At 69.0% G+C, this 54046-nt stretch carries 40 protein-coding genes; 23 read left to right on the top strand and 17 right to left on the bottom strand.

Annotated features, from left to right (window positions below):
* The 5 genes from CKO33_RS08725 to hrpA form a co-directional block, all read left to right on the top strand.
* A partial coding sequence (locus CKO33_RS08725) for a Coenzyme F420 hydrogenase/dehydrogenase, beta subunit C-terminal domain (RefSeq protein ID WP_200181566.1) occupies window positions 1-1199 on the top strand: 1199 nt, incomplete at its 5' end.
* On the top strand, window positions 1196-3415 hold the full coding sequence (locus CKO33_RS08730; RefSeq protein WP_200181568.1) for a primosomal protein N': 2220 nt from the start codon (window positions 1196-1198) through the stop codon (window positions 3413-3415). The genes CKO33_RS08725 and CKO33_RS08730, both read left to right, overlap by 4 nt.
* An 87-nt stretch (window positions 3416-3502) precedes the next feature.
* Window positions 3503-5263 carry an arginine--tRNA ligase gene (argS, locus tag CKO33_RS08735; protein WP_200181570.1) on the top strand — a complete coding sequence of 587 codons (1761 nt, stop codon included), beginning with the start codon at window positions 3503-3505 and terminating at the stop codon, window positions 5261-5263.
* Window positions 5263-5892, top strand: coding sequence for an SPOR domain-containing protein (locus CKO33_RS08740; protein WP_200181572.1), 630 nt, complete (start codon window positions 5263-5265; stop codon window positions 5890-5892). The genes argS and CKO33_RS08740 overlap by 1 nt, the downstream gene beginning before the upstream one ends.
* Window positions 5893-5949: 57 nt before the next feature.
* Window positions 5950-9843, top strand: coding sequence for an ATP-dependent RNA helicase HrpA (hrpA, locus tag CKO33_RS08745; RefSeq protein ID WP_200181574.1), 3894 nt, complete (start codon window positions 5950-5952; stop codon window positions 9841-9843).
* On the opposite strand, the gene CKO33_RS08750 is transcribed toward hrpA, so the two are convergent.
* The gene (locus CKO33_RS08750; RefSeq protein WP_200181576.1) at window positions 9800-10594 is read right to left on the bottom strand and encodes a glutamine amidotransferase; all 795 of its coding nucleotides are present in this window, start codon (window positions 10592-10594) and stop codon (window positions 9800-9802) included. The two genes, hrpA and CKO33_RS08750, sit on opposite strands and share 44 nt — an antisense overlap.
* A 322-nt stretch (window positions 10595-10916) precedes the next feature.
* Between CKO33_RS08750 and CKO33_RS08755 the strand changes: the two genes are divergently transcribed.
* From CKO33_RS08755 to CKO33_RS08765, 3 genes are all read left to right on the top strand, one after another.
* Entirely contained in the window at window positions 10917-11360 is a 444-nt protein-coding gene (locus CKO33_RS08755; protein ID WP_200181578.1) for an Hsp20/alpha crystallin family protein, read from the top strand.
* Window positions 11361-11402: 42 nt separating this feature from the next.
* Window positions 11403-11813, top strand: a complete 411-nt coding sequence (locus tag CKO33_RS08760; RefSeq protein WP_242472560.1) for an Hsp20/alpha crystallin family protein — start codon at window positions 11403-11405, stop codon at window positions 11811-11813.
* 133 nt (window positions 11814-11946) lie between these two features.
* The gene (locus CKO33_RS08765; RefSeq protein ID WP_200181580.1) at window positions 11947-12459 is read left to right on the top strand and encodes an Hsp20/alpha crystallin family protein; all 513 of its coding nucleotides are present in this window, start codon (window positions 11947-11949) and stop codon (window positions 12457-12459) included.
* Window positions 12460-12474: 15 nt separating this feature from the next.
* Here CKO33_RS08765 and CKO33_RS08770 read toward each other — a convergent pair whose 3' ends face one another.
* The 9 genes from CKO33_RS08770 to CKO33_RS08810 form a co-directional block, all read right to left on the bottom strand.
* A complete protein-coding gene (locus CKO33_RS08770; RefSeq protein WP_200181582.1) occupies window positions 12475-12669 on the bottom strand; it encodes a hypothetical protein in 195 nt (64 codons plus the stop codon).
* Window positions 12670-12691: 22 nt separating this feature from the next.
* Window positions 12692-13273: an electron transport complex protein RnfA gene (locus tag CKO33_RS08775; RefSeq protein ID WP_200181583.1), complete on the bottom strand. Its 582-nt coding sequence runs from the start codon at window positions 13271-13273 to the stop codon at window positions 12692-12694.
* Window positions 13263-13919 carry an electron transport complex subunit RsxE gene (gene rsxE, locus CKO33_RS08780; protein ID WP_200181585.1) on the bottom strand — a complete coding sequence of 219 codons (657 nt, stop codon included), beginning with the start codon at window positions 13917-13919 and terminating at the stop codon, window positions 13263-13265. Before rsxE ends, CKO33_RS08775 begins: the two co-directional genes overlap by 11 nt.
* A gap of 12 nt (window positions 13920-13931) precedes the next feature.
* Entirely contained in the window at window positions 13932-14636 is a 705-nt protein-coding gene (locus CKO33_RS08785) for an RnfABCDGE type electron transport complex subunit G (RefSeq protein ID WP_200181587.1), read from the bottom strand.
* Window positions 14633-15652, bottom strand: a complete 1020-nt coding sequence (locus tag CKO33_RS08790) for an RnfABCDGE type electron transport complex subunit D (protein ID WP_200181589.1) — start codon at window positions 15650-15652, stop codon at window positions 14633-14635. Before CKO33_RS08790 ends, CKO33_RS08785 begins: the two co-directional genes overlap by 4 nt.
* The gene (gene rsxC, locus CKO33_RS08795; RefSeq protein WP_200181590.1) at window positions 15649-16992 is read right to left on the bottom strand and encodes an electron transport complex subunit RsxC; all 1344 of its coding nucleotides are present in this window, start codon (window positions 16990-16992) and stop codon (window positions 15649-15651) included. The genes CKO33_RS08790 and rsxC overlap by 4 nt, the downstream gene beginning before the upstream one ends.
* A 2-nt stretch (window positions 16993-16994) precedes the next feature.
* The gene (locus CKO33_RS08800) at window positions 16995-21965 is read right to left on the bottom strand and encodes a 2-oxoacid:acceptor oxidoreductase family protein (protein WP_200181592.1); all 4971 of its coding nucleotides are present in this window, start codon (window positions 21963-21965) and stop codon (window positions 16995-16997) included.
* A gap of 127 nt (window positions 21966-22092) precedes the next feature.
* Complete coding sequence (locus CKO33_RS08805) at window positions 22093-22944, bottom strand: RnfABCDGE type electron transport complex subunit B (protein ID WP_200181594.1); 852 nt, start codon at window positions 22942-22944, stop codon at window positions 22093-22095.
* A gap of 301 nt (window positions 22945-23245) precedes the next feature.
* Complete coding sequence (locus CKO33_RS08810; protein WP_200181596.1) at window positions 23246-23668, bottom strand: DUF1841 family protein; 423 nt, start codon at window positions 23666-23668, stop codon at window positions 23246-23248.
* A 132-nt stretch (window positions 23669-23800) separates the two neighbouring features.
* Between CKO33_RS08810 and CKO33_RS08815 the strand changes: the two genes are divergently transcribed.
* The 4 genes from CKO33_RS08815 to CKO33_RS08830 all read left to right on the top strand — a co-directional run bounded on the left by CKO33_RS08815 (window position 23801) and on the right by CKO33_RS08830 (window position 27695).
* Window positions 23801-24364 carry a nucleoside deaminase gene (locus tag CKO33_RS08815; RefSeq protein ID WP_200181597.1) on the top strand — a complete coding sequence of 188 codons (564 nt, stop codon included), beginning with the start codon at window positions 23801-23803 and terminating at the stop codon, window positions 24362-24364.
* 130 nt (window positions 24365-24494) lie between these two features.
* Complete coding sequence (locus CKO33_RS08820) at window positions 24495-25025, top strand: DUF2939 domain-containing protein (protein ID WP_200181599.1); 531 nt, start codon at window positions 24495-24497, stop codon at window positions 25023-25025.
* A 191-nt stretch (window positions 25026-25216) separates the two neighbouring features.
* Window positions 25217-27133, top strand: coding sequence for a methyl-accepting chemotaxis protein (locus tag CKO33_RS08825; protein ID WP_200181601.1), 1917 nt, complete (start codon window positions 25217-25219; stop codon window positions 27131-27133).
* Window positions 27024-27695 (top strand): DUF2939 domain-containing protein, encoded by a 672-nt coding sequence (locus CKO33_RS08830; RefSeq protein ID WP_274600750.1) that lies wholly within the window; start codon window positions 27024-27026, stop codon window positions 27693-27695. Before CKO33_RS08825 ends, CKO33_RS08830 begins: the two co-directional genes overlap by 110 nt.
* Before the next feature lie 14 nt (window positions 27696-27709).
* On the opposite strand, the gene CKO33_RS08835 is transcribed toward CKO33_RS08830, so the two are convergent.
* Complete coding sequence (locus CKO33_RS08835) at window positions 27710-29695, bottom strand: TonB-dependent receptor (RefSeq protein WP_338081756.1); 1986 nt, start codon at window positions 29693-29695, stop codon at window positions 27710-27712.
* Window positions 29696-30005: 310 nt separating this feature from the next.
* A complete protein-coding gene (locus CKO33_RS08840) occupies window positions 30006-31610 on the bottom strand; it encodes a cation:proton antiporter domain-containing protein (protein ID WP_200181606.1) in 1605 nt (534 codons plus the stop codon).
* Window positions 31611-31847: 237 nt separating this feature from the next.
* Between CKO33_RS08840 and CKO33_RS08845 the strand changes: the two genes are divergently transcribed.
* Entirely contained in the window at window positions 31848-32435 is a 588-nt protein-coding gene (locus CKO33_RS08845; protein ID WP_200181608.1) for a cytochrome b, read from the top strand.
* A 73-nt stretch (window positions 32436-32508) separates the two neighbouring features.
* Here CKO33_RS08845 and CKO33_RS08850 read toward each other — a convergent pair whose 3' ends face one another.
* The 3 genes from CKO33_RS08850 to CKO33_RS08860 all read right to left on the bottom strand — a co-directional run bounded on the left by CKO33_RS08850 (window position 32509) and on the right by CKO33_RS08860 (window position 35274).
* Window positions 32509-33279: a competence/damage-inducible protein A gene (locus tag CKO33_RS08850; protein WP_200181610.1), complete on the bottom strand. Its 771-nt coding sequence runs from the start codon at window positions 33277-33279 to the stop codon at window positions 32509-32511.
* Entirely contained in the window at window positions 33276-34385 is a 1110-nt protein-coding gene (hemH, locus tag CKO33_RS08855; RefSeq protein WP_200181612.1) for a ferrochelatase, read from the bottom strand. Before hemH ends, CKO33_RS08850 begins: the two co-directional genes overlap by 4 nt.
* Window positions 34386-34734: 349 nt before the next feature.
* Window positions 34735-35274, bottom strand: coding sequence for an HNH endonuclease (locus CKO33_RS08860; protein ID WP_200181637.1), 540 nt, complete (start codon window positions 35272-35274; stop codon window positions 34735-34737).
* A 269-nt stretch (window positions 35275-35543) separates the two neighbouring features.
* Here CKO33_RS08860 and CKO33_RS08865 point away from each other — a divergent pair, with 269 nt between their 5' ends.
* From CKO33_RS08865 to CKO33_RS08875, 3 genes are read left to right on the top strand one after another with little or no spacing between them, the layout of a single operon-like run.
* Window positions 35544-36677 carry a Re/Si-specific NAD(P)(+) transhydrogenase subunit alpha gene (locus CKO33_RS08865; protein WP_200181614.1) on the top strand — a complete coding sequence of 378 codons (1134 nt, stop codon included), beginning with the start codon at window positions 35544-35546 and terminating at the stop codon, window positions 36675-36677.
* Entirely contained in the window at window positions 36674-36964 is a 291-nt protein-coding gene (locus CKO33_RS08870) for an NAD(P) transhydrogenase subunit alpha part 2 (protein WP_090483375.1), read from the top strand. The genes CKO33_RS08865 and CKO33_RS08870 overlap by 4 nt, the downstream gene beginning before the upstream one ends.
* On the top strand, window positions 36965-38347 hold the full coding sequence (locus CKO33_RS08875; RefSeq protein ID WP_200181615.1) for an NAD(P)(+) transhydrogenase (Re/Si-specific) subunit beta: 1383 nt from the start codon (window positions 36965-36967) through the stop codon (window positions 38345-38347).
* A 255-nt stretch (window positions 38348-38602) separates the two neighbouring features.
* Here the strand turns inward: CKO33_RS08875 and CKO33_RS08880 are convergent, their stop codons facing one another.
* Entirely contained in the window at window positions 38603-39541 is a 939-nt protein-coding gene (locus CKO33_RS08880) for a patatin-like phospholipase family protein (protein WP_200181617.1), read from the bottom strand.
* 148 nt (window positions 39542-39689) lie between these two features.
* Between CKO33_RS08880 and CKO33_RS08885 the strand changes: the two genes are divergently transcribed.
* The 7 genes from CKO33_RS08885 (at window position 39690) to CKO33_RS08915 (ending at window position 53529) form a co-directional block, all read left to right on the top strand.
* Window positions 39690-43067, top strand: a complete 3378-nt coding sequence (locus CKO33_RS08885; protein ID WP_200181619.1) for a mechanosensitive ion channel domain-containing protein — start codon at window positions 39690-39692, stop codon at window positions 43065-43067.
* 367 nt (window positions 43068-43434) lie between these two features.
* A complete protein-coding gene (gene gltB, locus CKO33_RS08890) occupies window positions 43435-48105 on the top strand; it encodes a glutamate synthase large subunit (protein WP_200181621.1) in 4671 nt (1556 codons plus the stop codon).
* Window positions 48098-49564 carry a glutamate synthase subunit beta gene (locus tag CKO33_RS08895; RefSeq protein WP_200181623.1) on the top strand — a complete coding sequence of 489 codons (1467 nt, stop codon included), beginning with the start codon at window positions 48098-48100 and terminating at the stop codon, window positions 49562-49564. The genes gltB and CKO33_RS08895 overlap by 8 nt, the downstream gene beginning before the upstream one ends.
* A gap of 164 nt (window positions 49565-49728) precedes the next feature.
* Window positions 49729-50235, top strand: a complete 507-nt coding sequence (locus CKO33_RS08900; protein ID WP_200181625.1) for a glutathione peroxidase — start codon at window positions 49729-49731, stop codon at window positions 50233-50235.
* 169 nt (window positions 50236-50404) lie between these two features.
* Entirely contained in the window at window positions 50405-51514 is a 1110-nt protein-coding gene (locus CKO33_RS08905; protein WP_200181627.1) for a TRAP transporter substrate-binding protein, read from the top strand.
* Window positions 51515-51656: 142 nt separating this feature from the next.
* Window positions 51657-52214 (top strand): TRAP transporter small permease subunit, encoded by a 558-nt coding sequence (locus CKO33_RS08910; RefSeq protein ID WP_200181629.1) that lies wholly within the window; start codon window positions 51657-51659, stop codon window positions 52212-52214.
* Window positions 52204-53529 (top strand): TRAP transporter large permease, encoded by a 1326-nt coding sequence (locus CKO33_RS08915; protein ID WP_200181631.1) that lies wholly within the window; start codon window positions 52204-52206, stop codon window positions 53527-53529. The genes CKO33_RS08910 and CKO33_RS08915 overlap by 11 nt, the downstream gene beginning before the upstream one ends.
* Before the next feature lie 190 nt (window positions 53530-53719).
* Here CKO33_RS08915 and CKO33_RS08920 read toward each other — a convergent pair.
* A partial coding sequence (locus tag CKO33_RS08920) for a sulfite exporter TauE/SafE family protein (RefSeq protein ID WP_200181633.1) occupies window positions 53720-54046 on the bottom strand: 327 nt, incomplete at its 5' end.

Genomic DNA, 54046 nt, shown 5'->3' on the forward strand with positions numbered 1-54046 from the left:
GCCCCGAGGCGCGGCCCGCCCCCCACCGGGACCTGTGCACCGACTGTGGCCTGAGCCGCAGCGAGGACCCCCGCCGCTGCGGCCGGGCCTGCCAGTTCATCCGCCCCCGCTACAGCGAACTGGAGACCCGCATCCACGGTCGCCCGCGGGATCCGGAACGCGGCGACGAGGGCTTTTTCGGCGTCCACCGCCGCATGCTCCAGGCGGCCCTGGACCCCCCCCGGGAAGGGGCCCAGTGGACCGGCATCACCACCCGCATCGGCCAGCGCCTGCTGGAGACCGGCCAGGTGGACGCCGTGCTGGCCATGACCGGAGACCCCGAGGACCCCTGGCGGCCCCGGCCCACCCTGGTGACCCGGGCCGAGGACATGGCCCGCTGCCGTGGCATGCGCATGGGCTTCGCCCCCCTGCTGGCCCTGCTGGACACCGCCCGCGCCCGGGGCCTGCGCCGCCTGGCGGTGATCGGCATCCCCTGCCAGATCTACCCCCTGCGGGCCCTGGAGCCGGAGCTGGACCTGGATGTGCTCCACGTCATCGGCATCCCCTGTTCCGACAACACCACCACCGAACGCTTCCACGAATTCCTGGGGCTGCTCACGGACCGCCCCGGCGAGGTCACCTATCTGGAATTCATGCCCGACTACCACGTGGAGCTGCGCTTCCGGGACGGGGCCGTGCGCCGCATCCCCTTCCTCAAACTGCCCATCTCGCAACTGCCCCCGGACTTCTTCCCCCTCACCTGCAAGACCTGCGTCGACTACACCAACAGCCTGGCGGACCTCACCGTGGGTTACATGGCCGGCCAGGGGGAACAGTGGCTCATCGTGCGCAACGAGCGCGGGGAACGGCTGGTGTCGTTGCTGGGCAACGAACTGCGCACCCGTGAACCCGGCAGCGCCGGCAAGCGCCAGGGGTCGGTGAAGGGCTTTATCGCCAACACGGAAAAGGCCGCCGGTGGTCTGCCCACCCGGGGCATGCCCGACTGGGCGCGGCCCATCGCCGCCTTCCTCATGCCCCGCATCGGCCCCCGGGGGCTGGAACTGGCCCGGGCCCGGCTGGAGATGAAGGCCGGGGAGACCATCCTGCACCTGCGCCAGACCCGTCCCCGGCGCCTGCGACACATGGTGCCCGACCACGTCTGGCGCCTGGTGGCCCCCTACGGCATCGAGCCCCGCCCCGGGGAGCGCCGCGACGCGTGACCCCCCAGCGGGAGGAGGCCACCGCGGCCCCGGTGCTGCGGGTGGCCGTACCCACACCGGTACACGGCACCTTCGATTATCGCCCGCCCGGGGAAGGGCCCATGCCGCCTCCGGGGGCCCGGGTACGCGTCCCCTTCGGCCGCCGCAGCCTGGTGGGGGTGGTGCTGGAACAGGCCAGCGGGTCGGCGGTGTCCGGGCACCGGTTGCGGGCCGTCACCCAGGTCCTGGACACGGAACCCCTGCTGCCACCGGCGCTGCTGGGGCTGCTCACCTGGGCGGCGGCGTACTACCGGTACCCGGTGGGGGAGGCGATCAGCGCCGCCCTCCCCGCCCTGCTGCGCCAGGGGCGCCCCGCCGCCGCCCGGGGGCCGACCCTGTACCGGCCCGCCCCCGACGCCGCCGCCGCCCTGGAGACCCTGGTCCGGGCCCCGACCCAGCACCGGCTGCTGCAGCGGCTGCTGCAGTCCCCCGGGGGCCTCACCGCCGAGGCCCTGCGGGGCCCGGAGGGGCGCGACCTGCACCGTCCCCTGGCGACCCTGCGGGACAAGGGCCTGGTGATCCCGGAACAGCCCCCCTGCCTGCCGCCAGCCGAGATCCCGGCGCAGCCTCCCCCGGAGCTGAACCCGGCCCAGGAGGCGGCGGTGCAGAGGGTGGAACAGGCCCTGGGGCGGGGGTATTCCTGCCACCTGCTGGAGGGGGTCACCGGCAGTGGCAAGACCGAGGTCTACCTGCACATCATCCGCTCCACCCTGGCCGCCGGCCGCCAGGCCCTGGTGCTGGTGCCGGAGATCGCCCTCACACCGCAGCTGCTGGAACGCTTCCGCCGGCGCCTGGACACCCGCATCGCCGTGCTCCACTCCGGCCTTGCCGACAGCGAACGCCACTGCGCCTGGCTGTGCGCCCGGGACGGTACCGCCGGGGTGATCATCGGCACCCGTTCGGCGGTCTTCGTCCCCTGGCGCCACCCCGGCGTCATCCTCGTGGACGAGGAGCACGATCCCTCCCTGAAACAGCAGGAGGGATTCCGCTATCACGCCCGCGACCTGGCGGTGCTGCGGGGGCATCGGGAAGGGGTGCCGGTGCTGCTGGGCTCGGCCACCCCGGCCCTGGAGACCCTGGCCAACGCGGATCGCGGCCAGTACGTACACCTGCACCTGCCGGACCGGGCCGGCGGCGCCTGTGCGCCCCGCCTCCGGCTCCTGGATGTGCGCCGCCAGTTCATGGACGAGGGACTCTCGGAGGGCCTGCTGGCCCGCATGGCGCAGCATCTGGAGGCCGGCGGCCAGGTGCTGCTGTTCCTCAACCGCCGTGGCTTCGCCCCCGCCGTCCTCTGCCATGCCTGCGGCTGGGTGGCGGAATGCCCGCGCTGCGATGCCCGCCTCACCTGGCACGCCGGCCCCGGCCGCCTGCGCTGCCATCACTGCGGCCACGAGACCCCCGTGCCTGCCCGCTGCCCCCAGTGCAGCGGCCCCCTGAGCCCCCGGGGCCAGGGCACGGAACGCATCCAGCAGGCCCTGGCGCGCCACTTCCCGCAGTATTCCGCGGTGCGCATCGACCGCGACAGCATGCGCTGCAAGGGGGCCCTGGAGGCGGCCTTCGCCCAGGTGCGCAGCGGCCAGCACCGCATCCTGGTGGGCACCCAGATGCTGGCCAAGGGGCACGACTTCCCCGATGTCACCCTGGCGGCCATCCTGGACGCCGACCAGGGGCTGTTCAGTCCCGACTTTCGCGCCGTGGAACGCCTGGCGCAGACGGTGATCCAGGTGGCCGGACGCGCCGGCCGCGCCAGCCGCCCCGGCGAGGTGCTCATCCAGACCCACCAGCCGGAGCACCCCCTGCTCACCCTGCTGCTGCGCTCGGGCTATGCCGCCTTCGCCCGGGCCGCCCTGGCGGAGCGGCGGGAGGCCGGACTGCCGCCCTACGCCGCCCTGGCCCTGCTGCGGGCCGAGGCCACCGACGCCGAGGCACCGGGGGCCTTCCTGGAGGCGGCCCGGGGGCACCTGCAGGCCCGGGCCCCCGAAGACGTACAGCTGTGGGGGCCGGCCCCCGCCCCCATGGAACGCCGCGCCGGCCGCCACCGCGCCCAGCTCCTGATCCATGCCCCCGGCCGCCGCCCGCTGCAGGCCGCCCTGGCCGCCCTGCCGGGGCTGGCGGACCTGCCCCAGGCGCGGCGCGTGCGCTGGTCCATCGACGTGGACCCGGTGGACCTGGGCTGAATCCGCCACTTAACCCGTTCCCTCCTTCCCGGTAAAATCAAACCCATAGATCCATTCTCGCCGCCCGCTTCCATCGGATAACCGACCTTGAAACCGCAACTACAGTCCCTTCTCGAATCCGCCCTCCAGAGCCTCAAGGACAGCGGTGACCTGCCCTCCGGACACCCCGTGGAGGTGCAGCTCACCCGCACCCGGGACAAGACCCACGGGGATTTCGCCAGCAACCTGGCCATGCAGCTGGCCAAACCCATGGGGGCCAGACCCCGGGAGGTGGCCCAGCGCATCGTGGACCGCCTGCCCCCCTCCGACATCCTGGAGCGGGTGGAGATCGCCGGTCCCGGCTTCATCAACCTGTTCATCAGCCGCAGTGCGCGCCTGGCGGTGATCACCCGGATCCTGGAGGCGGGGGCGGCCTACGGCCGCAGCCGTGTCGGCGCGGGCCGGCGCGTGCAGGTGGAGTTCGTCTCCGCCAACCCGACGGGTCCCCTGCACGTGGGTCACGGCCGCGGCGCCGCCTACGGCGCGGCGGTGGCGGACCTGCTGGAGGCGGTGGGCTTTGACGTGCACCGGGAATACTACGTCAACGACGCCGGCCGGCAGATGGACATCCTCGCCGCCAGCGTCTGGCTGCGCTACCTGGAATGCTGCGGCGTGACGGTGCCGTTCCCGGCCAACGGCTACCGCGGCGACTACGTGCGCCGCATCGCCAAGACCCTGCACCAGGAGCACGGCGATGCCTACGCCGTCTCCAGCGCGGAGCTGACCCAGGGCCTGCCGCCGGACGAACCCGACGGCGGCGACAAGGAGGCCCATATCGACGCCGTCATCGCCCGCGCCCGGGAGAAGCTGGGGGAGAACCGCTACCGCTACGTCTTCGAACTGGGCCTGAACGAGATCCTGGACGACATCCGCCAAGACCTGGAGGCGTTTGGCGTCACCTACGACCACTGGTACTCCGAGCGCGGCCTCACAGAGCGGGGCGCCGTCAACCGGGCCCTGGAGATCCTGCGGGAGAAGGGCCAGCTGTACGAGCGGGACGGGGCCCTGTGGTTCCGCTCCAGCGACTACGGCGACGAGAAGGACCGGGTGGTGCAGCGGGACAACGGTCAGACCACCTATTTCGCCTCGGACATCGCCTACCACCTAGAGAAGTTCGAGCGCGGCTATGACCGGGTGATCGACGTCTGGGGCGCCGACCACCACGGCTACGTCCCCCGGGTGCAGGCCGCCCTGCGGGCCATGGAACAGGACGACACCCGCCTGGACGTGCTGCTGGTGCAGTTCGCCATCCTCTACCGCGGTGGCGAGCGGGTGCAGATGTCCACCCGCTCCGGCAGCTTCGTCACCCTGCGGGAACTGCGGGACGAGGTGGGCCGGGACGCGGCCCGTTTCTTCTACGTCATGCGCCGCTGCGAGCAGCATCTGGATTTCGACCTGGACCTGGCCAAGTCCCAGTCGGCGGACAACCCGGTCTATTACATCCAGTACGCCCACGCCCGGGTGTGCAGCGTCCTGCGCCAGATGCAGGCCAAGGGCCTGGTGCACGACCCGGAACACGGCCGGGCCCACCTGGACCGGCTCACCGAGGACCACGAGACCGCCCTGCTGGGCCGCCTGGCCCACTACCCGGAACTGGTGGAGGCCGCCGCCCTGACCCAGGAACCCCACCAGGTGGCCAACTACCTGCGGGATCTGGCCAATGACTTCCACACCTACTACAACGCCCACCCCTTCCTGGTGGACGACGCCGCCCTGCGGGACGCCCGCCTGAACCTGATCCTGGCGGTGCGCCAGGTGATCGCCAACGGCCTGCACCTTCTGGGCGTCTCCGCCCCCGAGGAGATGTGATGGCCACCAAGCGCGCGAACCAGGCCAGCCGCAAGAACCCGCCCCCGGAGGAGAAACCGCCCCTGCCCGGCTGGGTCTGGGGCGCCGCCGGGCTGGCCATCGGCCTGTTCACGGCCCTGCTGGTGTACCTAGACGCCAACCGCCCCGCCCCCGGCACCGCCCGGGAGAGGGCCGTGCAGGAGGCCCCACAAAACGGGTCCGGCGAGGGCGGGCAGCCGCGCTTCGACTTCTACACCCTGCTGCCGGAGCTGGAGGTGGCGGTGCCGGAACAGGCCCCGTCGCCGCCGCCCGCCCCCTCCCGGAACGCGCCCCGTCCGGACCCCGTGCAACCGGCCCCGGACCCCGGCAGGGAACCGGCCGCCCGTCCGGAGCCACCGGCTGCGGAGGGGACACGTTTCCTCATCCAGGCGGGTGCCTTCCAGCAGGCCCAGCAGGCCGACCGCATGCGCGCCAACCTGGCCATGCTGGGGATCGAGGCCCATATCCAGAAGGTGCGGGTGAACAACGACACCTGGCACCGGGTGCGCATCGGCCCCTTCGACAACCGGGATGCCCTGGAACGCATGCGCAGCCGCCTGGCCGAACACCGCATCCAGACGGTGACCGTGACGCTGCCGGATTCCGGCTGACCTAGCGCCATCTCCCGGCCCTTTCCGGCCCGCACCGCCGGCGGGCACAATAGCCCCATGTCCGACACCGACGCCCCCCTGCCCACCGCCGATCAACTGGAATCCCTGCTCCCCCGCTGCCTGGCCCCGGACCGCCCCAACCTGGCCCGGGAGATCACCCGCCTGCGCCGGCGCATGGCCGCCGGCAAGCCGGCGGACCGCATGCAGGCCCGCCTCCAGTCCCGGATCGAGGCCTCCCTGCAGGCCCGGGAGCAGCGCCTGGCCAGCCATCCGCGCCCGGAATTCCCCGACGACCTGCCGGTGAGCGCCCACCGGGCGGAGATCGCCGCGCTGCTGGAGAAACACCCGGTGGTGGTGGTCTGCGGCGAGACCGGCTCGGGCAAGACCACGCAGCTGCCCAAGATCTGCCTGGACCTGGGGCGCGGCGTGGACGGCCTCATCGGCCACACCCAGCCGCGGCGCATCGCCGCCCGCTCCGTGGCCACGCGCATCGCCGAGGAGATGCAGGGCCGCATCGGGGAGACCGTGGGCTTCAAGGTGCGCTTCTCCGATCACGTGCGCCCCGAAACCCGGGTCAAACTCATGACCGACGGCATCCTGCTGGCGGAACTGCGCTCCGACCCGGACCTGCGGGCCTACGACACCCTCATCATCGACGAGGCCCACGAGCGCAGCCTGAACATCGACTTCCTGCTGGGCTACCTCAAGCGCCTGCTGGAGCGCCGCGACGACCTCAAACTCATCGTCACCTCCGCCACCCTGGCCCCGGAACGTATCGCCGCACACTTCGGGGACGCCCCCATCTACCATGTCCCCGGCCGCACCTACCCGGTGGAGATCCGCTACCGCCCGGTCAGCGGCGAGGACGGTACCGACACGGAGCGGGACCTCAACGACGCCCTGGTGCAGGCGGTGGACGAACTGGCCGCGGAAGGCCCCGGCGACATCCTGACCTTCCTGCCGGGGGAGCGGGAGATCCGCGAGGCGGCCGAGGCCCTGCGCAAGCACCACCCGCGGCACACGGAGATCCTGCCCCTCTACGCCCGCCTGTCGGCGGCGGAACAGAACAAGGTGTTCGCCCCCCACCGCGGGCGGCGCGTGGTGCTGGCCACCAACGTGGCGGAGACGGCCCTCACCGTACCGGGCATCCGCTACGTCATCGACAGCGGCCTGGCGCGGGTGGCCCGCTACGCCTGGCGCTCCCGGGTGCAGCGCCTGTCCCTGGAACCGGTCTCCCGGGCCTCGGCGGACCAGCGGGCCGGACGCTGCGGCCGCCTGGGCCCGGGCATCTGCATCCGGCTCTATGGCGAGGAGGACTTCCAGCTGCGGCCGGAGTACACCGACCCGGAGATCCTGCGCTCCAACCTGGCCTCGGTGATCCTGCAGATGGCCCATCTGGACCTGGGGGATCCGGAGGCCTTCCCCTTCGTGGACCCGCCGGACACGCGCCTGATCCGGGACGGCTTCAAACTGCTGGAGACCCTGCAGGCGGTGGACGGGGCCCACCGCATCACCGACACGGGCCGGCGCCTGGCGCGGCTGCCCCTGGACCCGATGCTGGGGGCCATGCTCCTGGCCGGGGCACGGGAACAGGCCCTGGCGGAGGTGACGGTGATCACGGCCATGCTGGCCATCCAGGACCCGCGGGAGCGCCCGGCGGAGAAGCGACAGGCGGCGGACGAGGCCCATGCCCGTTACCGCGAGGCCGGTTCGGACTTCCTCGGTTACCTGCGGCTGTGGCAGGACTGGCGGGAACAGTCCCGGCATCTGTCCCAGTCCAAGCTGCGGGCCTGGTGCCGGGAGCGTTTCCTCTCCTTCGTGCGCATGCGCGAATGGCAGGACCTGCACGGCCAGCTGCGCCAGCACCTGAACGAGCTGGGCCTGAAGGAGAACCAGACCCCCGCCGAGCACGACGCCATCCACCGCGCCCTGCTCACGGGGCTGGTGAACCAGGTGGGGATGAAGACCGAGCGGGGGGACTACCTGGGGGCCCGCAACCGCCGCTTCCACATCCACCCGGGCTCGGGGCTGTTCAAGAGCCCGCCGGGGTGGGTGATGGCGGCCGAGATCGCCGAGACCACCCGGGTCTACGCCCGGGAATGCGCCGCCATCCGCCCGGAATGGCTGGAGACCGTGGCGGCGCACCTGCTCAAGCACCAGTACTTCGAACCCCATTTCCAGCCCCGGCGCGGCACCGTGGGGGCCTTTGATCACATCACCCTGCACGGCCTGGTGGTGCACCCGAAACGCCGGGTGAACTACGGCCGGGTGGATCCGGAGGACGCCCGCCGCGTCTTCATCCGCGAGGGGCTGGTGGCCGGACGCCTGCGCAGCCGCGCCCCGGCCCTGGAACACAACCGGGGGCTCATCCGCGAGATCGAGGACCTGGAGGCCCGGGGCCGGCGGCGGGACCTGCTGGCGGACGAGCAGGTGCTGTACGACTTCTACGACGCCCGCCTGCCCGCCCATGTGCACGACGCCGCCGGCTTCGAGCGCTGGCGCCAGCAGGCCGAGGCCGAAGACCCGCATATCCTCTACCTGGACCGGGACACCCTGCTGCAGCAGCAGGCCCCGGACCTGGACGCCGGGGCCTTCCCCGATCACCTGGAGATCCAGGGCCTGCGCCTGCCCCTGTCCTATCACTTCGACCCGGGCCACGAGGCGGACGGGGTCACCCTCACCGTGCCCCTGGCGGCCCTCAACGCCCTGGACCCGGACGTGGGGGACTGGCTGGTGCCGGGACTGCGGGAGGAGAAGGCCACGGCCCTCATCCGCAGCCTGCCCAAGACCCTGCGCCGCCACTTCGTGCCCGCCCCGGACTTCGCCCGCGCCGCCCTGGACCGCATCGGCGAACCCCAGGGGCCCATGATCCCCGCCCTGGCCCGCGCCCTGCGGGAGATGACGGGCACCGACATCCCCCCGGACACCTGGCAGCCGGGGCGCCTGGAGGCCCATCTGGTGATGCGCTACCGCGTGGTGGACGCCGGGGGCCGGGAACTGGACGCCGGCCGCGACCTGGAGGGGCTCCGGGCCCGCCTGGCCGGGGAGGCGGAGGAGACCTTCGAGACCCACCGCCCCGGCGGCTTCGAGCGCGAGGGGATCACCGACTGGGACTTCGGCCCCCTGCAAGAGGACGTGACCTTTGAGCAGCACGGGGCCACCCTGCGCGGCTATCCCGCCCTGGAGGACCGGGGCGATAGCGTCGCCCTGACCCTGGCGGATCACCCGGAGCGGGCCGCACAGATCCACCGGGCCGGACTGCGGCGCCTGTTCATGCTGGGGGTGCGCGACGAGGTGAAGTACGTCTACCGCCACCTGCCGGGGATCCAGCGCCTGTGCCTGCAGTACAGCCCCGTGGACCGCTGTGAGGCCCTCAAGGACGACCTGGTCTTCGCCGCCGTGGACCGGGTCTTCCTGCAGGACCCCTGGCCCCGGGACGGCGACGCCTTCCGCGCCCGCCTGGAGGCCGGGCGCGGGCAACTCACGGCCCAGGCCAACGCCCTGTGCACCCTGGCAGGCCGCATCCTGGAGCCCTACCAGGCCATCCGCGGCCGCCTCAAGGGGGCCCTGCCCCTGTCCTGGGTGGAGGCCGCCGGCGACATCCGCGACCAGCTGGACCACCTCATCCATCCCCACTTCCTCCTGGACACCCCCGGCCATTGGCTGGAACAGTATCCCCGCTATCTGGCGGCCCTCGGGCGGCGTCTGGAGCGGCTGGACCAGGCGCCGGAGAAGGACCGGCGGGCCCGGGTGGAGATCGAACCCCTGTGGGCGGACTGCAAGGCCCGCCTGGCCCGGGGGGTGCCCGCGCGGCAGCGGGATGCCCTCACCCGCTATCGCTGGCGCATCGAGGAGCTGCGGGTCTCCCTCTTTGCCCAGGAGCTGGGCACGGCGGAGAAGGTCTCCGTCAAGCGCCTGGAGGAGGACCGCCGGGCCCTGGACCGGTCCTGAGGCCCTCCGGGGCGGTCATCCCCGACGCCAGGGCGGCGAAACGGGCCAGCACCCGGGTGCTCCCGGGGGTCTCCCGCAACCCCTCCAGCAGGGGGGCCACCGCCCGGCCGGCGGCCTCCAGGCGGGGACGGTAGGAGTCCACGTAATGGGGGATGATGCGGCGGTCGAACTCCGGATGGAACTGCAGCCCCCAGGCCCGCGGCCCCAGACGAAACCCCTGGTGGGCCTCCATGGCACTGCGCCCCAGGGGCACCGCCCCCGGCGGCAGGGCCAGCACCGACTGGGTATGGCTCACCTGGGCCGGGAAGCGGGAGGGCAGCACCGAGAACAGGGGGTCCTCCGCCGCAGCCACATTGAGACTCACCTCCACGGTGCCCACCTCGATGCCATTGGGGTTGTCGCCCACCCTGCCCCCCAGGGCCCAGGCCAGGAGCTGGTGGCCGAAGCAGATCCCCAGCACCGGCAGCCCCCGCTCCACGGCCGCCACCAGCCAGCGCCCGGAGCGGGCCATCCACGGGGCCGCCTCGGTGACCATGGCGCCGGAGCCGGTCACCGCCACCGCGGCCACCGAATCCGGTGCCGGCAGGGGATCCCCCCGGCGCACATCGGCCACCTGCATCGCCTCCCGGGGCCAGCCCATACCGGCGGCGATCCAGTCCTCGTAGTCCCCGGGCACGTCCCTCAGGGTGTCCAGCTTGGTGCCCGTCTTCAAGATCAGCAGCGTCCCCGCCGGTCGTATCCCCTTCACCATGTCATCCCCCCTCGCAGTCCCCGGCGCCGGGCCCTGGCACCCCATCCCCCAGGTGCCAGCGGGGGCACGGGGGGTGTCCGGCCAGCCCCGGCCTTGGATCGTGAGCCACGTCCGGCAACGGCAGCGGCCCATGGGTCTGGGCATCGCCCCCATGAGGCGGCGGCTCCCCTCGCCTCGCAGCATACCCCGCGCCCCGGGGCGATCAACCCCGGCCAGCGGGGGCTTGAAATCCCCCCGTCCGCCCCCATCGTGCATCCCAGACACGGGGCGGGTGCCGCCCCCCCGTGGTTCCAGTCGGAACCGATACGAGGAGGTGTATGCCATGTGGGGAATGAACCTGTTGGAGAACGACCTGTTCAGTGAATTCGATCGCATGCGCCGGGAGATGGACCAGATCTTCGGCGCCGGCGGCACCCCCGCGGCGGGGATCCGTTCGGCCGCCGCCGGGGCCTTCCCGCCGGTGAACGTGGGGGCGAGCCCGGAGCGGTTCGATGTCTATGTCTTCGCCCCGGGGATGGACCCCGACAGCCTGGACGTCTCCATGCAGAATCACCTGCTCACCGTCGCCGGGCAGCGCAGCGCCGGGGCCCCGGAAGGGGTGCAGAGCTACCGGCGTGAGCGCTTCGACGGCGAGTTCCGCCGGGTGATCACCCTGCCGGAGGATGCCGACCCCGACCGGGTGGAGGCCCGCTACCAGGACGGGGTGGTGCACGTGCAGGTGCAGCGGCGTGAATCGTCCCGGCCCCGGCGCATCGAGGTGCATTGATCCCGTTCGGCCCGTACAACGACATCTCAGGAGGTGGTGACCATGAGCCAACAGGCACAGCAGCAGATGAGCCCCCGCGAGGAGCGCGGAATGCAGCAGCAACAGCCGGCCCGCAGCCGGGAATGGGTGATGCAGCCGCCGGTGGACATCCATGAGAACGGCACGGGGATCACCCTGGTGGCCGACATGCCGGGGGTCTCCAGGGACCGCCTGGAGGTGGAGGTGGAGAACGACGTGCTTACCATCGAGGGCGAAGTCTCCATCCCCATGCCCGAGGAGATGCAGGCCCTGTATGCGGACCTGCGCAGCAAGCGCTACCGCAGGAGCTTCACCCTCAGCCGCGAACTGGACCTGGACCAGATCCGCGCCACCATGAAGGATGGGGTGCTGACCCTGCACATCCCCAAACGGGCGGAGTTCCAGCCGCGGCGGATCCAGGTGAACGTGAACTGATCCCCGGCTTCCGACCCCGGTATGGGCAGGGGCTTGCCCTGCCAGGTGCCCTTCCCGCAGGGCGGGGAGGGCCTTTTCTTCCCCGTGGCGGCACATGGCCCGGCCACGGGTTTGTGCAAACGGAGGTGAAACCATGGCCAACATGAGACAGTTGCGCGAAGGCATCGGTCATGCCTGGGATTCCGTACTGGAGGGTTGGCAACGGCTCTACCAGCGTGCCTCCGGGGCCATCACCCGTTTCCGTCCCGGCGCCAAGGCTGGGGACACCCATGGCGGGGACGGCAGCGATACGGCACTACCCGCCCGCAGCAGCGGATGGGGCGTGATGGCCGCCGAGGTCTTCGAGGGGGACGACCAGGTGGTGGTGCGCCTGGAGGCCCCGGGGCTGGACCGGGACCAGTTCGGAATCGAGGTCCGGGGGGACCACCTGGTGGTCAGCGGCGAGAAGGGCTACCAGCGGGAACGTACCGAGGGCCGCTACCGCATCGCCGAATGCGCCTACGGCCGTTTCGAGCGGGCCATCCCCCTGCCGGACGCAGTGGACGCGGACCGGGCCCGGGCCCGCTACCGCAACGGGGTGCTGGAGGTGGAACTGCCCAGATCCGGGGCCACAGGCCGGCGGCGGATCCAGGTACAGACGGACTGAACGCACCCGCCGGTCTCAGTCCCGCGGGCGGCCGTCGCAGCCCCCCGACAGACCGCAGCTGCAGCAGCCGCCGGCACAGCCCCCGCCCTCCTCCTTGGCGGGGCCCAGTTCCGGGTGGCGGCGGGCGAAACGCCGCGCCGCCTCCTGCACCAGGTACCAGCCGGTGAAGAGCACAAAGAGGATGGCCACGGTGATCACATAGGTGGTCATGACACAATCCGGTTCAAATGCATCACCCCCCGAGCCCGGCAAACCCCATGAAGGCCAGGGACAGGATGCCCGCCAGCATCAGGCTCATGGCCGCCCCCCGGGCGATGGAGGGCACATCCGCCAGCTCCAGCCGCTCCCGCAGACCGGCCATGAGCACGATGGCCAGGATGAATCCGGCCCCCGCCCCCAGGCTGTAGACCACCGACTGCACAAAGTCGTACTCGTAATTGGTCTGGAACAGGGCCACCCCCAGGATGGCGCAGTTGGTGGTGATCAGGGGCAGGAAGATCCCCAGGGCCTTGTACAGGGGCGGGCTGAACTTCTTGATGGTCATCTCCACCAGCTGCACCGCCGAGGCGATCACGGCGATATAGGCGATCAGGCGCAAAAACTCCAGATCATAGGCGCTCAGCAGGGCGTTCAGCCCCCAGGCGGCGGTGGAGCTGATGAGCATGACAAACGCCGTGGCCAGCCCCATGGAGAAGGCGGTGTTGAGCCTGCCGGACACCCCCAGCAGCGGGCAGATCCCCAGAAACAGCGCCAGCACGAAGTTGTTGATGACGGCGGCGTTGAGAAAGATGTACCCCAGTGATTCAGCGTGCATGGGCGGATGCCTCCCCGGCATGGGCCGTGCGTTTCATCTGCATCTCCTTCACCCAGGCGAACAGCAACAGCCACGCCCCGAGGACGAAGAACCCGCCGGGGGGCAGCAGCATGATGACCCAGGGCTCGAAGGCCTCGCCGAAGACCGGGAAGCCCAGCAGGGTCCCCGCCCCCAGGAGCTCGCGCACCGAACCCAGGCAGAGCAGGGCCAGGGTGAAGCCAAGGCCCATGCCCAGGGAGTTGACCAGGGTGGTGCCCACCCGGTTGCGGGAGGCGAAGGCCTCGGCCCGGCCCAGGATCATGCAGTTCACCACGATGAGCTGGATGAAGGCCCCGAGGGCGTTGTAGACCTCCAGGCTCACCGCCTGGATGACATAGTCCACCACCGTCACGAAGGTGGCGATGATGATGATATAGGCCGCGATGCGCACCTCCTTGGGGATATGGTGGCGCAGCAGGGCCACCAGGGCGCTGGAGCACAGCAGCACGAAGGTGGTGGCCAGGCCCATGGCCAGGGCGTTGGAGACGGAGTTGGTCACCGCCAGCACCGGGCACATGCCCAGGAGCATGACGAACACCGGGTTCTCCCGCCAGATGCCGGCGAGGAAGGTATCCATGGTGATGGGGCTGTCGTTGTGTGTTGCCATGGGATGGGGTCCTCAGGGCTGGTCGGGGCGCGGGGCGGCCCGGCGCAGGGTGTCCCAGTGGGCGGCCAGCCGGGGCAGCACCGCATCGGCGCTGGCGTGGATCATGTCGCCGATGGCCTCCGAGGAGATGGTGGCCCCGGTGATGCCGTCGATCTCCCAGGGATCGTCCGCCTCCCCCTGGTCCACCGTGCGGATGCGATGGGCCAGGCCCGTACCCTCGGCGTTGAGCCGGGCCTCCAGGCCCTGGAGGCTCTCCAGGAAATGGGGCTCGGTCTCGATCTTGTCCCCCAGGCCGGGGGTCTCCCGGCTCTCCAGCACGGTCATGCCGACGATGCAGGCACAATCCGGATCGTAGCCGTAGAGGATGCGGATGACATCGGCATAGCCCCGTCCGGAGGCCTCCAGGGCCACGCCGGCCAGGCTGCCGTCGGCGTCGTAGGCGGCATAGATGGCCCGCCCGGCTGCCGGGGCCTCATCCCGGGGGAAGAGCCCGGTATCGGTGAGCACGAAGCTGCGCCGGGTCTCGGCCCCGGGGATCACCTCCAGCACCGCCGCCTCCAGGGCGCGCTGCTGGTTCTGGGCGATGAAGGGCCGGGTGTACTCGTACACGCTCACCACCAGCAGGCCGGAGAACAGGGCGATGAGCCCCAGGGTGGCCACCAGGCGGAAGCCGGAGGTGGGTTTGGGCTGCTGTTGCAGGGAAGCCGCGCGGCTCATGACGCCCTCCGCTTGCGGGTGCCGTAGGGACGGGGCTGGATGAAGCGATCGATCAGGGGCGAGGCGGCGTTGCCCAGGAGGATGGCGTACATCACCCCCTCCGGAAGCCCGCCGAAGAAGCGGATGATCACCGTGAGAAAGCCGATGAGGGCGCCGTAGAGCCAGAGCCCGGAGCGGGTCATGGGCGAGGCCACCATGTCACTGGCCATGAAGAAGGCCCCCAGCATGAGTCCGCCGGAGAGGAGCACGAACCAGGGGGTGGGATAGTGCCCCGGATCCAGCAGGTAGAAGGCCCCGGCGGTGACAAAGGCGCTGCCCAGCACGGCGGCCGGGATACGCCAGTTCATCATGCGCCGGGCGATGAGATAGAGCCCGCACACCAGGATCAGCAGGGCCGAGGTCTCGCCGGCGGAACCGGCCACCATGCCGGTGAACAGATCCCAGGTGTCGGCATGTTCCCCCTGGAACTTCCACATCCCCAGGGGGGTGGCCGCCGTGTAGGCGTCCACCGGGGCCGGGGTGGTGAAGGGGACCGCCAGGGTGGAGGGCAGAAACTCCGTGAAGCGCTCCGGATGCCCCGGCAGGGTCCAGGTGGAGACGGCGCCGGGGAAGGCCCCCTGGGCGAAGGCCCGGCCGATGAGGGCGGGGTTGAACAGGTTAAAGCCCAGACCGCCGAACAGGGACTTGCCCAGGGCAATGCCGATGAACCCGGACAGGGCCGCCATCCACAGGGGGAAGGCCGGCGGCAGGGTCAGGGCCAGCAGCAGGCCGGTGATGACGGCGCTGTAGTCGGACACCGTCGCGGGCCGTCGGGAGAGCCGGTTGAACAGCTGCTCCGTGGCCACGCAGGTGAGCGTGGTCACCACCATCAGCGCCAGGGCGCTGAGGCCGAAGTGGTACACGGAAAACGCGCAGATGGGCAGCAGGGCGAGGACCACGTTGCGCATGATCTGCTGCACACTGCCCCCCTGTTTCACATGGGGCGAGGTCTTCAGTTCGATCTGCAGCGGCGTCACGACAGGCGCTCCCGGTTCAGGGCCTTGGCGATGCGGAAATACTGCACCAGCGGGATGTTGGCGGGACAGACATAGGCGCAGGACCCGCACTCGAAGCAATCACTCAGGTGAAAGCGCTCCTGCATGGTCTCGTAGCGGCGCTTGGCCGCCAGACGGCCCAGCTCCGCGGGGTTGAGCCCCACGGGGCAGGCCTCCACGCAGCGCCCGCAGCGGATGCACGGATGGATGGGTTCCGGCACTGCACCCGCCTGGGCCTGGGGCAGCACCACCAGCCCGGATACCGCCTTGGTGACGGGCACATCCAGGGAGGAGACGGTGTTGCCCATCATGGGCCCGCCCAGGATCAGGTGGCTGGCATCATCACCGCGAAAACCCACATGCTCCAGCAGATAGCGCAGCGGCGTGCCCACCGGCACCCGGTAGTTGCCGGGGCGCTCCACCCCGGGACCGGCCACGGTGATGACCCGCTCGATGAGCCCCTCCCCCAGGGGCAGGAGCCGCCCCAGCTGGGCCATGGTGCCCGCATTGTTCACCACCACCCCCACCTGGAAGGGCAGTCCGCCGGAGGGGACCTCCCGCTTCAGCAGGGCCTTGATGAGCATCTTCTCCGAGCCCTGGGGGTACTTGGCCTTCACCTTGCGCACGGCGATGGGATCATCCGGGCCGATCTGGGCCTGCAGGGCGGCGATGGCGTCGGGCTTGTCGTCCTCCACGCCGATGAGGGCCTGGTCGGCCCCCACGGCCCGCAGGGCCAGGCGGATGCCGGCGAGGACCTCCTGCGCCTGCTCCACCATGATGCGGTGGTCGGTGGTGAGATAGGGCTCGCATTCACAGCCGTTCACCACCAGGGTGTCCACCCGATGCCCCTCGGGCACGGCGTACTTCAGGTGGGTGGGGAAGGCGGCCCCCCCCTGCCCCACCAGGCCGGCCGCCTGGATCGCCCGGATCAGCTCCTCCCGGGAGAGACCCGAAAGATCCCGCGGGCTGGACCAGCGCACCGCCTGGCTGTCACCGGGCAGGGTGCGCAGCAGGATGGCCTCGGTCTTGGGGCCGCGGGCGGTGGGCATGAGTTCGATCCCCTCCACCACCCCGGTGACCGGGGCGTGCAGCGGCACCGACTGGAAGCCGTCCGCCTCGGCGATCACCTGCCCGCGCACCACCTCCTGGTGGCGTTTCACCACCGGCCGGGAGGGCTTGCCGAAGTGCTGCGCCAGGGGCAGCACCAGGCGCGGCGCGAAGGGCAGCCGGCGGATGGCCTGATCGCGGGTCGATTCCTTCAACCCGGGGGGATGGACCCCCCGGGGGAAGGTGCGCCCGGTAAGGAACGAGAGCATACCCATGGTCAGTTGAACTTCGCGGCCCGCTTCATCAGCTTCTCGGCGTCGGGCTCGGCGGGGTTGGCCGGCGTGCCCGGGTGGATGGCCAGGGCCGGGCACTTCTCCGCCGCCCGCACCAGGTCCTTGTACGACGCCCCCTTGGGATCCGTCACCACCGCCTGCTTGTCGTCATTGTAGGCAAAGGCCCCCGGGGCGATCTGCAGGCACTCATCGCAGGCGGTGCATTCGTTGCTCTCCACCCATACCGGCTCGTACTCCCAGTCGGCCCCGCCGTTGCCGGCGGACGCCTCCGGTGCGGCCGGGGGCGTGGCGCCAGGCGCGGGTGCCGGGGCGGCCTGCCCCTCCAGGGCGGTGGCCAGCTGCCCGGCCCCCTCGCCGCTGGCCAGGGACAGCAGGGCATGGGAGAGGCGTTGGGCCATCTCGCTGCGGGTCTGCGCCGCCACGGCCTCGGCATCCACCACCTGGTGATCCAGACCCAGCAGGCCCTTGAGCTGGTGCCAGAAGTCGCGCCGCTCCTCGGTGGAACGCACGATCTCCTCGGAGACCAGGACACGGCCCAGACGGTTCCTGCCGTCCACGGTCCAGATATAGGGGTAGCGGCCCTCGCGCTCATCCTCGGACAGCTCCAGGAATTCCGGCAGCGGGATCATGTCCTCGTTCCAGGTCTCCTGGGGCGCCTTGCGGAAGTGCTTGCGGAAGCGGCCCTCCGTCAGGGCGAAGTCGGCGAAGGTCATGGGCAGTTCCATGGTGGCCTCGTTGCCGTCCTCGTCCTGGTACTTCAGGGTGTAGCTGGGCCAGTCCTGCTCCAGGGACGGATTGCCCTCCAGGTCACAGCACTCGCGGAAGGTCACGCCCCGGTCCGGGTTGTAGCGGAACAGCGGATAGGCGCGGGACTCCACGGCCAGCCTGGACTGGGCGAAGGCCACGTCGTCCCCCACCCCGTGTTCCGGCGGGCACACGGCATAGACGTTGAACAGGGCCGGACGGCGGGCGTTGAGGCCCTCGATGAAGCTCTCCAGCAGGTGCGTGACATTGGAGATGGCCCCCTGCATCACGTAGCTGGTGCGGTGGGCCAGGCCGATGAGGCTGATCTCCTTGCGGATCTCCTCCTTGCCCTTCCAGGCCTTGCCGTAGGGGGCCATATCCGACACCTGGCTGATGAAGCCGGAGGTGCAGGCCTGGCCGCCGGTGTTGGAATACACCTGGGTGTCCAGCACCAGCACCTTGATGGGCATGCCGGACATGAGGGCACGGGACAGGTTCTGGAAGCCGATGTCGTACATGGCGCCGTCCCCGCCCACGCTCACCACCGGCGGGCACAGGGCGAATTCCTCGTCGCTGAACTGTTCCCAGTTGAACTGGGCGAAGAAGGCCTCGTGTTCCACCGGGTCGTACTTGCCGGCCAGCTCCAGTTCCGCCTGGCGGATGGCCTTGAAGCCCTCGGCCATCTTGGCCATGTGCCCCTCGAACAGGCCCATGGCCATGGAGGGGCTGTCCTGGAACAGGTGGCTGGCCCAGGGGAACGGATAGGGGCTGTAGGGGAAGGTGCCGCCCCACACGGAGGTGCAGCCGGTGGCGTTGACCATGCCCAGGTCGCTGCGGCCGCGGCCCGTGGGACCCTCCACATAGCGCCAGCGCAGATCCTTGAGCTGGGCGAGCACGCCGCTCACCCACTGCAGCCAGTCGGGGTCCACGGTGGTGGTGCCGGTGGAATCCAGGGCCTCGGACAGCCGTGACAGGGTCAGATCCCTGTCGCTGTGCTGGCCGATCACCTGATTCACGGCATTCACGTCCGACAGGTCCATGCCCTCGGCCAGCTTCAGGCGCACGTGCTGTTCCAGGCGGGCGATGAGGTCGTCCAGCTTCTTCACCTGGGCCTTGACCCGCGGCTGCATCAGGGCCGTGACCGTGCCGGTGAACAGGTGGATGGCGGTCTTCTCGCCGCAGCCCAGGCAAGCCCCGTCGCCGCAGTTCACGGAGTTGTAGACCCGCTTGTCCATGAGCAGGGTCTCCAGGGCGCCGATGCCCTCATCCAGATCATCGATGCGGTTGTACTGGGGGTTGGTGGTGGGCAGATCCAGCCAGAAGTCCCAGTTGCGGCGCAGGGTGTCCACCGCCTCGGGGGTCTGGGTCACCGCCTTGAGGGCACCCTCCTCGCAGATCTCCACGCACTCCATGCAGCCCTTGCAGGTATAGGGGTTGATGGTGAGGGAGAACAGGCCGCCGCTGCCCTTGGAACGCTTCTCCAGGGCGGTGAAGTAGGGCTTGGTGACGGCGAACTGGAAGTCGCCGATGGCCTCCCGCAGCCAGCCCAGTTCCTCCTGCAGGCGGGCCCGGTCCTCATCGCTCTGGCTGCCCTCGGCCAGCAGGCGGTCGATGGCGGCATCCAGTTCGGCGCCCACATCCGCCTCCTCGCCGGCCTCCAGCAGGCCCTGGCGCAGGCGTTTTTCCAGATCCCGCACGGCGCGGCGCAGCAGGCGCGTGGGCCGGCCGCCGGTCTCGATGCGGCGCACGGCGGTGTCGAAGACCTCGCCGATGGAGTTGGCCAGGCCGGGGATGGCGCTGTCCGGGCATACGGTGTAGCAGTCGCCGCAGGCGGTGCACCGGGCCGGATCCCAGGCCGGGTATTCGAAGCGGATCTGGGTCATGTCCCGGTAGATGCCCGTGGAGGCGGGGATCAGGGAGCGGGCGATGAAGGGATCCGCCAGGTTGTCGTTGCCCTGGCCGGAGAGATAGAAGCTGCCGGTCTGTTCCCAGAAGCGGTGGATGTCGGCGCTGGGGGAATGGGACTGGGGCAGGCGCTTGAGCATCACCGGCATCTCGGGGACGCGATGGCTCTGCACGGCGCCGGCCGCCTCCTGGGTGACCACCTTGTCGGTGATCTCGGTGATCTCGTCAAAGCCGCGGCGCACCACCCGCAGGTTGTCCTCCACCACGCGCTCGCCCTTGCTGCCGAACTTCTCCTGCAGCTGCTGGCGGATGGCCTTGAACAGGGTCTCCTCGTCCAGGCCGCGGCGCTCCATCACCGGCGAGGCGGCGAAGAAGGCCCCCTGGAAGGCGATGCCCTGCATGCGGAACTGCAGATCGGCGTTGGAGGCCTCGTCCCGGGCGATGCGGAAGGCGTCCAGATAGAAGACGCGGATCTCATGCTCGATGATGTAGCGCTGCGCCCAGGCCGGGAAGCTGCGCCACACCGCCTCGGCCTCCTCCAGATTGGACTGGATGATGAAGAATCCACCCTGCTTCAGCCCCGCCAGGGGGTTGGAGTGGTCGAATACATTGGGGTCCGGGGACAGCACCACGTCCACGGTCTTGAGCTCACTGCTCACCCGGATGGGTTCGGGGGCGGCGGCCAGGTAATAGGTGGTGGGCTGGCCCTTCTTCTCGGAGCCGTACTTGGGGTTGGCCTTGATATGGAAGTCCAGCAGATCGAACAGGGTCATGGCCAGGTTCTTGCCCGTGGTCATGGCCCCCCAGCCGCCCACGGAGTGCAGACGCACGGCGATGGCCCCCTCGGGCATCAGGCTCGGGTTCTCCGAACCGCGCAGGGCCAGCTCCCGCACCCGCGGGTAGGCCTCCACCACCGACTGCTGGTGCAGTTCCTGCTTGGGACTGGCGGCCTCGTCGCGCACGAAGTCCACGGACAGGTAGAAGAAGGTGCGCTGGGCCCCGTCGGGAAGCATGTTCTCCACGGCGGCGATCAGCCCCTCGGGCTGCAGATCCCGGGAACCCAGGCCGTAGGCGCCGGAGTAGAGGCGCGGGATGTCGCCGTTGCGATCGAAGGCCGGGTAATCGGCATAGGGCATCACCTTGCCCGCCAGGCCGTTCTCGATGGCCTTGCCCACGGCGGCGCGGGTCTCGCGCATCAGCGGCAGGTCCTCCGCCAGGGGCTGGTCGGTGCGCTCCAGCACGGCCACTCCCTTGCGCCCCTTGAGCAGGGCGGCCAGGGCGGCCCCGGGGAAGGGACGGAACATGGTCAGGTTCACCACACCCACCTTGAGGTTGCGGGTGGCGCGCAGGTGATCGGCCACGGCCTCGGAGGTGGCCACCATGCTGCCCTGCCCCAGGATCAGGTATTCGGCATCCTCGGTGCGGTAGCCGGAGACACGGCCATAGCGCCGGCCGGTGAGTTCATAGAACTCCTCCATGCACTGGTCCGTCAGCTCGGCCACGTGGTCGAAGAAATAGGGACGCTGGGCCGCCACCTGCTGCATGTAGGCATCCTGGTTCTGGGAGGAACCGGAGAGCATGGGCTCGTCCACGTCCCAGATGGCGGGGATGCGGCGGCGCTTCTCGCCGAAGATCAGGCGCTGGGCCGGCGTGGGGCAGTCGATGGTGTCATCGGGGCGTCCCAGGTACTCGGCGATGAGCTCCCGCTCGGGCACCTTCAGGGATTCGATGAGGTGGGTGGTGAGGAAGCCGTCCTGGGCGACGATCCCCGGGGTGAGGGACAGCTCCGCCACCTTGTGGGCGATGAGGTTCAGGTCCGCCGCCTCCTGGGCGCTCTTGGCGAACACCTGGAAGAAGCCGGTGTCGTCCACGCAGTGGTAGTCATCATGGGAGGCGTGCACGTTCAGCGCCGCCTTGGTGATGGCGCGGCAGCCGATGTTGAGGATATAGGGCAGGCGCTTGCCCGCGGCCGCGTACAGGGATTCGTGCATGAAGGCCACGCCCTGGGCGGAGGAGAAGTTGATGGCACGCATGCCGGTCATGGACAGGCCGGCGGTGACGGCGGCGGCGGCGTGTTCCGATTCGGGCTCGATGAACACCAGCGAGCGGCCGGAGATGTTCACGTGGCCCTTGGAGACCTCCTCGGCCCACATCTCCCCCATCTGCGTGGAGGGGGTGATGGGATAGGCCCCGGCCGCATCCGATGCCTCGCGTTCGCAGTGGATCACCGCGGTGTTCCCGTCCATGGCGGCGCGGATGCCCTTGTACTGGAAGTCCTGGGACGACTTGCTGCGTTTGAAGATCATGGTCACTCTCCTGCCAGCCCGCGGGCCGTCGTGTTTTCAGTAATCCGGTATGCGTGCCTTCCATGCGGGAATGCCAAGGGGCCGCCCGGGCCTGGAGGCCGGCCGGCGTCGCCCCGCGCGCGCCGCGTCATACGCGGGGCAGGGGCTCCATGCGTGGCAGCGGTTCCTTGCGGGTGACTTTGCGGGCGCCCGAACCCTTGCGGGGCTCCTTCCCTTCCAGCCAGACGATGGCCCCGGTGGGGCAGCGCTGGATGGCCACCGGGGAGGCCAGGGCGTTCTTTTCGTAGTCGATCACGGCCAGGTGATTCTCGATGCGGATCAGCCCCTCGGGGGCGTCCATGGCGCAGCGGCCGCAGCCGGTGCACACCACCTGGCACTGGGCCATGGCCTCGTCCTGGGGATCCTGGTTGCGGCAGGCCACCCAGAGGCGGTGGCTCTCCGGCTGCAGGCTGAACAGGTCCTTGGGGCAGACCTCGACGCAGTCGCCGCAGCCGGTGCACTTGTCCACGTCCACCACCGGCAGGCCGTAGCGGTTCAGATGGATGGCGTCGAAGGAACACACCTGCTCGCAGTCCCCCAGCCCCAGGCAGCCCCAGGTGCAGCCCTTGCCTCCGCCGGACACCAGGGCGGCGGCGCGGCAGGACTTGAGCCCCTGGTAGCGGGCCCGGGTGGCGGCCACGTGGGATCCCCCGGCACAGGCCAGGCGGGCGATCCTGCGCTCCTGACTGCCCACGGACACCCCCAGGAAATCGGCGATCTTCTGGTTCATCTCCGCCGAGTTCACCGTGCACTGCGCCGGCTGGGCGCGCCCGGCCACCAGGGCCTCGGCAAAGGCACGGCACCCCGCCTCACCGCAGGCCCCGCAGTTGGTACGGGGCAGCATGTCTTCCAGCTGATCGATGCGGGGATCCTCGAAGACATACAGCCGCCGGTTGGCAAACGCCAGTACACCGGCCAGGAGCACGCCCAGAGAGGCCATGAACCCGCCCGCCAGCGCGATTTGAAGGGTAGAGGAAGTCACGGTGCCGTTTTGCCCTAACAGAACACTCACTTTTTGTGCAGTGAACAATTGATGACAAAACCTACCCCGCGCTCGTCATGGGGTCAACCCATGGAACCCCCGGAAAAGAAGAAAAAAGCTTATTTCGGTATGATATTGATGAATATCAAGCGGAAACGGACACCCATCGGGTCCCGGCGGGGCACGCCCCACCCCCCGGCAAGGCAGTGCCCCCCCCTCCTGGAGTGAGGCAGGGGTGATATGAAGGGAATATGGGGGACTACAGCCGTTTCAGGCAGTCCAGATAGGCCTGTTCATCCGGTGCCCCTCCCTGGCGCTGGGCCTCCCACAGGGCCGTGCCCAGGCATTCCATCATGGCATGTTCCGCCCCATGGGGCCCCATGCGCAGGGCCAGGGCGCGATGCACCGCGGCGATGCCCGCCGGCCGGTCCATGGCCACCTGGTCCCGCAGGGCCAGGTGCATGCCCATATGCAGGAAGGGATTGTCGACACCTTCCGCGATATGGAACTCCGCCCCGCGGGCGGCGCCCGCATCCTCCAGGAGCCCGTGATATTCCGGGTGCTCCCGCACCAGCTCCGCGATCTGCCGCTCCAGGGGCTCCAGGGGCTCCCCGGCCCGCCATTTGCGCCAGGCCTGGCAATACATGGCCCGCAACTGCTCACGCCCCTGATCGGCAAACATGGCCCACCCCTCGATGCGATGTCGCGCCCCCGGCGCCGGACCGGCCAGTGTATCACCCTTGATCCCGCCTCCCTGCCCCGCCGATCATGGGTTCATGCGGGCCCTGTGGCCCGCCCCGCCGAGGAGACCGCCATGGAACTGCCCCCCCTGGAGATCCGGCTGCCGGACTGGCTCGAGGCCCGCATGGCCCACGACTTCCCGCCCATGCCCGGGACCCGGGAACAGATGACCTTCGCCATCGCCCTGGCCCGGGACAACGTGAACCAGGGCACCGGCGGCCCCTTCGGCGCGGCTGTCTTCGATGCCGACGGCCGGCTGGTGGCCCCGGGGGTGAATCTGGTGCTGCACCTGAACTGCGCCCTGCTGCACGCCGAGATGGTGGCCATGGCCCTGGCCCAGAGGCGCCTGGGCCGCCACGACCTGAGCGACGGTGGCCGGCTGGAGTACACCCTGGTCTCCTCGGCGGAGCCCTGTGCCATGTGCCTCGGGGCCATCCCCTGGTCCGGGGTCAGCCGCTTCGTCTGCGGCGCCCGGGACAGCGACGTGCGCCGCATCGGCTTCGACGAGGGCAGCAAGCCCCGGCCGTGGACCCACGGCCTCACCCGCCGCGGTATCCACGTGGAGCGGGACGTGCTGCGGGGGCCGGCGCGGGAGGTGCTGCAGGCCTACGCCGACTCCGGCGGCGCCATCTACTGATGCCATGCCAGTAATGGCGTGGATCTGCCCCGGATGACAGACCACCCCCGGATCGGGACAATACCCGCCCCCGGTCGGCCCATGGCAGGACCGGCCACCCCTACCCCATCCGACCCCCTGCGGACCGCCCATGAAGAGCCTCGTCAAGCCCCTCCTCCTCCTGGCCCTGCTGGCCCTGGCCGGCTGGATGTTCTACTCCCCCTATCACACGGTGGACCGCATCCGCGAGGCCGCCCAGGCCGAGGACACCGGGACGGTGGCCCGCTACACCGATCTCCCGGCCCTGCGGGCAGACGTGCGCCAGACCCTGAGGGCCACCATGGAGCAGGAATTGTCCGCTGCGGCGGGGGAGCATCCCTTCGCCGCCATGGGCCTGGCCCTGGCGGACGCCCTGCTCAAACCCCTGGTGGATGCCATGATCTCCCCGGAAGCCCTCACCCGCATCTGGCAGGGCTACCTGCCCAGAACCCCGGGGGAAGAGGAGAGCGAGGTGACCATGAAACGGCGGGAGAACACCCGTGTGGACCTGGGCTACGAGGCCTATGACCGCTTCGTGGTGACCATCGCCGACCGCAACGCCCCCGGGGAAAAGGTGCAGCTGGTCTTCACCCGCCGCAACCTCATCTTCTGGAAGCTCACCGGCCTGCGCCTGCCCCTGTAACCGGGGACCGGCCGCCCTCCCGGGGCGGAGGATACCCGGCGCTTCCTCCCTCAAGTTTCCTCGACGCCGATCGATACACCCGATAAACTAATTGCAGTGCGTCATTAATAAATTTTATAGCCTTCGCTTCCCCTGTTCCCCTGTTCCCCTGTTCCATATCCCGGGCTCGCTCGTCCCAGAAGGGTTCGCTGATGTTCGACCGACTCCGAATGACCCCCAAGCTGCTGACCCTGTTCGGCATCCCCATGGGCATCGCCTTTCTGGTGGCGGCCTCCCTGATCGTCAGCCAGACCAGCCACCGGATGGTGGACCTGATGCAGGACAAGGCCCGGAATCAGGCCAGCGCGGGGGCGGAAAAGGTGGGATGGTGGCTGGAGTCACACATGAATGTGGTACGTACCCTGGCCCAAACCCGGGTGATGAGTTCGGGCAATACCGAAAGCATCTCGGGCGTACTCCAGCACTTTGGCCAGCACATGAGCGATGAATACGAGGTCTTGTTCTTCACCGACACAGAAGGGGAGGCCTACTATCACAATGAACATCGCTCCAATCTGGCGGATCGCGCCTATTTCCAGCGCATCGTCCAGGATCAGAGCGTCCGCTCTGTCGTCACCAACCCGGTCTACTCCCGCAGCACGGGCAACCCCATCACCGTCCTGGCCCATGGCGTGGAGAATAGGCGCGGGGACGTGATCGGCTTGGTGGCCGCCACGGTCACCCTGGATACCCTATCGCGCATCGTGGAACGGGCCATCGATGAACCAGGCGCCATCGCCTGGGCCCTGGATTCCAACGGCATGACCATTGCCCATCCGGACCCGGACCGGCGCATGTCAGAGAACGCCCTGGAAGCGGCCAATGAAGGATATGCAGCCCTGGCCCGGCGCATGGTGGCCGGGGAGCAGGGTATGGGGGAATATGTGGATGGCCAGGGGCGCGCCTTTCATTTGACCTATCAGCCGGTCCCCAATACCCCTGGATGGTCCCTGGCCGTCGCCATCCCCACAGACAACCTGCTGGCCGCCGCCCGCGAGATGCAGGCGAGCCTGGTGATGGTGTTCGGGATCACCCTGCTGATCCTGACCGGCATCATCGTGGTGGTCTCACGCATGATCGTGCGGCCGGTGAAAGAGACGCGCCATGCGCTGGACCGCATTGCCGCCGGGGATGGGGACCTGACCCAGCGGCTCGATGAGGATCGCCACGACGAGTTCGGGGATCTGGCCCGCAGCTTCAACATCTTCGCCGACGGCGTACACACCCTGGTGAGACAGGTCTCGGAGGCCGCCAATCAACTCTCCGCGGCGGCGGAGGAACTGGCCGTATCCAGCCGCCACTCCAGCGAGCAGGTGCAACAGCAGCAAGCGGAGACCGAGCAGGTGGCCACGGCCATGACCCAGATGGCCACCACCGTGAACCAGGTCGCCGGCAATGCCAGTCAGGCGGCTGAGGCCGCGAACACCTCCAATCAAGCGGCGCAATCCGGGGCCCAGGTGGTGCAGTTCACCGCCACGGAGGTGGGGGACCTGGCCGATGAGGTGCAAAATGCCGTTACAGTGATCCATCGCCTGCGCGGGGATGCCGAAGGCATTGGCACGGTGCTGGAGGTCATCCGGGACATCGCCGACCAGACCAATCTCCTGGCCCTCAATGCCGCCATCGAAGCCGCAAGGGCAGGGGAAACAGGCCGTGGTTTTGCCGTGGTCGCAGACGAAGTGCGCAGCCTGGCCACCCGTACCCAGACCTCAACCCAGGAGATCCGGGATCTCATCGAGAAACTGCAGACCGCCTCCCACGAGGCCGTCCAGGTCATGGACGCAGGTCACCACAAGGCCACCCAGGGCGTTGCCTCCGCCGAACGGGCCGCCAAGGCCCTGGAGGAGATCACTGATGGCATCCGCACCATCAACGACATGAACACCCAGATCGCCAGCGCAGCCGAAGAGCAGTCCGCCGTGGCCGAGGACGTCAACCGTTCCCTGATGCAGATCAGCAATGGCGTCGAACAGGCCGCCAGCGGCTCCTCGCAGATTGCCTCGGCCAGCGACGAGCTGGCCCGGCTGGCGGCGGAACTGCAGGACCGTGTGGGGCGGTTCAAGGTGTGAATTTGCTAAAGCCACAATCACGGGATTAAAGGGGACGGGCCAGGCCCCTTCACGACGCAGAGACCTCCTCCTGGCCCTGGCCGGCTGGATGTTCTACTCCCCCTATCACACGGTGGACCGCATCCGCGAGGCCGCCCAGGCCGAGGACACCGGGACGGTGGCCCGCTACACCGATCTCCCGGCCCTGCGGGCAGACATGCGCCAGACCCTGAGGGCCACCATGGAGCAGGAATTGTCCGCTGCGGCAGGGGAGCATCCCTTCGCCGCCATGGGCCTGGCCCTGGCGGACGCCCTGCTCAAACCCCTGGTGGATGCCATGATCTCCCCGGAAGCCCTCACCCGCATCTGGCAGGGCTACCTGCCCAGAACCCCGGGGGAAGAGGAGAGCGAGGTGACCATGAAACGGCGGGAGAACACCCGTGTGGACCTGGGCTACGAGGCCTATGACCGCTTCGTGGTGACCATCGCCGACCGCAACGCCCCCGGGGAAAAGGTGCAGCTGGTCTTCACCCGCCGCAACCTCATCTTCTGGAAGCTCACCGGCCTGCGCCTGCCCCTGTGAGCCCCGGCGGGGCCTCATCCGCCAAAGGGCACCCGCATGCTGACCCGGATCTCCCGTCCGGGGCTCAGGGCATAGCCCTTATAGGTGTCGAGAAAGTCGCGGTATTCGCGATCCAGCAGATTGCGCACCGCCAGTTCCAGTTGCACGGGGCGTGCCCCGAAGCCATGAAAGGCCAGGCCGGCGCCGAGATCGGCCAGGGTGTAGGCCTCGGTGGAGGCCGTACCAAAGGGCAGGTCATCGAACTGGGCGAAGGGTTCCCCCGGGGCCGCATCCTTGGCGGCACTGTGGCGCAGCCCCAGGCGTAGCCAGGGGTCCAGCCCCCGGGAGGGGAAACGGTAGGTGACCTCCAGGCGGAGGGTATCCGCAGGCAGCATGGGCAGGTCATGACCGGTGCGCTGGTTGGTCCCCCGCACCCCCTCCAGGCTACCCGCCCATTCCATCCGATCCGTGGCCTGCCAGCGGACCTCCACCTCCACCCCCTCGAGCACGGCATTGTCCTGCTGGTAGGCGAACACGGGCAGCCCCTGACGCTGCGTCCCGGTATCCTGCAGATAGATGTAGTGGCGGATGTCATTGCGGTAGAGGGTGGCGCTGGCCGCCAGGCCCGGGGCGTTCCAGCGCAGGGCGAGATCCAGATTCAGGGCACGCTCCGGCTCCAGATCGGGATTGCCCTGCTGCACGGCGGCCACGCCCCCGTGCACACCATCGGCATAGCGCTCGAACAGCCCCGGAGCCCGGAACCCCCGGCCGGCATTGGCTGCCAGGGCAAGCCGGTCACTGAGGCGGTACACCACCCCCAGTGCGCCGGTGAAGACCCGGTGATCGTGGGCATCCCGCCCGGAGAAATCCACCGGGGCCGCAGTTCGATGGGCGTCCCCGACGACGCGATGCCAGTCGTGGCGCAGGCCAGCCTGCAGGGTCAGGTCGCCCACATCCCGGGTCTCAAAGGCGAACAGGGCCAGATTGCTCACCTCCCCGCCCGGCGCCAGCACCGTGCTCCCCCGGGAATGCTGGACCTGGTCCGTGTACTCCATCCCCAGCGTGCCGCCATCAAAGGGCCCCAGGGGACCATGCAGGGCCTCCATGCGCGCGGTGTAGACATCGGTCTCCAGATGGATCGTACCGTCATAGCCATCGCCCCGCGGACGGCCGGGGCGATTGGCGCGGCGCAGATTGTTCTGCCAGGACAGGGTGGGCCGCAGCTCCCACCCGGCCGCAAGGGGCATATGCCCGCTCAATTGCAGCTCGTCGTTGCGCAGCCAGATGCCGATGCCGTCCCCATTGGGCAGGAGAAAATCGTTCTCCCCGTCCCACTGGGTGTAGCGCAGGCCGTAGGTCCCCAGGTCGGTGCGCAGTTGGGCACCGACCTGGCCATTGAGTTGTTGAAAGCCGGTGTGGGGCAGGGTCCCCGTAAAGCGGGGATCATCGGCGTCCCCGGAGACCGCGGCGGGGGTCGCCCGCGGGGTCTCCAGAAGGCCCGCGCTGCGCCGCATGATCCCGGCCATGAGGCTGAACCGGTCGCTACCGGCCCGGGCCCGCAGCCCCGTATCCCGCTGCCCGTTGTGGTCGTGGTGGGCGATGAGGGCCTCTCCATCCATCGCCATCTCCCCCGGAGGGGCATAGAGAAACGCCGGGGCCTGCACATCGATGGCGCCACCCAGGGCGCCCGAGCCATGGAGCAGGCTGGAGGCCCCCCGCACCACCTCGATGCGCCCGGCCAGGAAGGGGTCGATGCCGGGGGGATGCCGCTGCCCGTATTGTTGATACTCCACCCCGATGCCGTTGGACAGGATACGGATGCGGTCCCCGCTCAATCCCCGGATCACCGGTCGCCCCACCTGGGTACCGGCCGTCACCGAGGACACCCCGGGCAGGGCCTCCAGGGTCTCGCCCAGGGTGAAGCGCCCGCGGCGCTGCAACGCCTCCCCGGTGAGCACGTCCACATCCGCCGCCTGCAGCATGGGCGCCCCCGGCAGCGGCACCCCGGCAGTCACTTCCACGGGAGGCAGTTCGATTTCGGCAGCGCCCCCGGAGGCGCTGGCCTCCGGGGGGACGGTGCCAGCGCCCCCAGCGCACATCCCCACTGCAAGAAGGGGCAACGGTCTCATCCAGTTCATGGCAAGCTCCCGGATTGGCATGGAATACAGTTCATGCAATGTTATAACGTATTTAATTTTCATGCCAATAACATGGAAATACCCGCCGGGTTCCGCTCACCCGGGGCCGGCGGTATGCTGAAGGGACCGACTTCACCCGGTCAGCGAAGCGCGGCTCCGGGAAGTCGGGAACCGGCTCAGCCTTCGGCCCCCTTCACGACGCAGAGACCTCGTGCCGGCCCGGATCTTTCGCCCGCCGTCCCGCCTTCCCCCCCTGGAGGCGGTCCCAGGCAGTGCCGGCAAGGCCCATACCGGCCCCCACCATGGCCATGTAGATCTCATCCACACCGGCGCGGCGCAGCGGGTCCTCCTCATCCTCGTACATGATCTGGGCAATGATGAGCCCGGAGAATCCCCTGCGGCGCAGTCTGCGGGCGGCGATCTGCTTGCCCTCGAAGTCCGGGGTGGCCAGGATCACGGCGCGGATGCCGTCCAGATCCACCCCGTTCCAGAAACAGATATCCTCGGCGTCGGCATAGACCACGTGCCGGCCCTGCTTCTGGTGTTCGGCCACCTTGGCGGTATCGGCATCCACCCCGGCCACCCGGGCGCCGTTACGGATAAGGACGTTGAAGGCGGCCGTGCCGGTGCGCCCCATACCAACAACCAAAAGTTCCGCATCCCCCAGGGAGACCGGCTGTTCGTCGGGGTGCCGGCTGCGACGCTCGAAACGGCGCAGCCGGGATTCAAAACGGTCAAACAGGGTGTGGGAAACCCGGTTCAGGGGGGCGGACAGGACGAAACTGAAGGTCACCGCCAGGGCCAGGGGCACGAGCCAGTCCTGGAGCAAGGCGGCGGCCACGATGAGACCGAACTCGCTGTAGCTGCTCAGGCTCAGGGCCGCCAGGAAGGCGTTGCGCGCCCGCAGACCGAACGCCAGCAGCAGGAAGAAGAACAGGGCTCCCTTGACGGGCAGCAGCAGGGCGAGGCCGAGGCCGAACAGGGCCGCCTGCAGATCCGGCAGACCCGACATGCCGATCTGCAGGAAGAACCCCACGAGAAAGAGCTCCTTGAGGCCCCAGAGGGCGTTGGAGATCTCCTGGGCACGGACATGCCCGGAGAGCATCACCCCCATGGCCAGGGCCCCCACCTCGGGGCTCAGACCAAAGAGATCGAACCCCCATCCCCCCACGACAATAGCCAGTACCACCCCCATGACCACGACCAACTCGTCGTGACCGGCCAGATCCAAAAGCCAGTGGAGCACGGGCCGCAGTAGCGGCAGGGCAAGGAGCAGCAGGGCCCAGGGGGAGGGTTCGTGCCCGCCGGCCACGGCCAGCACCAACAGGGCCAGCAGGTCCTGGATGATGAGGATGCCGATGGCCATGCGGCCGTGAAAGGCCCGCAGTTCCCGTTTCGCCTCCAGCACCTTGGCCGCCAGCACGGTGCTGGAGAAGGCCAGGGCGACGGCCAGGAGCAGGGCCGTCTCCCCACCGGGGATCAGGGCGGGCAGGGCCAGGAAGACCCCCAGGAACACCCCCACCGAGAGCAGGAAATGCAGCAGGGCCCCGCCCAGCACCGCCCGCTCCACGAGGTTGCGCAGCTTGAGCTTGAGGCCCACGGTGAACAGGAGCAGCAACACCCCCAGGTGGGCCACGTGATCCAGGACCTCCCCCGTCTGATGGGGCAGCCCCAGGGTGGGTCCGAAATAGTTCAGGGCAAAGCCGGCGGCGAGAAAGCCCACCAGCGGTGGCAATCCCACCAGGCGCACCAGCATGCCAAAAAGAAAAGCGAACGACAGGGAAAGGACTTCAATCAAGACACGTTCCTTCTGATATCGGGGTCGACACCAACGATCCGGCCATGGGGAGCGGATGCACCGCTGACACAGTGCAAGGCTCCCGCGATTCCATTACGCCCGTACTGGCGAATACTGCTACCCTTAGTGGGCCTTATTCCGTCCTGAACGGGCCGGTGGCACCCGGCATCCGGTGATGTGGCGCCAGCCCCGGCCCGTGTGAACGAGCATGACATCCACAAGACCAAGGGAGCACACATGAGCACCGACTACCCGACCGTTGAAGTGGCCTCCGGGCTGCCGCGCCATTCCTATGCCCTCCGGGTGCTGCACTGGCTCATCGCCGTCCTGCTGGTATTCGCCCTGATCGGCGGCTTCACCCTGGGCATCCTGGGCCAGGAGCAGCTCACGGCACTGGTGGGGGCCGATCTCGCCGGCACCGCCTTCATGGCCCACAAGACCCTGGGCATCTCCATCCTGCTCCTGATGCTGGTGCGCCTGGTGGTACGGCTCTCCCAGCGCACCCCGGAATACGCCATCTCCCCGACGCGCATGCAGCGCGCCCTGGGCGGCCTGGTGCACTTCCTGTTGTATGTCCTGGTGATTGCCATGCCCATCGTCGGCTGGCTGGGCACGGCCGCGGCGGGGGCCCCGGTGAACTTCTTCACCTGGGAACTGCCCGGCTTCCTCGCCGAGGACCCCGCCCTGGCGGAGAACCTGTTCCTGGCCCACATGGCCCTGGGGGTGGCGATCGCCGTCCTGATCGTCCTCCACACCGCCGCCGGCCTGTACCACTACCGCGTGCGCCAGGACTGGGTGATGAAGCGCATCAGTCTGTTCCGCTAAGTACGGCGGACGCCATCGGGGGGCCCTTGTCCCCCGATCCACGCGCCGCTGGCGGCGCGTGGGGCCTTGCGCCTCAATTGGAACCGTCGGGAAGATCCGCGGGCGGCATTTCCGCCCATTCCATCCCCCCCGCCTCCAGGGCCTGAAGCAGGCGCTGCATGGCACCGGCCACGGCATCCGCCGGTCCCTTCACCCCGAGTTCCACCTCGCGGCACCCGGCCCGGGTGGACGGCAGACTGGAGACCCGGATCTCCGGGAAGGCCTCCATCAGCGATTCCATCACCGGAACCAGTTCCGACTCGGGGGTCCCGTGGACCCGCACGAGGCGCAGGACGCTGGGCATGCGGTGGAACAGATGCGGGTAGTGGGTATCCAGGACCCACTCCACCATGGGCCAGGCCATGTTAGGGAACCCCGGCACACAATGGTGATGACGCCAGCTGAAACCCGGCACGCGGTTGACCGGGTTGGGGATCAGTTCCGCCCCCTGGGGCAGGTGGGCCATGCGGATGCGGTGGGGATAGGCCGCCGCCCCGAAGCGTTCCTCCAGGAGGGCCACGGCCCCGGGGTGAGGGGTCAGGGGCACACCCGCCGCCTGCGCCAGGCACTGCCGGGTACGGTCGTCGGGGGTGGCGCCGATGCCACCAAAGCTGAACACCACCGCCTCCTCCAGGGCCAGGGTCTGGCGCAGGTTGTCCGTCAGCAGGTGGGCGTCGTCCCCCACGAAACGCACGAAGGAGAGCTCCAGGCCGCGCAGGGCCAGGGCCTCGATGAGGAAGGCCATGTGCCTGTCCCGGCGCCTGCCGGACAGGAGTTCATCACCGATGATCAGGGCGCCGATCAATTCTTCGCGCCCATGGCCAGGGCACGGGCGCGGGCCAGCTCACCGGCCTCCCTCAGGGCCTCGGCATCGTAGTTCTCGTCGGCCTCGGGCCACCCCTGCACGTGACGCAGGATGAGTTCCGCCAGGGCATCGGCGTGGTCCTCCCGGGTGTTGAGGGCGGGGATATAGCTGAACCGCTCCCCGCCGGCCTCCAGGAAGGCCTCGCGGCTCTCGTCGGCGATCTCCTCCAGGGTCTCCAGGCAGTCGGCGGAGAAGCCGGGGCAGACCACATCCAGGGACTTCACCCCCCGGGCGGGCAGGCCCTGGATGGTCTCCAGGGTGTAGGGGGTGAGCCACTGCTGCTTGCCAAAACGGGACTGGAAGGTTACCTCCCAGCGGTCCTCCGGCAGATCCAGGTGCTCCGCCACCAGGCGGGCGGTGGTCTGGCAGTAGCAGTGGTAGGGATCCCCCTGATCCAGGTAGCTCCTGGGGATGCCATGGAAGGAAAACAGCAGGTGATCCCCGCGGCCGTGCTCGGCCCAGTGCTCGCGGATGCTGGCGGCCAGGGCCTCGATATAGGCGGGTTCGCTGTGGTAACCGGTGACAAAACGCGTCTCCGGCACCCAGCGCCAGCGGCTCAGCGCATGGGAGACGGCATCGAAGGTGGACCCGGTGGTGGAGGCGGCGTACTGGGGGTAGAGGGGGAGGATCAGCAGGCGCCGCGCACCGGCCCGGCGCAGCTCCTCCAGGCCGGCGGCGATGGAGGGATTGCCGTAGCGCATGGCCACGGCCACCTTCACCGGGCCGTACATGCGCCGGGCGATCCGCTCGGCCACGGCCTGGCCCTGGGCACGGGTGATGCTCAGCAGCGGCGAGCCCTGCTCGCCCCAGATGCGGGCGTACTTGGCCGCGCTCTTGCGCGGGCGGGTATTGAGGATGACGCCGTGCAGCAGCAGCCACCACAGCACCCGGGGGAACTCCACCACCCGCGGATCCCAGAGGAACTCCTTGAGATAGCGCCTGAGGGCCTGGGGTGTGGGCGCGTCGGGTGTGCCCAGGTTGCTGATCAGGATCCCCAGGGTCTGCGGACTCCCATGACGATAATCCGGCTCGCCGATATAGCTCATTGCGTGTTCTTTTTCCGGGTGTGTAGTCCGCCCCGGGGGATCCGCGACATCCCCGCCGGTACGCGTCCCGGACCATGCGGGCGCGGGGGCTTCTGTGTAGAGCTCGACCGCCATATCCAATCTTCCCCATTGGGCGCAAGCGTGACTGTAAACCGATGGGCCTGGATTCACCAGGGTTGACGGGTGCGCGGACCGCATCCCTGCGCCATGGAACGGTCCCGGGAAGAACGCGCCGCAGGGTGCGTTCGGGACGATGCCCGGGGATCTCGCGGCATTCCCCCCGGCCCTGCCCCGCCAGGGCCGCAGGCTACCCGGCCCTGATCCCCGCAGCCGATCGCGCCGCGCCCGTTTACTGCAGCGGACGCCGCCTCAGCGGGCTGGAGCGCGGGAAATGGGCCTGCAGGAACTCCATCTGATCCGCCAGGACACGACGCCCCTGCAGGTAGATGTATTCGGCATGGGTGGGCACAAAGGGCACGGCCAGCAACTGCATGCCCGCCTGTTCCGGGGTGTGGCCCGCCTTGTGGTTGTTGCAGCGCTTGCAGGCGGTGACCACGTTGACCCAGTGATCCGCCCCGCCCTGGCTCAGGGGGGTGACGTGATCCCGGGACAGGTCGTGGGGCCGGAAACGCTCGCCGCAGTAGAGGCAGAGGAAGGCGTCGCGCCGGAACAGGGCCGCGTTGTTCAGGGGGGGGACATAGGCGCCGTGGATGGCCTTGTTGGTGCCATGGGTGGCGAGGATGGAGTTCACCTCCACCACGCTGCGCCGGCCGGTGCGGGCATTGACGCCGCCATGCACGCGATAGAGCACCGAGCCGCAGGCATAGGCCACCTGCCCGGCGTGGTAGAGCCGCACGGCCTGCTGATAGTTGATCCATTCCATCGGCATGCCCGAGGCATCGGTGCGCAGCACCTGCTGTGTGAGCTCGTACACCCCTCGTTCCCCCGAAGGTGATACCGACACCTCTTGACTCTGCCCCAATCCCGGCAAGAAAGCAATTATCAAGCCGCGAGCCGCCCTCGCCGTGGCCTCCCCGTGGCTCTGCATCCCCCCACCACGGGGGGATTTCCCGTCCATGTTCAAAGCCTTTGGAATTTCCGCTACCATGCCCAGCTTTACACGGCCACCACCCCTGCACGGGCAGACGGAGTACAGCCATGCCGATCAAACTTGCCATACCGAAAGAGACCGCCCGCGGCGAGCGGAGGGTCGCCCTGGATCCCTCGGTGGCGGCCCGGTTCGCCCAGACGGGCATCGAGGTACTTCTCCAGAAGGGAGCGGGCAGCGAGGCCCACTTCCCGGACGAGGCCTACACCGAGGCCCGCGTGGTGGACGACGCCAAGACGGCCTTCGGCGAGGCGGACATCGTGGTGAAGGTGGCCCCCCCCACGGTGGAAGAGATCAACCAGATGAAGGACGGGGCCCTGATGGCGGGGTTCTTCCACGCCCACAAGCATCCCGATGTGGTCCAGGCCCTGCAGAAGAAGAAGATCACCGCCTTCGCCATGGAACTGATCCCGCGCATCTCCCGCGCCCAGAGCATGGATGCCCTCTCCTCCCAGGCGGCGGTGGGCGGCTACAAGGCCGCGCTCATGGGGGCCGACCTGTCCTGCCGCTTCTTCCCCATGCTCACCACCGCCGCCGGCACCATCCGCCCCGCCAAGGTGATGGTCATCGGCGCCGGCGTGGCGGGGCTGCAGGCCATCGCCACCGCCCGCCGCCTGGGGGCCCTGGTGGAGGCCTATGACGTGCGCTCCGCCACCCGGGAACAGGTGGAATCCCTGGGGGCCCGCTTCATCGACCTGGGCGTGCAGGCCGAGGGCGAGGGGGGCTATGCCCGCGAGCTCACCGACGAGGAGAAGGCACAGCAGCAGGAGGCCCTGGCCCGGCATGTAGCCCAGGCGGACGTGCTCATCACCACCGCCGCCGTGCCCGGACGCCAGGCGCCGGTGCTCATCCCCCAGAAGATGGTCTCGGGCATGAAGCCCGGGGCGGTGATCATCGACCTGGCGGCGGAGAGCGGCGGCAACTGCGAGCTCACCAAGCCGGGCAAGACGGTCACCCGCGGCGGCGTGACCATCCACGGCCCCGAGAACGTGGCCAGCCAGGTGGCCCTGCACGCCAGCGAGATGTACGCCAAGAATCTGTTCAATTTCCTCACCCCCATGCTGCCCGAGGGCCGGCTGGAGCTGAACTGGGACGATGAGGTCATCGCCCAGAGCTGCCTCACCCACGAAGGGGCCATCCGGCACGAGGCGACCCGCAGCCTGATCGAAGGAGCCAAGTCATGATCGAGGGTTTTGTCGCACTCTACATCTTCATGCTCGCGGCCTTCACCGGCTACGAGGTGATCTCCAAGGTGCCGGTGATCCTGCACACGCCGCTCATGTCCGGCTCCAACTTCGTCCACGGCATCGTCCTGGTGGGCACCATGGTGGCCCTGGGCCATGCCGAGACCGGGATGCAGCAGCTGGTGGGCTTCGTCGCCGTGATCCTGGCGGCGGGCAACGCCGTGGGCGGGTATGTGGTGACCGAACGCATGCTCGAGATGTTCAAGAGCAGCAAGGGGAATCAGTAAATGAGCTTCATCATCAATCTCGCCTACTTCGCGGCGGCGGTGCTGTTCATCGTCGGCCTCAAGCAGATGGCCTCCCCGGTCACCGCCCGGCGCGGCATCGTCTGGGCCGGCTGGGGCATGGTGCTGGCCACCGTGGTCACCTTCCTGCACCCCGAGGTGGTGGGCTTTGTCAATTACCTGCTCATCCTCCTGGGGATCGGCATCGGCGGCGGCGTGGCCTGGTACACGGGCAAGCGGGTGGCCATGACCGACATGCCGCAGATGATCGCCCTGTACAACGGCATGGGGGGCGGCGCCGCCGCCGGCATCGGCATCGTGGCCCTGATGCAGGCCGACACCCTGGCCTGGACCACGCAGTTCATCGCCGTGCTGGGGATCATCATCGGCTCGGTGGCCTTCTCCGGATCGCTGGTGGCCTTCGCCAAGCTCCAGGGCCTGCTGAAGAAATCCATCCGCTTTGACCGCCAGCAGAAGATCAACCTGGGGGTCCTGGGGGGCACGCTGCTGCTGGGCCTGATCATCGCCTTCAGCGGCAGCCAGGTGAACGGCACCCTGCTCCTGCTGTTCGTGCTCCTGGCCCTGGCCTTCGGCGTGCTCATGACCATCCCCATCGGCGGCGCCGACATGCCGGTGATCATCTCCCTGTACAACGCCCTCACCGGCCTGGCCGTGGGCTTCAAGGGGCTGGTACTGGACAACGCCGCGCTGATGATCGCCGGGGTGGTGGTGGGCTCCGCCGGCACCCTGCTCACCCAGCTCATGGCCAAGGCCATGAACCGGCCCCTGTCCAACGTGCTGTTCTCCCAGTTCGGCGAGACCGCCACCGAGGAACAGGGTGAGGTCACCGGCACCCTCAAGCCCATCGAGTCCTCCGACGCCGGCATCATGATGGCTTACGCCAACAAGGTGATCATCGTCCCCGGCTACGGCATGGCGGTGGCCCAGGCGCAGCACAAAATCTGGGAGCTCACCCAGCGCCTGCAGGAACGGGGCGTGGACGTGAAGTTCGCCATCCACCCGGTGGCGGGGCGCATGCCCGGGCACATGAACGTGCTCCTGGCCGAGGCCGGTGTGCCCTACGATCTCATCTACGACCTGGACGAGATCAACACCGAGTTCAAGACGGCGGACGTGGCCGTAGTCATCGGGGCCAACGACGTGGTCAACCCCGTGGCCCGCAGCAACCCGGAAAGCCCCATCTACGGTATGCCCATCCTCAACGTGGACGAGGCGAAGAACGTCATCGTCATCAAACGGGGCAAGGGGGCCGGCTTCTCCGGGGTGGAGAACCATCTCTTTTACGCCGACAACACGCGCATGCTCTACGGCGACGGCCAGAAGGTGGCCGGGGAACTGGTGGCGGCGGTCAAGGAACTGGGCTGACTCCACCCTGCCCCTGCCATTCCGAAGGACGCAGCGCCCGGGTTCATCCCGGGCGCTTTGCGTTGGGCGGCCCCCTTGGCGTGCAGAACCCCAGGAAGGGGGCCACGGCCAAAGCATCCCGCCACACGACTGGATCGGGGTTCCGTGTCGCCCGTGGCGGGTGTGCGCCGCAGGGAAGCGGCGCGCAAGCCTACAGGGAGGTATACACGGCGTCCCGCCACGGGCGACACGGAACCCCCACCCCCGAAGACAGCACTAGATCCGGGAGGGCGCCCGATGGGTCATCCCCTCCAGGTTCTCCCGCGCCAGGCGCTGCCCCAGCTCGATCACCGGCCGCGCACGGTGGAACTCGTGGATCATGCACACATTCTTGGGCACGCTGATCACCAGATCGGGCCGGAACACCGCCAGGTGCTGACGGGTGATGGCCGCCTGCATGGTATCCAGGGAGCGCATGAGCACCTCCGACAGGGCCATGCCCTCCGCCGCCCGGGGGGTGCTCTCCCCACCCAGGGACTCCACATACCCCCGCATCCGCTCCAGCAGACCCAGACGGTCTTCATCCCCCTCCCCTTCCCCTGGGTCGGCCTCCACCCCGTCCTCCGTATCCGGCGCCGGACCGTTCACATCCACCACGATGGTGAGATCCGTGAAGGTGCGCAGCGTCGGCGCCACGGGCACGGGGTTGAGCAGCCCGCCGTCCACCAGGGTGCGCCCCTGGTAGCGGTGGGGTGTGAACACCGCCGGGATGGCGATGGAGGCGCGGATGGCATCGAACAGCGAGCCCTCACTCATCCACACCTCCCGGCCCCGCTCGATATCCACCGCCACGGCGGTGAAATGGATGGGCAGCTGCTCGATATCCCGTTCCCCCACCAAGTCGCGAAGCTTGCGGATCAGTTTGTCGCCCCGGATCAGGCCGCCTCCGGCGAAGCTCCAATCCAGCAGACCGAGCACATCCGACTGGCTCAGGCCCTGCACCCATTCGGCATAGGTCTCCAGCTCCCCAAGGGCATAGATCCCGCCCACCAGCGCCCCCATGGAACTCCCGGAGATGGCGCGCACCTCGTAGCCCCGGACCTCCAGTTCACGGATCACGCCAATGTGGGCCAGCCCCCGGGCACCCCCGGAACCCAGTACCAGGGACACGGTGCGCGCCTGGGCGCGTACGGGGGCCTTATTCCGTTTTTTCATCAAGGACACCTGTAGCCTCCGGAGGAGACACCGTATGAACAAGCCCAGAGCATAACCCGGCACCTGCAAGACCGTCAGCGCACGGGACTTGCCCGTGCCGTGCGCTCCCCTACACTGGGCCCCATCTCCAGCCGAGGACCCCCTCTCCATGCACCGCGCCGTCCGCCTGCTTGTTCTGTCCCTGCTGCTGCCCTTGAGCCCGATGCTGGAGGCCCAGGAAGCGGACCCCTGGAAGGCGCCCGACCGGGCCCGATTGGCGCAGGTGCGCACACAGCTGGCCGCCGCCACCGAGGCCCTGGGCCCGATGCTGCGGGCCATCGACACCGAGGACGCCGAACGCTGGCTGACAGAGAGCCCCGGGGAACGGCTCGCCACCCGGGCGGAGGCGGCGGAAGGACCCGCAAAGCCCCTCTGGACCCAGGCCCTGGAGGTGGAACGGGCATCGATCCAGCGTATTCAGGGTGCGCTGGAACGGGCCGAGGCGGCCCGGGCATTGCCCCGCACCCTGGAAGAGACCTCACACCGGCTCGTACAGGAGCTCCCCCCCCTCCTGGAACCGGTGCCCCCGGAACGGACCATCAGCGCCCTGGAGGAGACCTGGACGCAGCTGTCCCGCCGCCGTGAGCAGGCCACGCTGGAACTGGAGCAGCGCCGGGCCACGCTGGAGGGACTCCGGGAGCAGCTCGAGGCCCAACCCGCCCCCCTGGAGCCGTCCCAAGGGCAGTCGGAGCCCCCTCCGCCGACCCCGGAGAATGCCCCTGCCCTGGAGGAGGCGCAGGCGGCCCTGGAGGCGGTGCAGCAGCGCCAGGCCTCCGCCCGGCTCATCGCCGCGCAGCTGGATGCCCGAAGCCTCCCGCCCCGGGTGCGGGCCCTGGACGCCCTGGTGCGTGCCCTGGCCCTGGAGCAGAACTGGCTCGATGCCCGTATCGCCCAAGTGGAAGGGGAGATCAATGACCGCTCCAGTGAGGAGTTACGCGCCCTGCGGGAGGAACTGGCCTGGCTGCTGGAGCGGGAGCCGGATGCCGGCACCCGTTTCCCGGAGGAGATCCGCACCCTGCGCGAGCGCTTCGACCGCATCGCCCGCACCCAGACACGCATCCGCCAGCTGCAGGAGGAGCGGGCCCGCTATGCCCGCATCGAGGAAGACCTGCGCCAGACCCTGGCCAACGTGCGCGAACGCCTGGAGGTGAGCGGCCTCACCCAGGCCCTGGGGGGGCTCTTTCTGGAAGAGCAGCGGCGCCTGCGGGATCTTGAGGACCTGCATTTCACGGTCACGGCCATCGAACAGGAGATCACGGAATCCCGCCTGCGCAGCATCTCCCTGCGGGAGGCCCTGGCCGCTGCCCAGCCGTCCGCACTGGAACCGGTTCAGGCGCAGCTGAGGGCGCTGCGCCAGCAGGCCCAGGAGAGCCAGTTGCAGGCGGAACAGACCCTAACCGCCCAACTGCAGCAGGCGGATGCGCATCTGCGCGCCGCCGTGCAGCTCCTGGACGAAGTGCAGCAGATCCTGCGGGAGACCCTGTTGTGGTGGCCCAGCCATGTCCCCGTGGGCAAGGACTGGGCCCTGGCCGTACCGGTGGCCGTGGTGGCCCTGTTCGAACCCGACTCCTGGCAGGAACTCGGCCGGGCCCTGGCGGCCGTCACCTGGGGCAGCCCCGTTCCGGCCCTGCTCACCCTCCTGGGGGTGGGCGCCCTGCTGGCCTGGGGTCGTGGCACACCAGCACGCCTGGCGGAACTGGCCCGCCAGACCGAGCACCGCTTCACGGACCACATCCGGCTCACCTTTCAGGCCCTGGGCTGGAGCCTGATCCGGGCCCTGCCCATTCCCGCCCTGCTCATGGCCACTGCCCTGCGCCTGCAGGCCCTGCCGGAAGCGGGCTACGGCGTGGAGATCCTGGGCACCATGCTCTTCAGCGCCGCCGTCTGGTGGCTGGCGGGTCACCTGCTGCTCCTGTTCACCCGCAGCGACGGCGTGGGTACGAGCCATTTCGGCTGGCCGGAACTCCTGTTACGCCGGGTGCGCCGCGACCTGACCTGGTTCCTGCCGGCACAACTCGTACTCATCCTCTTCCTGGCCCTGGCCTTCGGCCATCCCGAAGAGGCGGTGTTCGATGTCTTCGGCCGCCTGTGGCTGCTGGCCGCCGCCGTGCTGGTGGGCCTCCTGGGCTGGCGGCTGCTGGCCCCGCCGCCCAAGGGGGCCCGGCCCCTGCTGGAGGAGCGCAAGCGCCGATTCCTGAGACTGCTCATCGTCGCCGCCACCCTGGCCCTGGTGCTGCTGTGCCTGGGGGGGTATCTGCTCACCGTGGGGGAACTGCTGGACCGGATCATCGACACCGGCGTGGTCCTGGGTGCGGTGTGGCTGGCCCACAGCCTGGCGGTACGCGCCCTGATCCTGAGCGAGACCCGTCTGCTCATCCGCCGCATGCGGGAACAGCGGGCCAAGGCCGCGGGGGAAGGCTCCAGCGGGGCCGAGGGCGGCCTGGACCTGCCGGAGCGCCATCTGAGTCTGGAGGACGTGAACCAGCAGACCCGCACCCTGCTGCACGTGATCACCGGAGGCGGTGTGTTCATCGCCCTGTTCTGGGTCTGGTCGGACATGCTCCCGGCCCTCACCTGGCTGGACGGGGTCACCCTCTGGTCCCGCAGCATCCAGGTGGATGGCACGGAGGTGCTCAGCCGCGTGAGCCTGCAGGACTTCCTGCTGGCGGCCTTCCTGGGCATCCTGTTCAGCCTGGCGGCGCGCAACCTGCCCGGCCTGGTGGAGATCCTGCTGGCACGCAGCACCCGCATGGACGCCGCCGGGCGCTACACCATCACCATGCTGCTGCGCTATCTCATGGCGGTGATCGCGGTGGTGAGCGTATTCTCCCTGCTGGGGCTGCGCTGGAGCGAGCTGCAGTGGATGGTGGCCGCCCTCACCCTGGGCCTGGGCTTTGGCCTGCAGGAGGTGGTGGCCAACTTCGTCTCCGGGCTTATCGTTCTCCTGGAACGGCCCGTGCGCGTGGGGGATACGGTCACCATCGGCGAGTACAGCGGCACCGTGGCCCGCATCCGCACCCGGGCCACCACCATCATCGACTGGGACAATAAGGAGGTGGTGGTCCCCAACAAGAATTTCATCACCGAGCGCCTCATCAACTGGACCCTCTCGGACACCACCACGCGCGTGGTCATTCCCGTCGGGGTCAGTTATGATTCGGATGTGGATAAGGTCCGGGAAAAGCTCCTGGAGGTGGCCGCGCAGAACCCCCATGTCATGGATGATCCGGCCCCGTCCGTGTACTTCCTGCGGTTTGGCAACAGCACCCTCGACTTCGAGTTGCGGGTGTATGTGAACCAGCTCAGGGACCGGCTGGACACCATCAGCGATCTCCACACGGCCATCATCAAATGCTTCCGCCGGGAGGGGATCGAGATCGCCTTCCCGCAGATGGACCTGCACGTGCGCGACCTGGCCCCGGGCCCCGGCACGCACACGGCCCCCGGGGAACTCCCCGGGACACCGGGCACCCCGGACGGGGGATGATCCGCGCTGGGCCCGGACGGGCCCCGTGCCGAACCCCCGGGCACCCCGCAAGTCCAATGGATGACTGCCCAGGGAATCACGATCCTGGCGGTCGATGCCCCCGGCGCGGGCCCGTGGCCCCGCCGGGAAGGCCCCCGCAACGGACCTGCCGTGCACCACATGGGTGCACATGCGCCGGATTGTCGCCAAAACAGTCCTTCACCCCTGGCGCTGAACGCACTTTGGCATTAATCTCCCAAGCCCGCCGGAATGGGGCGCCCTGCCGCGGCCCCGGGGTGGGCGCGCCCGGCCCGCCCGCAGAACACCGGCGCCCCACGCCGGAACGCCGCGGACACCGGCCAGCGACCAGTAATCAGCGAGGTCAACGATGAGTTTTCATGCCTTACCGCCCAAGCAGGGCCTATACGATCCCGCTCACGAACGCGACGCCTGCGGTGTCGGCTTCGTGTGCCACATCAAGAATCAGAAGAGCCACCGGATCGTCGAGCAGGGCCTTCAGATCCTGGAGCGGATCAACCACCGGGGCGCCGTGGGTGCCGACCCCAAGGCGGGGGACGGCGCCGGCATCCTGGTGCAGATCCCCGATGACTTCTTCCGGGCGCAGGTGGACTTCCCGCTGCCCGAGGCGGGCGCCTACGGCGTGGCCATGATCTTCCTCTCCCAGGAGGCGGATCTGCGCGCGCACATGGAGGAGATCATCGAGCGGCATGTGCGCGAAGGTGGCCAGCAGTTGCTGGGCTGGCGCGACGTGCCCGTGGACAACAGCGATCTGGGCGAGAGCGTGATCCCCACCGAACCGGTGGTGCGCCAGCTCTTCATCGGCCGGGGGGACAACTGCCCGGACCAGGACAGCTTCGAGCGCAAGCTGTTTGTCATCCGCAAACGCATCGACAATGCCGTGCGCGACGCCGGCCATGACTTTGGCGCCTGTTACATCGCCTCCCTGTCCTCGCGCATCGTCACCTACAAGGGCATGCTGCTGGCGGGACAGGTGGGTCACTACTACCGGGACCTGCAGGACGAGACCTTCGTCTCCGCCCTGGCCCTGGTGCACCAGCGCTTCTCCACCAACACCTTCCCCACCTGGGACCTGGCGCAGCCGTTTCGCATGATCTGCCACAACGGCGAGATCAACACCCTGCGCGGCAACGTGAACTGGATGGCGGCCCGCCGCCACACCATGCGCTCCCAGATCCTGGGGGACGACCTGGACACCATCTGGCCCCTGATCCCCGAGGGCCAGTCCGACTCCGCCTGCTTCGACAACGCCCTGGAGCTGCTGGTGATGGGCGGCTATTCCCTGGCCCACGCCATGATGGTGCTCATCCCCGAGGCCTGGTCCGGCAACCATCTCATGGACGAGAAGCGGCGCACCTTCTATGAATACCATGCCGCCCTCATGGAGCCCTGGGACGGCCCCGCTGCCATGGCCTTCACCGATGGCCGCCAGATCGGCGCCACCCTGGACCGCAACGGCCTGCGTCCGGCCCGCTACCTGGTCACCGACGACGATCTGGTGATCATGGGCTCGGAGATGGGCGTGCTGGACATCCCCGAGGAGCGCATCGTCAAGAAGTGGCGCCTGCAGCCGGGGCGCATGCTGCTCATCGACCTGGAACAGGGCCGCATCATCAGCGATGACGAGGTCAAGACCCAGCTGGCCGAGGCCCGCCCCTACGGCGAATGGCTGAAGCAGACCCAGATCCGCCTGGAGGACCTGCCCAGCGGCGTGGGCCCCATGGCCCCGGACGATGCCACCCTGCTGGACCACCAGCAGGCCTTCGGCTACACCCAGGAGGACCTGAAGTTCCTGCTCACCCCCATGGTCCTCTCCGGCCAGGAGGCGGTGGGCTCCATGGGCGCGGACAACCCGCCCTCGGTGCTGTCCAACCGGCCCCGGCACCTGTCCACCTACTTCAAGCAGAACTTCGCCCAGGTGACCAACCCCCCCATCGACCCCATCCGTGAGGAACTGGTGATGTCGCTGGTGTGCATGATCGGCCCGCGGCCGAACCTGCTGGGGGGGGACGAGACCGGCCAGCACTGGCGCCTGGAGACGCCCCAGCCGGTGCTCACCAACCAGGACCTGGAGCGCATCCGCCACATCGAATACAACTCCGGCGGGGCCTTCCGCACCCACACCCTGGATGTGTGCTACCCGGCCGCGGAAGGGGCCAAGGGCATGGCCCCGGCCCTGGAGCGGCTGTGCGCCAAGGCCGAGCAGGCGGTGCTGGACGGCTACAACATCCTCATCCTCTCCGACCGGGACACCAACTGCGACCGGGTGGCCATCCCCATGCTGCTGGCCACCTCGGCGGTGCACCATCACCTCATCGACAAGGGCCTGCGCACCAGCTCCGGCCTGGTGGTGGAGACGGGCGCCGCCCTGGAGGTGCACCACTTCGCCACCCTGCAGGGCTACGGTGCCGAGGCCATCAACCCCTACCTGGCCTTCGACACCATCCAGTCGGTGCTGCACCGCCTGCCGGAGAAGCTCACCTTCGAGGAGGCGCAGCGGCGCTACATCAAGGCCGTGGGCAAGGGGCTGCTCAAGGTCATGTCTAAGATGGGCATCTCCACCCTGGCCTCCTACTGCGGCGCCCAGATCTTCGATGCCGTGGGTCTGAACTCCGGCTTCGTGGACCGCTACTTCACCGGCACCGTGAGCCGCGTCGAGGGCATCGGCCTGGACGAGGTGGCCGAGGAGACCGTGCGCTGGCACCACCAGGCCTTCGGCAACGCCGAGATCTACCGCGACCAGCTGGACGTGGGCGGGGACTATGCCTTCCGCCTGCGGGGCGAGGACCATGTCTGGACCCCGGACACCATCGCCAAGCTGCAGCATGCCACCAAGGCCAATGACGCCGGCACCTTCGAGGAGTTCTCGCGCCTGGTGAACGAGCAGACCCAGCGCCTGCTCACCTTCCGCGGCCTCATGGACTTCCACTTCGCCGACCGGGAGATCCCCCTGGAGGAGGTGGAACCGGCCAAGGAGATCGTCAAGCGCTTCGCCACCGGGGCCATGTCCTTCGGCGCCATCTCCCAGGAGGCCCACGCCACCCTGGCCGAGGCCATGAACGCCATCGGCGGCAAGTCCAACACCGGTGAGGGCGGCGAGGAACCGGAACGCTTCCTGCCCCTGGAGGACGGGCGCACCAATCCGCAGCGCTCCGCCATCAAGCAGGTGGCCTCCGGCCGCTTCGGGGTCACCACCGAATACCTGGTGAACAGCGACGAGATCCAGATCAAGATCGCCCAGGGGGCCAAGCCCGGCGAGGGTGGCCAGCTGCCCGGGCACAAGGTGAACGCCCAGATCGCCCGGGTGCGCCATTCCACCCCCGGGGTGGGCCTGATCTCGCCGCCGCCGCACCACGATATCTACTCCATCGAGGACCTGGCGCAGCTGATCCACGACCTGAAAAACGCCAATCCCCAGGCGCGGGTCTCGGTCAAGCTGGTGTCCGAGGTGGGGGTGGGCACGGTGGCCGCCGGGGTCTCCAAGGCCCATGCGGACCACATCACCATCTCCGGCTACGATGGCGGCACCGGGGCCAGCCCGCTGACCTCCATCAAGCACGCCGGCAGCCCCTGGGAGATCGGCCTGGCCGAGACCCAGCAGACCCTGGTGCTCAACCGCCTGCGGGGCCGTGTCTCGCTGCAGGTGGACGGCGGTCTGCGCACGGGCCGGGATGTGGTCATCGGCGCCCTGCTGGGGGCCGACGAGTTCGGTTTCGCCACGGCGCCGCTGATCGTCGAGGGCTGCATCATGATGCGCAAGTGCCACCTGAACACCTGCCCGGTGGGGGTGGCCACCCAGGATCCGGAACTGCGCCGGCGCTTCACCGGCAAGCCCGAATACGTCATCAACTACTTCTTCTTCGTGGCCGAGGAGGTGCGCCGCCTCATGGCCAAGCTGGGCTTCCGCACCATGGACGAGATGATCGGCCGTTCGGACCGCCTGGAGATGCGCCGCGCCATCGACCACTGGAAGGCCAAGGGGCTGGACTTCTCCCGCATCCTGGCCCGGCCCGAGGTGGGAGAGGACGTGGCCATCCACAACTGCGAACTGCAGGACCACGGCCTGGACAAGGCCCTGGATCACCAGCTGATCCAGCAGGCCGGGCCGGCCCTGGAGGAAGGCAAGCCGGTGCACATCGAGACCCAGATCCGCAACTACCACCGCACCGTGGGCACCATGCTCTCGGGCCGGGTGGCCGAGCGCTACGGCCACGCGGGCCTGCCGGACGACACCATCTACATCCGGGCCACCGGCACCGGCGGCCAGTCCTTCGGCGCCTGGCTGGCCAAGGGCATCACCATCGAGATGGAGGGCGAGGCCAACGACTACGTGGGCAAGGGCCTCTCCGGCGGACGCATCATCATCTATCCGCCGGCCCGCTCGGCCATCGACAAGGCGGAGGAGAACATCATCGTCGGCAACACCGTGCTCTACGGGGCCATCACCGGTGAGGTCTTCTTCCGCGGCGTGGCGGGGGAGCGCTTCTGCGTGCGCAACTCCGGCGCCACCGCGGTGGTGGAGGGCGTGGGCGACCACGGCTGTGAATACATGACCGGCGGCATCATGGTCTGCCTCGGCCCCACGGGCCGCAATTTCGCGGCCGGCATGTCCGGTGGCATCGCCTACGTGCTGGATGAGGACGGCCGCTTCGCCGACCGCTGCAACCAGGCCATGGTGGAGCTGGAGCCCATCGCCGCCGAGGACGCGGCCCTGGAGTCCTGGGACCACCAGGGCGGGGATCTGGAGACCCACGGCCAGGTGGACCTGAGCCGGGACATGACCCGTTTCGACGCCCAGCGCCTCAAGGGTCTGATCCAGCGCCACCTGGACTACACCGGATCCACCCGCGCCCGGGAGATCCTGGACGACTGGGAGACCTGGCTGCCGCGTTTCGTGAAGGTGATGCCGGTGGATTACCGCCGCGCCCTGACCGAACTGCAGGGCAAGCAGTGCCGTCCGCCACAGCCCAACAAGCCGCCCAAGGCCCACCTGACCAAGGGGAACACCATCCATGGGTAAGCCAACCGGATTCTTGGAATACGACCGTCGCGACCGGCGCTACCAGCCGGTGGCCGACCGCGTGGTGCACTACCGGGAGTTCGTCATCCCGCTGTCGGCGGAACAGGTGCGCGAACAGGGGGCCCGCTGCATGGACTGCGGCATCCCCTTCTGCCACCAGGGATGCCCGGTGAACAACCTCATCCCCGAATGGAACGACCTGGTCTACCGGGACGACTGGAAACGCGCCATCGAGGTGCTGCATTCCACCAACAACTTCCCGGAGTTCACCGGGCGCATCTGCCCCGCCCCGTGCGAGGAGGCCTGCACCCTGAACCTGGATGACACCCCGGTGACCATCAAGACCATCGAGTGCGCCATCGTGGACCGGGCCTGGGAGGAGGGCTGGATCCGGCCCCAGGTGGCCCAGCGCCGCACCGGCAAGCAGGTGGCCGTGGTGGGCTCCGGCCCCGCCGGGCTGGCCTGCGCCCAGCAGCTGGCCCGGGCCGGCCACAACGTGGATGTCTACGAGAAGGCCGACCGCATCGGCGGCCTGCTGCGCTACGGCATCCCCGACTTCAAGATGGAGAAGCAGCACATCGACCGGCGCATCGCGCAGATGCGCACCGAGGGGGTGCAGTTCCATACCCTGACCCATGTGGGGGTGGACGTGCCCGTCTCCCGGCTGCAGTCGGACTACGACGCCCTGGTGCTGGCCGGCGGCTCGGAACACCCCCGGGACCTGCCCGTGCCCGGACGCGAACTGGACGGCGTGCACTTCGCCATGGACTTCCTGGTGCGCAACAGCAAGCGGGTGCAGGGGGTGCATGTCCCCGACGAGGACTTCATCAGCGCCCAGGACAAGCATGTGCTGGTGATCGGTGGCGGCGACACCGGCTCCGACTGCATCGGCACCTCCATCCGCCATGGCGCCCGCAGCGTCACCCAGGTGGAGATCATGGACCGGCCGCCGGAAAAGCCCAACAAGGGCCTCACCTGGCCCGAATGGCCCCAGCGCATGCGCACCTCCAGCTCCCATGAAGAGGGCTGCGAGCGCATGTGGAACATCGCCACCAAGGCCTTCATCGACGACGGCAACGGCCGGGTGAAGGCCGCCCGGGTGGTCACCGTGCAGTGGGAGAAGGGGGCCGACGGCCGCATGCAGATGCAGGAGGTGCCGGGGACGGAGCGGGAGATCCGCTGCGACCTGGTGCTCCTGGCCATGGGCTTCGTGCACCCGGTGCACGAGGGCATGCTGGCCCAGCTGCAGGAAGGCTCCGGCCTGGAACTGGACCCCCGGGGCAACGTCCAGGGCAGCACCGAGGGGGAGAAGGCCTACCACACCAGTGTGGACGGGGTCTTCGCCGCCGGCGACATGCGCCGCGGCCAGTCCCTGGTGGTGTGGGCCATCCGCGAGGGGCGCCAGTGCGCCCACGCCGTGGACCAGTGGCTCATGGGGCATACGGATCTGCCCCGCTGAGGATCCGGCGGCCCGGCCCCGGTCCCTAACGGGGATACCGGGCCACCCGGAAACCAACGAGAGGCCCCCAGCCGCACCGGCGGCTGGGGGCCTTTTCGTTTGGAGGGTCGGCCACAGGCGGGGGAGAATGGGCCCTGTCCATCCCCATCCCGGAGGTACCCGTCATGCCCCGCACGCAAGGCAGCGTCCACGACTTCGAGGCCGTGGACATCCAGGGCCGCCAGCGCCCCCTCTCGGAGTTCGCCGGCCAGGTCCTGCTCATCGTCAACGTGGCCAGCCAATGCGGCTTCACCCGCCAGTACGCCGGCCTGCAGGACCTGTACCGCCGCTTTCACGACCGGGGCTTCGAGATCCTGGCCTTTCCCTGCAACCAGTTCGGCAACCAGGAACCGGGGGACGCGGCCCAGATCGGCGAGTTCTGCAGCACCCGCTTTGGCGTCAACTTCCCCCTGTTCGCCAAGATCGACGTCAACGGCGACGGGGCCCACCCCCTGTTCCGGCACCTGAAGGCGGCGGCCCCGGGCCTTCTGGGTCTCAGGGCCATCAAATGGAACTTCACCAAGTTCCTGGTGGACCGGGATGGCCGGGTCATCCGGCGCTATGCCCCCAACACCCCGCCCGAGCACCTGGCCGGGGACATCGAACGGCTGCTGCAGACCCCGTCCGGCTGAGACCTTCCCGCGCCCCAAAGGCCCCGCGGGCCGGACTTGGCATCCGGCGCGCCGATGGGTCATAGTGAGCGCCGAAGTCCGGCATGACCTCATAACGAACCGGCGGTCGGCCCCGCCCCGGGCGGGGGGACCCCATGCGGCAGACCACCACCCAAGGGGAGTTCCAGCCATGTCCATGCAACGCCGTGATTTCCTCAAGACCGGCCTGGCCGGCGGGGCCATTCTCGGTGCCCCGGCCATCGTCAAGGCGCAGGAGCGCTTCAACTGGCGCATGACCACCACCTGGCCCGCCGGCCTGCCCTTCTTCCAGACCGGCCCCGGCAGCGCCACGGACTTCGCCCGGCGCGTGGAGGAGATGTCCGACGGGCGCATCCGCATCCGCGTCTATTCCGGCGGCGAACTGGTGCCCCCCTTCGAGGGCTTCGACGCCGCCTCCTCCGGTCGTCAGGTACAGTTGCACCACGGCTGCGCCTACTACTGGGCCGGCAAATCCTTCGCCGCCCAGTACTTCACCTCCGTACCCTTCGGCATGACCTTCCAGGGCCACAACGCCTGGCTCAACGAGGGGGGCGGCTACGAACTCTATCAGGAGGTCTACGAGCCCTTCGATCTGGTGCCCCTGGTGGTGGGCTGCACCGGGGTGCAGCCCATGGGCTGGTTCCGCGAGCCGGTGGAGAGCCTCAAGGACTTCCAGGGCCTGAACATCCGCATGCCCGGTCTGGCCGGGGAGATCTACAACGCCATCGGCGCCAACGCCCGCCTGCTGCCCGGCGGGGAACTCTTCGCCGCCCTGGAGCGCGGGGCCATCGACGCGGCGGAATGGGTGGGCCCCTATTCCGACCGGGAGCTGGGCCTGCACCGGGCCGCCAAGTACTACTACTCCTCCGGCTGGCACGAGGCGGCCACCAGCACCGAGGTGGTGATTAACCGCCGCGCCTGGGAATCCCTGCCCAAGGATCTGCAGGCCATCGTGCGCAACGCCGCCGCGGCCTGCAACATCACCTCCCACATGTGGCTGGAGGCGCACAACGCCGACGCCCTGGACGACCTGGTGAACAATCACGGGGTGCAGTTCGGCCCCGTGCCCGACGACGTCATCCAGGCCCTGCTGGAGGCCACCAACGACATCCTCAGCGACAAGGCGGCGGAGGATCCTCTGGTGCGCCGGGTCCACGAGAGCTACTTCCGCTTCAAGGCGCGCCATGACCGCTGGCAGGCCAACTCGGAGACCATGTTCCAGACCCAGATCCGCGACCTGGGGCAGAAGATCCGTACCTGACCCCACCCCATCCGGCCCCATCAACCCGCCCCGGCAGACCGGGGCGGCCCCCTCCCCCGCTGCCGCACCGGAAGCGCCCCATGGGCGAGGGGAACACCGGGGCCGGGGAACCCCATCCTGATCGCCGATACCCGAGTCTCCCATGCCCAGACCCCTGCTCCGTATCGAACGTGCCCTGGACCGGATCACCCGTCTCGCCGGTGGCCTCTCGGCCACCGCCATGGCGGCCATGATCCTGCTGGTCTTTGGCAACATGGTGGCGCGCTACCTCTTCGGCACCGGCGCGGTATGGCTGCAGGAACTGGAGTGGTACCTGCTCGCCCTCACCGCCATGACCGGGATCAGCTATGCCATGCGCAGCGACGAGCATGTGCGCGTGGATGTCTTCTCCCATCGCCTGAACCGCATCGGACGGCTCTGGCTGGATTTTTTCACCATGGTGGCGGTGGCCCTGCCGGTTTCGGGGCTGATCCTCTACTACACCTGGCCCTTCGTGGCCACCTCCTACCAACTGGGGGAGACCACCCCCAACGCCAACGGCATGCCCTGGCTGTTCCTGCCCAAGGCCATGATCCTTGTGGGATTCGGCTGCATCGTCCTCGAGGCCCTGCGCCAGATCCTGAGCAAGGGCCGCCGCCTGGTGTTCCACCACCGCCGCCGTAGCGGCCATGCCGAGGGAGGCCCGCGCCATGCCGCTTGAGTCCATCGCCCTGATGATGGTGGTCGCCTTCTTCGTCCTGGTGCTCACCGGGATGCCGGTGGCCTTCGCCATCGCCGCCGTGGGCTTTGTCTTCGGCTTCATCGGCTTCGACGGCTGGCTGTTTGAACTCTTGCCGTCACGTATCTTCGGCTCCATCACCAACTACACCCTGCTGGCCATCCCCCTGTTCGTGTTCATGGGGGTGATGCTGGACAAGACCCGGGTGGCCCACCGCATGCTGGAGGTCATCGGCCACGCCAGCGGGGCCCTGCCCGGGGGCATGGCCCTGGCCGTGATCCTGGTGGGGGTGCTCATGGGGGCGGCCACGGGGATCGTGGGCGCCGCCATCGTCACCCTCACCCTCATGGCCCTGCCCACCCTGCTGCGGCGGGGCTACAAGCCCACGGTGGCCTGCGGCACCATCTGCGCCTCGGGCACCCTGGGACAGATCATCCCCCCCAGCCTGGTGCTGCTGGTGCTGGCGGACACCATGAACCTGTCCGTGGGCAGCCTTTTCGCCGCCGCCCTGATCCCCGGCCTGCTGCTGGCGGGGATGTACGTGGTCTACCTGCTGATCCTGGCCTGGTTCAATTCCGCCGATGTCCCCGCCCTGGACGCCAGGGAACGGGCGGCCATGGGCACCGGGCAGCTGATCCGCGACCTGTTCACCTCCGTGCTGCCCCCACTGGGACTGGTGCTGGCGGTGCTGGGGGCCATCATCGGTGGCATCGCCGCCCCCACGGAGGCCGCCTCCGTGGGGGCCGTGGGCGCCGTGGCCCTGGCGGCCCTCATGGGTCGCCTCTCCCGCCCGGTGCTGGTGGACGCCCTGACCACCTCCGTGCGCATCAACGCCATGGTCTTCTTCGTCCTCATCGCCAGTCAGGTGTTCGCCCTGGCCTTCCGCGGCCTGGACGGGGAATTCCTGGTGGAAGCGGTGGTGGACTGGATCCCGGGCGGGGTCTACGGGACCCTGCTGTTCATGATGCTGCTGATCTTCCTGCTGGGCTTCTTTCTGGAATGGATTCAGATCACCTACATCGTGGTGCCCCTGTTCATGCCCTTCTTCGCCGCAAACCCGGAATTCTCCCCGGTGTGGCTGGCCATCCTCGTGGCCATGAACCTGCAGACCTCCTTCCTGACGCCCCCCTTCGGCTGGTCCCTGATCTTCATGAAGGGCGTGGCCCCACCGGGGATCCGCACCGTGGAGATCTACAAGGGGGCGATCCCCTTCGTGCTCATCCAGTTGCTGGCCCTGGGGCTGATCATCACCTTCCCGGGCATCGCCCTCTGGCTCCCGGAGGCCATCGGCTGGTAAGGAAGGATGCGGGGATACGGCGTCCCGGTGTGGGGGGATATGGGGACAGGCCGCTGGGTGGCCCTTCCTGCGCCGGGTGTCGACCGCAGGGATGCGGTCGTCAAGCCTCCAGGGAAGGATATACGGCGTCCCGGCGCAGGAAGGGGCACCCAGCGGCAGGCCATCAGCGGCACCGATCGCCCGCAACCCATCACTTGAAAAAGAAGATCACCGTGGTCACCGCCCCCACCAGGACGATGCCATGGTGCAGGACCCTCGGCGGCAGCCATCGCCCCAGACGCGCCCCCGCCACGCCCCCCAGGATGGCCGCCAGCGCCATGGGCGGGAACTGCGCCCAGGACACCGCCCCACCCACGGCGTAGATCACGACGGCGATCACCGTCAGCACCGCCGACAGCAGGTTTTTCAGACCGTTGGCCGCATTCAGATCCTCCACCCCCAGCAAGCGGAAGGCCGCCAGCATGACGATGCCCATACCGCCGTTGAAATACCCCCCATAGCCGCACACCCCCAGCAC

Origin of the sequence: Ectothiorhodospira mobilis, from assembly GCF_016584115.1 — a bacterium.
GTDB lineage: Bacteria > Pseudomonadota > Gammaproteobacteria > Ectothiorhodospirales > Ectothiorhodospiraceae > Ectothiorhodospira > Ectothiorhodospira mobilis.

Coding starts and splice junctions, on each gene's coding strand:
- CKO33_RS08740 (WP_200181572.1), top strand. CDS start 5,263: ATGGCCACCAAGCGCGCGAACCAGGCCAGCCGCAAGAACCCGCCCCCG.
- hrpA (WP_200181574.1), top strand. CDS start 5,950: ATGTCCGACACCGACGCCCCCCTGCCCACCGCCGATCAACTGGAATCC.
- CKO33_RS08750 (WP_200181576.1), bottom strand. CDS start 10,594: ATGGTGAAGGGGATACGACCGGCGGGGACGCTGCTGATCTTGAAGACG.
- CKO33_RS08755 (WP_200181578.1), top strand. CDS start 10,917: ATGTGGGGAATGAACCTGTTGGAGAACGACCTGTTCAGTGAATTCGAT.
- CKO33_RS08760 (WP_242472560.1), top strand. CDS start 11,403: ATGAGCCAACAGGCACAGCAGCAGATGAGCCCCCGCGAGGAGCGCGGA.
- CKO33_RS08765 (WP_200181580.1), top strand. CDS start 11,947: ATGGCCAACATGAGACAGTTGCGCGAAGGCATCGGTCATGCCTGGGAT.
- CKO33_RS08770 (WP_200181582.1), bottom strand. CDS start 12,669: ATGACCACCTATGTGATCACCGTGGCCATCCTCTTTGTGCTCTTCACC.
- CKO33_RS08775 (WP_200181583.1), bottom strand. CDS start 13,273: ATGCACGCTGAATCACTGGGGTACATCTTTCTCAACGCCGCCGTCATC.
- rsxE (WP_200181585.1), bottom strand. CDS start 13,919: ATGGCAACACACAACGACAGCCCCATCACCATGGATACCTTCCTCGCC.
- CKO33_RS08785 (WP_200181587.1), bottom strand. CDS start 14,636: ATGAGCCGCGCGGCTTCCCTGCAACAGCAGCCCAAACCCACCTCCGGC.
- rsxC (WP_200181590.1), bottom strand. CDS start 16,992: ATGGGTATGCTCTCGTTCCTTACCGGGCGCACCTTCCCCCGGGGGGTC.
- CKO33_RS08800 (WP_200181592.1), bottom strand. CDS start 21,965: ATGATCTTCAAACGCAGCAAGTCGTCCCAGGACTTCCAGTACAAGGGC.
- CKO33_RS08805 (WP_200181594.1), bottom strand. CDS start 22,944: ATGGCCTCTCTGGGCGTGCTCCTGGCCGGTGTACTGGCGTTTGCCAAC.
- CKO33_RS08810 (WP_200181596.1), bottom strand. CDS start 23,668: ATGTTTGCCGATCAGGGGCGTGAGCAGTTGCGGGCCATGTATTGCCAG.
- CKO33_RS08815 (WP_200181597.1), top strand. CDS start 23,801: ATGGAACTGCCCCCCCTGGAGATCCGGCTGCCGGACTGGCTCGAGGCC.
- CKO33_RS08820 (WP_200181599.1), top strand. CDS start 24,495: ATGAAGAGCCTCGTCAAGCCCCTCCTCCTCCTGGCCCTGCTGGCCCTG.
- CKO33_RS08825 (WP_200181601.1), top strand. CDS start 25,217: ATGTTCGACCGACTCCGAATGACCCCCAAGCTGCTGACCCTGTTCGGC.
- CKO33_RS08830 (WP_274600750.1), top strand. CDS start 27,024: ATGGCGTCGAACAGGCCGCCAGCGGCTCCTCGCAGATTGCCTCGGCCA.
- CKO33_RS08845 (WP_200181608.1), top strand. CDS start 31,848: ATGAGCACCGACTACCCGACCGTTGAAGTGGCCTCCGGGCTGCCGCGC.
- hemH (WP_200181612.1), bottom strand. CDS start 34,385: ATGAGCTATATCGGCGAGCCGGATTATCGTCATGGGAGTCCGCAGACC.
- CKO33_RS08860 (WP_200181637.1), bottom strand. CDS start 35,274: ATGCCGATGGAATGGATCAACTATCAGCAGGCCGTGCGGCTCTACCAC.
- CKO33_RS08865 (WP_200181614.1), top strand. CDS start 35,544: ATGCCGATCAAACTTGCCATACCGAAAGAGACCGCCCGCGGCGAGCGG.
- CKO33_RS08870 (WP_090483375.1), top strand. CDS start 36,674: ATGATCGAGGGTTTTGTCGCACTCTACATCTTCATGCTCGCGGCCTTC.
- CKO33_RS08875 (WP_200181615.1), top strand. CDS start 36,965: ATGAGCTTCATCATCAATCTCGCCTACTTCGCGGCGGCGGTGCTGTTC.
- CKO33_RS08880 (WP_200181617.1), bottom strand. CDS start 39,541: ATGAAAAAACGGAATAAGGCCCCCGTACGCGCCCAGGCGCGCACCGTG.
- CKO33_RS08885 (WP_200181619.1), top strand. CDS start 39,690: ATGCACCGCGCCGTCCGCCTGCTTGTTCTGTCCCTGCTGCTGCCCTTG.
- gltB (WP_200181621.1), top strand. CDS start 43,435: ATGAGTTTTCATGCCTTACCGCCCAAGCAGGGCCTATACGATCCCGCT.
- CKO33_RS08895 (WP_200181623.1), top strand. CDS start 48,098: ATGGGTAAGCCAACCGGATTCTTGGAATACGACCGTCGCGACCGGCGC.
- CKO33_RS08900 (WP_200181625.1), top strand. CDS start 49,729: ATGCCCCGCACGCAAGGCAGCGTCCACGACTTCGAGGCCGTGGACATC.
- CKO33_RS08905 (WP_200181627.1), top strand. CDS start 50,405: ATGTCCATGCAACGCCGTGATTTCCTCAAGACCGGCCTGGCCGGCGGG.
- CKO33_RS08910 (WP_200181629.1), top strand. CDS start 51,657: ATGCCCAGACCCCTGCTCCGTATCGAACGTGCCCTGGACCGGATCACC.
- CKO33_RS08915 (WP_200181631.1), top strand. CDS start 52,204: ATGCCGCTTGAGTCCATCGCCCTGATGATGGTGGTCGCCTTCTTCGTC.